The sequence below is a fragment of the Janthinobacterium sp. TPC_1 genome (genome assembly GCF_056037845.1).
Window position 1 is genome coordinate 1,598,793 of record NZ_CP195157.1, and the last position, 57,671, is coordinate 1,656,463.

General features: G+C 61.4%; 44 protein-coding genes and 7 pseudogenes (1 of these 51 only partly in view). 35 read left to right on the forward strand and 16 right to left on the reverse strand.

What is annotated here, in order from left to right:
* Window positions 1-115: 115 nt before the first annotated feature.
* Window positions 116-1,945: a glutamine--fructose-6-phosphate transaminase (isomerizing) gene (gene glmS / locus ACQVLG_RS07795; RefSeq protein WP_474293800.1), complete on the reverse strand. Its 1,830-nt coding sequence runs from the start codon at window positions 1,943-1,945 to the stop codon at window positions 116-118.
* A 161-nt stretch (window positions 1,946-2,106) separates the two neighbouring features.
* Here glmS and ACQVLG_RS07800 point away from each other — a divergent pair, with 161 nt between their 5' ends.
* A complete protein-coding gene (locus tag ACQVLG_RS07800; protein WP_230540090.1) occupies window positions 2,107-2,580 on the forward strand; it encodes an Lrp/AsnC family transcriptional regulator in 474 nt (157 codons plus the stop codon).
* Between the two features lie 307 nt (window positions 2,581-2,887).
* Here ACQVLG_RS07800 and ACQVLG_RS07805 read toward each other — a convergent pair whose 3' ends face one another.
* Entirely contained in the window at window positions 2,888-3,589 is a 702-nt protein-coding gene (locus tag ACQVLG_RS07805; RefSeq protein WP_474293802.1) for a response regulator transcription factor, read from the reverse strand.
* Window positions 3,590-3,669: 80 nt separating this feature from the next.
* On the opposite strand from ACQVLG_RS07805, the gene ACQVLG_RS07810 reads away from it, so the two are divergent.
* From ACQVLG_RS07810 to ACQVLG_RS07835, 6 genes and pseudogenes are all read left to right on the forward strand, one after another.
* Window positions 3,670-4,761: a 7TMR-DISM family protein gene (locus tag ACQVLG_RS07810; RefSeq protein WP_474293804.1), complete on the forward strand. Its 1,092-nt coding sequence runs from the start codon at window positions 3,670-3,672 to the stop codon at window positions 4,759-4,761.
* Window positions 4,762-4,796: 35 nt separating this feature from the next.
* On the forward strand, window positions 4,797-5,675 hold the full coding sequence (locus tag ACQVLG_RS07815; protein WP_474293806.1) for a sensor histidine kinase: 879 nt from the start codon (window positions 4,797-4,799) through the stop codon (window positions 5,673-5,675).
* Window positions 5,676-6,022: 347 nt separating this feature from the next.
* Window positions 6,023-6,784: a two-partner secretion domain-containing protein gene (locus ACQVLG_RS07820; RefSeq protein WP_474293808.1), complete on the forward strand. Its 762-nt coding sequence runs from the start codon at window positions 6,023-6,025 to the stop codon at window positions 6,782-6,784.
* A gap of 1,883 nt (window positions 6,785-8,667) precedes the next feature.
* A pseudogene (locus ACQVLG_RS07825) lies at window positions 8,668-11,097 on the forward strand (beta strand repeat-containing protein); the annotation flags it as partial.
* Window positions 11,098-11,327: 230 nt separating this feature from the next.
* Entirely contained in the window at window positions 11,328-12,170 is an 843-nt protein-coding gene (locus tag ACQVLG_RS07830) for a YDG domain-containing protein (RefSeq protein ID WP_474293810.1), read from the forward strand.
* A 71-nt stretch (window positions 12,171-12,241) separates the two neighbouring features.
* Window positions 12,242-13,876, forward strand: a complete 1,635-nt coding sequence (locus tag ACQVLG_RS07835; RefSeq protein WP_474293812.1) for a ShlB/FhaC/HecB family hemolysin secretion/activation protein — start codon at window positions 12,242-12,244, stop codon at window positions 13,874-13,876.
* A 433-nt stretch (window positions 13,877-14,309) separates the two neighbouring features.
* Here the strand turns inward: ACQVLG_RS07835 and glmU are convergent, their stop codons facing one another.
* Window positions 14,310-15,686 carry a bifunctional UDP-N-acetylglucosamine diphosphorylase/glucosamine-1-phosphate N-acetyltransferase GlmU gene (glmU, locus tag ACQVLG_RS07840; RefSeq protein WP_230540095.1) on the reverse strand — a complete coding sequence of 459 codons (1,377 nt, stop codon included), beginning with the start codon at window positions 15,684-15,686 and terminating at the stop codon, window positions 14,310-14,312.
* A 27-nt stretch (window positions 15,687-15,713) separates the two neighbouring features.
* On the opposite strand from glmU, the gene ACQVLG_RS07845 reads away from it, so the two are divergent.
* The 5 genes and pseudogenes from ACQVLG_RS07845 (at window position 15,714) to ACQVLG_RS07865 (ending at window position 18,950) form a co-directional block, all read left to right on the forward strand.
* On the forward strand, window positions 15,714-16,619 hold the full coding sequence (locus ACQVLG_RS07845; protein WP_474293814.1) for a DUF6279 family lipoprotein: 906 nt from the start codon (window positions 15,714-15,716) through the stop codon (window positions 16,617-16,619).
* A 69-nt stretch (window positions 16,620-16,688) separates the two neighbouring features.
* Window positions 16,689-17,348, forward strand: a complete 660-nt coding sequence (rsmD, locus tag ACQVLG_RS07850) for a 16S rRNA (guanine(966)-N(2))-methyltransferase RsmD (RefSeq protein WP_474293816.1) — start codon at window positions 16,689-16,691, stop codon at window positions 17,346-17,348.
* A 112-nt stretch (window positions 17,349-17,460) separates the two neighbouring features.
* Window positions 17,461-17,959 (forward strand): annotated as a pseudogene (coaD, locus tag ACQVLG_RS07855) (pantetheine-phosphate adenylyltransferase).
* Between the two features lie 14 nt (window positions 17,960-17,973).
* The gene (locus ACQVLG_RS07860) at window positions 17,974-18,240 is read left to right on the forward strand and encodes a YfhL family 4Fe-4S dicluster ferredoxin (protein WP_077398358.1); all 267 of its coding nucleotides are present in this window, start codon (window positions 17,974-17,976) and stop codon (window positions 18,238-18,240) included.
* Window positions 18,241-18,353: 113 nt separating this feature from the next.
* On the forward strand, window positions 18,354-18,950 hold the full coding sequence (locus ACQVLG_RS07865; protein ID WP_474293818.1) for a chalcone isomerase family protein: 597 nt from the start codon (window positions 18,354-18,356) through the stop codon (window positions 18,948-18,950).
* Window positions 18,951-19,016: 66 nt separating this feature from the next.
* On the opposite strand, the gene ACQVLG_RS07870 is transcribed toward ACQVLG_RS07865, so the two are convergent.
* Window positions 19,017-19,322: a hypothetical protein gene (locus ACQVLG_RS07870; protein WP_070218913.1), complete on the reverse strand. Its 306-nt coding sequence runs from the start codon at window positions 19,320-19,322 to the stop codon at window positions 19,017-19,019.
* 197 nt (window positions 19,323-19,519) lie between these two features.
* Here ACQVLG_RS07870 and ACQVLG_RS07875 point away from each other — a divergent pair, with 197 nt between their 5' ends.
* Window positions 19,520-20,500: a LysR family transcriptional regulator gene (locus ACQVLG_RS07875; RefSeq protein ID WP_034752642.1), complete on the forward strand. Its 981-nt coding sequence runs from the start codon at window positions 19,520-19,522 to the stop codon at window positions 20,498-20,500.
* Between the two features lie 138 nt (window positions 20,501-20,638).
* Here ACQVLG_RS07875 and ACQVLG_RS07880 read toward each other — a convergent pair.
* Together ACQVLG_RS07880 and ACQVLG_RS07885 are read right to left on the reverse strand one after the other, a co-directional pair.
* Window positions 20,639-22,202 (reverse strand): annotated as a pseudogene (locus ACQVLG_RS07880) (methyl-accepting chemotaxis protein).
* Between the two features lie 205 nt (window positions 22,203-22,407).
* Complete coding sequence (locus tag ACQVLG_RS07885; RefSeq protein ID WP_010393827.1) at window positions 22,408-22,863, reverse strand: Lrp/AsnC ligand binding domain-containing protein; 456 nt, start codon at window positions 22,861-22,863, stop codon at window positions 22,408-22,410.
* A gap of 207 nt (window positions 22,864-23,070) precedes the next feature.
* Here ACQVLG_RS07885 and putA point away from each other — a divergent pair.
* A pseudogene (gene putA / locus ACQVLG_RS07890) lies at window positions 23,071-26,729 on the forward strand (trifunctional transcriptional regulator/proline dehydrogenase/L-glutamate gamma-semialdehyde dehydrogenase).
* Window positions 26,730-26,805: 76 nt separating this feature from the next.
* Here the strand turns inward: putA and ACQVLG_RS07895 are convergent.
* Window positions 26,806-27,566 (reverse strand): annotated as a pseudogene (locus tag ACQVLG_RS07895) (5'-methylthioadenosine/adenosylhomocysteine nucleosidase).
* A 1,486-nt stretch (window positions 27,567-29,052) separates the two neighbouring features.
* Between ACQVLG_RS07895 and ACQVLG_RS07900 the strand changes: the two are divergent.
* The 7 genes from ACQVLG_RS07900 to ACQVLG_RS07930 all read left to right on the forward strand — a co-directional run bounded on the left by ACQVLG_RS07900 (window position 29,053) and on the right by ACQVLG_RS07930 (window position 37,785).
* Window positions 29,053-30,678: a GMC family oxidoreductase gene (locus tag ACQVLG_RS07900; protein ID WP_474293821.1), complete on the forward strand. Its 1,626-nt coding sequence runs from the start codon at window positions 29,053-29,055 to the stop codon at window positions 30,676-30,678.
* 133 nt (window positions 30,679-30,811) lie between these two features.
* Window positions 30,812-31,582, forward strand: coding sequence for an ABC transporter ATP-binding protein (locus tag ACQVLG_RS07905; RefSeq protein ID WP_474293823.1), 771 nt, complete (start codon window positions 30,812-30,814; stop codon window positions 31,580-31,582).
* Window positions 31,582-32,304: an ABC transporter ATP-binding protein gene (locus tag ACQVLG_RS07910; RefSeq protein ID WP_474293825.1), complete on the forward strand. Its 723-nt coding sequence runs from the start codon at window positions 31,582-31,584 to the stop codon at window positions 32,302-32,304. Before ACQVLG_RS07905 ends, ACQVLG_RS07910 begins: the two co-directional genes overlap by 1 nt.
* 70 nt (window positions 32,305-32,374) lie before the next feature.
* Window positions 32,375-33,583 (forward strand): ABC transporter substrate-binding protein, encoded by a 1,209-nt coding sequence (locus tag ACQVLG_RS07915; protein WP_230540104.1) that lies wholly within the window; start codon window positions 32,375-32,377, stop codon window positions 33,581-33,583.
* A 159-nt stretch (window positions 33,584-33,742) separates the two neighbouring features.
* A complete protein-coding gene (locus ACQVLG_RS07920; RefSeq protein ID WP_230540105.1) occupies window positions 33,743-34,627 on the forward strand; it encodes a branched-chain amino acid ABC transporter permease in 885 nt (294 codons plus the stop codon).
* A gap of 31 nt (window positions 34,628-34,658) precedes the next feature.
* Window positions 34,659-35,642 (forward strand): branched-chain amino acid ABC transporter permease, encoded by a 984-nt coding sequence (locus ACQVLG_RS07925; RefSeq protein ID WP_474293828.1) that lies wholly within the window; start codon window positions 34,659-34,661, stop codon window positions 35,640-35,642.
* A gap of 82 nt (window positions 35,643-35,724) precedes the next feature.
* The gene (locus ACQVLG_RS07930; protein WP_474295580.1) at window positions 35,725-37,785 is read left to right on the forward strand and encodes a 3-hydroxybutyrate oligomer hydrolase family protein; all 2,061 of its coding nucleotides are present in this window, start codon (window positions 35,725-35,727) and stop codon (window positions 37,783-37,785) included.
* 46 nt (window positions 37,786-37,831) lie between these two features.
* Here the strand turns inward: ACQVLG_RS07930 and ACQVLG_RS07935 are convergent, their stop codons facing one another.
* The 4 genes from ACQVLG_RS07935 to sugE form a co-directional block, all read right to left on the reverse strand.
* Window positions 37,832-38,623: an EAL domain-containing protein gene (locus ACQVLG_RS07935; RefSeq protein ID WP_474293830.1), complete on the reverse strand. Its 792-nt coding sequence runs from the start codon at window positions 38,621-38,623 to the stop codon at window positions 37,832-37,834.
* A gap of 44 nt (window positions 38,624-38,667) precedes the next feature.
* Window positions 38,668-39,825: an iron-containing alcohol dehydrogenase gene (locus ACQVLG_RS07940; protein WP_474293832.1), complete on the reverse strand. Its 1,158-nt coding sequence runs from the start codon at window positions 39,823-39,825 to the stop codon at window positions 38,668-38,670.
* Window positions 39,826-39,910: 85 nt separating this feature from the next.
* Window positions 39,911-40,270, reverse strand: coding sequence for an NADH-quinone oxidoreductase subunit A (locus ACQVLG_RS07945; RefSeq protein WP_474293834.1), 360 nt, complete (start codon window positions 40,268-40,270; stop codon window positions 39,911-39,913).
* Window positions 40,271-40,281: 11 nt separating this feature from the next.
* Window positions 40,282-40,602, reverse strand: a complete 321-nt coding sequence (sugE, locus tag ACQVLG_RS07950) for a quaternary ammonium compound efflux SMR transporter SugE (protein ID WP_474293836.1) — start codon at window positions 40,600-40,602, stop codon at window positions 40,282-40,284.
* Between the two features lie 328 nt (window positions 40,603-40,930).
* On the opposite strand from sugE, the pseudogene mnmG reads away from it, so the two are divergent.
* The 14 genes and pseudogenes from mnmG to ACQVLG_RS08020 form a co-directional block, all read left to right on the forward strand.
* Window positions 40,931-42,066: pseudogene (mnmG, locus tag ACQVLG_RS07955) on the forward strand (tRNA uridine-5-carboxymethylaminomethyl(34) synthesis enzyme MnmG); the annotation flags it as partial.
* A 201-nt stretch (window positions 42,067-42,267) separates the two neighbouring features.
* Window positions 42,268-42,869: pseudogene (locus ACQVLG_RS07960) on the forward strand (hypothetical protein).
* Window positions 42,866-43,510, forward strand: coding sequence for a 16S rRNA (guanine(527)-N(7))-methyltransferase RsmG (rsmG, locus tag ACQVLG_RS07965; RefSeq protein ID WP_474293838.1), 645 nt, complete (start codon window positions 42,866-42,868; stop codon window positions 43,508-43,510). The pseudogene ACQVLG_RS07960 and the gene rsmG overlap by 4 nt, the downstream one beginning before the upstream one ends.
* A gap of 167 nt (window positions 43,511-43,677) precedes the next feature.
* Window positions 43,678-44,448: a ParA family protein gene (locus ACQVLG_RS07970; protein WP_046681849.1), complete on the forward strand. Its 771-nt coding sequence runs from the start codon at window positions 43,678-43,680 to the stop codon at window positions 44,446-44,448.
* 64 nt (window positions 44,449-44,512) lie between these two features.
* A complete protein-coding gene (locus ACQVLG_RS07975; RefSeq protein ID WP_474293840.1) occupies window positions 44,513-45,397 on the forward strand; it encodes a ParB/RepB/Spo0J family partition protein in 885 nt (294 codons plus the stop codon).
* Between the two features lie 269 nt (window positions 45,398-45,666).
* Window positions 45,667-46,035 carry an ATP synthase subunit I gene (locus tag ACQVLG_RS07980; RefSeq protein ID WP_230540115.1) on the forward strand — a complete coding sequence of 123 codons (369 nt, stop codon included), beginning with the start codon at window positions 45,667-45,669 and terminating at the stop codon, window positions 46,033-46,035.
* 51 nt (window positions 46,036-46,086) lie between these two features.
* Window positions 46,087-46,896, forward strand: a complete 810-nt coding sequence (atpB, locus tag ACQVLG_RS07985; RefSeq protein WP_046681851.1) for a F0F1 ATP synthase subunit A — start codon at window positions 46,087-46,089, stop codon at window positions 46,894-46,896.
* 59 nt (window positions 46,897-46,955) lie between these two features.
* The gene (atpE, locus tag ACQVLG_RS07990) at window positions 46,956-47,234 is read left to right on the forward strand and encodes a F0F1 ATP synthase subunit C (RefSeq protein WP_034752695.1); all 279 of its coding nucleotides are present in this window, start codon (window positions 46,956-46,958) and stop codon (window positions 47,232-47,234) included.
* Between the two features lie 45 nt (window positions 47,235-47,279).
* Window positions 47,280-47,750, forward strand: a complete 471-nt coding sequence (locus ACQVLG_RS07995) for a F0F1 ATP synthase subunit B (protein WP_071325906.1) — start codon at window positions 47,280-47,282, stop codon at window positions 47,748-47,750.
* Between the two features lie 2 nt (window positions 47,751-47,752).
* Window positions 47,753-48,298: a F0F1 ATP synthase subunit delta gene (locus ACQVLG_RS08000; protein ID WP_076564768.1), complete on the forward strand. Its 546-nt coding sequence runs from the start codon at window positions 47,753-47,755 to the stop codon at window positions 48,296-48,298.
* Between the two features lie 78 nt (window positions 48,299-48,376).
* The gene (atpA, locus tag ACQVLG_RS08005) at window positions 48,377-49,918 is read left to right on the forward strand and encodes a F0F1 ATP synthase subunit alpha (protein ID WP_034752701.1); all 1,542 of its coding nucleotides are present in this window, start codon (window positions 48,377-48,379) and stop codon (window positions 49,916-49,918) included.
* Between the two features lie 62 nt (window positions 49,919-49,980).
* Complete coding sequence (atpG, locus tag ACQVLG_RS08010; RefSeq protein WP_034783836.1) at window positions 49,981-50,856, forward strand: F0F1 ATP synthase subunit gamma; 876 nt, start codon at window positions 49,981-49,983, stop codon at window positions 50,854-50,856.
* 29 nt (window positions 50,857-50,885) lie between these two features.
* Complete coding sequence (gene atpD, locus ACQVLG_RS08015) at window positions 50,886-52,286, forward strand: F0F1 ATP synthase subunit beta (RefSeq protein WP_034752705.1); 1,401 nt, start codon at window positions 50,886-50,888, stop codon at window positions 52,284-52,286.
* A gap of 62 nt (window positions 52,287-52,348) precedes the next feature.
* Complete coding sequence (locus ACQVLG_RS08020) at window positions 52,349-52,771, forward strand: F0F1 ATP synthase subunit epsilon (RefSeq protein ID WP_474293844.1); 423 nt, start codon at window positions 52,349-52,351, stop codon at window positions 52,769-52,771.
* Between the two features lie 75 nt (window positions 52,772-52,846).
* Here the strand turns inward: ACQVLG_RS08020 and rsgA are convergent, their stop codons facing one another.
* The 5 genes from rsgA to ACQVLG_RS08045 form a co-directional block, all read right to left on the reverse strand.
* Complete coding sequence (gene rsgA / locus ACQVLG_RS08025; RefSeq protein ID WP_474293846.1) at window positions 52,847-53,974, reverse strand: ribosome small subunit-dependent GTPase A; 1,128 nt, start codon at window positions 53,972-53,974, stop codon at window positions 52,847-52,849.
* Between the two features lie 203 nt (window positions 53,975-54,177).
* Window positions 54,178-54,732, reverse strand: coding sequence for a hypothetical protein (locus ACQVLG_RS08030; protein WP_474293848.1), 555 nt, complete (start codon window positions 54,730-54,732; stop codon window positions 54,178-54,180).
* A gap of 69 nt (window positions 54,733-54,801) precedes the next feature.
* Entirely contained in the window at window positions 54,802-55,167 is a 366-nt protein-coding gene (gene speD, locus ACQVLG_RS08035; RefSeq protein ID WP_474295582.1) for an adenosylmethionine decarboxylase, read from the reverse strand.
* Between the two features lie 170 nt (window positions 55,168-55,337).
* Window positions 55,338-56,801 (reverse strand): DUF4178 domain-containing protein, encoded by a 1,464-nt coding sequence (locus tag ACQVLG_RS08040; RefSeq protein ID WP_474293850.1) that lies wholly within the window; start codon window positions 56,799-56,801, stop codon window positions 55,338-55,340.
* A gap of 20 nt (window positions 56,802-56,821) precedes the next feature.
* Window positions 56,822-57,671, reverse strand: the 3' portion of a protein-coding gene (locus tag ACQVLG_RS08045) for an SPFH domain-containing protein (RefSeq protein WP_474293852.1). The gene runs 191 nt beyond the window's last position; only the last 850 of its 1,041 coding nucleotides appear in the window; its start codon lies beyond the right edge, outside the window; the stop codon is at window positions 56,822-56,824.

A 57,671-nucleotide genomic window follows, 5' to 3' on the forward strand; every position in this document is an offset into this window, starting at 1 on the left:
AGGGGGGAGAGGCATTCTCGCACAATGGGTACAGCGGTGCCTGATAAAAGACAACGCCACCTGGAGGTGGCGTTGTCTTTTCATTCCTGCTGGCCCGGGGCGGCACCCGCCCGGCTTACTCCACCGTCACCGACTTCGCCAGATTCCTTGGCTTGTCCACATCCGTGCCGCGCGCCAGTGCCGTGTGGTACGCCAGCAATTGCAGCGCGACCACGTGCAGGATCGGCGACAAATCGCCGTAGTGCTCGGGCAGGCGGATGACGTGCAGGCCTTCGCCGGAGCTGATGCGCGAATCGACGTCGGCAAAGACGTACAGCTGGCCGCCGCGGGCGCGCACTTCCTGCATGTTCGATTTGAGCTTTTCGATCAGGGCGTCGTTCGGCGCGATGGTGACGACCGGCATTTCATTCGTCACCAGAGCCAGCGGGCCGTGTTTCAGTTCGCCGGCCGGATACGCTTCGGCGTGGATGTACGAGATTTCCTTCAGTTTCAAGGCGCCTTCCAGGGCGATCGGATAGTGCATGCCGCGGCCCAGGAAGAGGGCGTTTTCCTTGCGCGCGAATTCCTCGGACCAGGCGATGATCTGCGGTTCCAGCGCCAGCACGGAAGCGATGGCGACGGGCAGGTGGCGCATGGCTTTCAGGTGCGCCGCTTCCTGCTCTTCGCTCAGGCGGCCGTTGACTTGCGCCAGGCACAGGGTCAGCAGGAACAGGCCCGCCAGCTGCGTCGTAAACGCCTTGGTCGACGCCACGCCCACTTCCACGCCGGCGCGCGTGATGTAGGCCAAGGCGCATTCGCGCACCATGGCGCTGGTGGCCACGTTGCAGATGGTCAGGGTGTGCTGCATGCCCAGGCTGCGCGCATGTTTCAGGGCGGCCAGGGTGTCGGCCGTCTCGCCGCTTTGCGAAATGGTCACCACCAGCGTGTTCGGGTGCGGCACGCTGTCGCGGTAGCGGTATTCGCTGGCCACTTCCACGCTGACGGGCACTTTCGCAATCGCTTCGATCCAATATTTCGCCGTCATGCCCGCATACGAGCTGGTGCCGCAGGCCAGGATCAGCACGCGGTCGATCTGCTTGAAGATTTTATACGCGCCGTCGCCGAACAGTTCCGGCATGATGGCCGTCACGCCTTCGAGCGTGTCGCCGATGGCGCGCGGCTGTTCAAAAATTTCCTTCTGCATGTAGTGGCGGTACGGGCCCAGCTCGGCCGCGCCCGTGTGCGCGTGCACGGTTTTGACTTCGCGCTCGACCGGCTTGCCATCGACGTCGACGATCCAGCAGCGCGACAGTTGCAGGTCGACCACGTCGCCTTCTTCCAGGTAGATGATCTGGTCGGTCGTGCCGGCCAGCGCCATGGCGTCCGACGCGACAAAGTTTTCACCATTGCCCAGGCCGACGATCAGGGGCGAGCCCTGGCGCGCGGCCACCACGCGGTGCGGCTCGTCGCGACAGAAGACGGCGATCGCGTACGCGCCGTCGAGGCGTTTGACGGCCTGCTGCACGGTTTCAAATAAATCGCCGTTGTACATGTGCTCGACCAGGTGGGCGATCACTTCCGTATCCGTCTGGCTCTGGAAGACGTAACCCAAGGCCGTCAGTTCGGCGCGCAGTTCGTCGTGGTTTTCGATGATGCCGTTGTGCACCAGCGCCACGCGGGCATTTTCTTCCGTTGGGGAAAAGTGCGGGTGCGCATTGAACGAGACGGGGGCGCCATGCGTGGCCCAGCGCGTGTGGGCGATGCCCGTAAAACCGCTCAAGCCTTCTTCGCCGATCTGCTTTTCCAGCTCAGCCACGCGCGAGGTGGAGCGCGAACGCTGCAGCCGGCCATCCGCGTGCAGGGCGATGCCGCAGGAATCGTAGCCGCGGTATTCCAGGCGCTTCAAGCCTTCGAGCAGGATGGGAGTGATATTACGCTGCGCTACCGCGCCGACGATGCCGCACATGGAAACCTCTGTCTAAAATTTAATCAATGCAAGCATGCTAATGCAGAGTGCGTGAAATATGCTTTCTAAATCTGTATGTTTTTGACTAAATATTTCATGACCATTTTACGATGAAATATTATTTCATTTAAACTCAATATATTTCCCAATTCATAAAAATCATGAGCGAACACAATATTGCCCTCGACGAAATCGATCGTCGCATCCTGAACGCATTGCAACTTGATGCATCGCAAACCAACAGCGAGCTGGCACAAGCGGTGCACGTCTCGGCGCCCACCTGTTTGCGCAGGGTCAAGCATTTAAGGGAAAGCGGCGTCATCGAACGGCAAGTGGCCATCGTCGCGCCGCAACTGGTGGGGGCGCGCCTGACGGCCATCGTGGAAATCACGCTCGACGTGCAGGCGGCGGAACGCATGGCGGAATTCGAGCAGCTCGTGGCGGACGAGCCCGCCGTGCTGCAGTGCTACCGCGTCTCGCCCGGGCCCGACTTCGTGCTGATGGTGCAAGTGGCCGACATGCCCGCCTACCACGCGCTGGCGCACCGCCTGTTTGCCGCGCACGCGAATGTGCGCAACGTGAAAAGCTATTTTTCCACGTTCCGCAGCAAGTTCGAGACCCGTATCGCCGTGTGATTCTTATTTATCCACGGCTTGCCCACCGCTTGCCCACAGACTTATACGGCGCTTTTCCACCGCTTATGCCGCACTTGCCCACAGGCTTATGCACAAGCGTGACGCGGGCAAGCCATGGCAGCAGAGCAAGGGATGCGCGGGGAAGCAGTGCCAGGCGGCCCGCGACGGCGCCGCACCGGCATGGAAAAAGTGTACAAGCTACTGCCAGGTCAACTTGTACACCGGCTGCGCACAGCTTGCCAACAAGTTAGCAGCCCACTTATCGACAGGCTTATCCACAGCCATTGTGCGATGGCAGGCGGCATACTCAGGGGCGCACTTCGGCGTCGGCATAGAAGCGGTAGCCCGCGTTGCGGGCGGTATTGATGGGCAAGGCCAGGCCTGCCGCCTGTTCGGCCTTGCGGCGCAAGCGGCTGATCTGGGTGTCCAGGCGGCGCTGGTCGTAGCTGAGAAAATCCTCGCCCAGCGATTGCACGATCTGCTGGCGGCTGACGATGCGCTCCGGCTCGGCCATCAGTACGTGCAGCACGGTGACGTCCTGTTGCGACAGCGCAATGGCGCCGCAGCCGGGCGGCAAGAGGCGGCGCGGTCCCAGTTCCAGCACCCAGGCCGTGGCGGGCGGCGGCGCGTCGGCAGGCGGCGCGCCGAGGCGCCGTGCCAGCGCGCCCAGGGTGGCGGCCAGCTCGTCCAGGTCGGCGCTCTTGGGCAGGTAGTAATCGGCACCACCGCCCAGTCCGTTGACCTTGTCCTGCGTGGCCCCCGCGCGCGCCGTAAACACGACGATGCCGATGGGATGCCCCTGCGCGCGCAAGGCGCGCACCAGCACCATGCCTTCGCCATCGGGCAAGCCGAGGTCGATGATGGCAATGCGGTGCAGTGCTGGCGTGTAGCAGGCGTGGAAGGCGGCCAGGTCGGCCACGGCGCTGACGCGGTAGCCGCAATCACCGAGAAACTCCGTCAGCTCGTGGCGCAGCACGGCTTCGTCTTCAAGCAGGATGAGGTTCAACATGGCGCAAGGATAACCGATCGCCGTGGGGCCGGGAAGTTGTCTTTTTGACTGCCACGATGGCCGTGGTAAGCTCCTGCGCCATGAAAATCCTGCTCGCCATTTGCCTGTTGCTCACCGCCTTGCTCTGCCGGACTGCGGCAGCGGCACCCGTCCCCGCGCCGCTGCTGCTGCCTGCCAGCGGGCAGCCCGTGTCCGCCAGCGGCCACCTGCGGATGCTGCGCGACGCCACCGGCCGGCTGGGACCCGATGCGGCATTGGCGGCCCCCGGCTGGCGCACCTTGCCCGGCGCCGTCAGCGCCGGCTACACGCAGGACGCCGTCTGGCTGCGCCTGGACGTGACGCGCGCGGCAGCCTCCCCCGACGAATGGGTCCTGCGTTTCAGCAACGCCGTGCTCGACGATGTGCGGCTGTACCGCTGGGACGCGGCAGGCCACTGGAGCGTGCAGGAAGCGGGCGCCGACGTGGCGCGCGGCAACTGGCCCATCGATGCGCGCCAGGTGGTGTTTCCGCTGCGCCTGCAAGCCGATACGCCGCAGCGCTGGCTGGTGCGCCTGCACAGCAAAAAGGCCATGTCCACCGAACTGACCTTGTTGCCCAGCGCCAGCTTCGACGACGTTTCGCGCCGCGAATACCTGTATTACGGCTTGCAGTTCGGCAGTTATTTGCTATTGATCCTGTTCCACATCTTTTTCTGGCGCATGACGCGCGAAGCGCACAGCGGCTGGTATCTGCTGTACGTGCTGACGAATGCCACGACGGAAGCGCTGACGATCGCCATTCCCCAGCAAATTTTCGCCATGCCGAACTGGCTGTCCGATCCCATGCTGGGCGTGTCGATGGCGATGTCCATCGCCGTCGGTGCCCGTTTTTCCACTTTGCAACTGGAACTGCCCGCCCTGTTTCCCCGTTTCAGCCGCGCCGTGGTGGGCGTGACGGCCGCTGCCGCGCTGTGCGGTGCGCTGCTGGTGCTGCGCGGCAACTATGCCGCTGGCGTACTCGTCGTGCAAATGACGGCCTTGCCCTTGATCGTGCTGTTCATCACCCTGGCCAGCTGGCTGGCGCTGCGCGGGCATCGTCCGGCGCACGCCTTCCTGTTTATCTTCGGCATCTTTTACGCGGGCGTGGTGATCAGCTTCCTGCGCAACATGGCGATCGTGCCGCCGAATTTCTGACCAACCATGCGGCCACCCTGGGCGCCTTCGTGCACATGATGCTGATGAGTTTGCGCCTCAACCGCCGTTACGCCGAATTGCGCCGCGCCAAGGACCGGGCGCAGGCCGAGGCCGTCAGCGCCGTGCGCGCCCTGAATGAGCGCCTGGAAGAGCAGGTGGCGCTGCGCACGGCAGCATTGCGGCAGGAAATCGGCCGGCGCGCCGCGCTCGAAGGCGAATTGCGCGCCGCGCTGAAAGTGGAAACCCGCACGCGCGAAGAGCAGCAGGATTTCGTTGCCATGGTGTCGCATGAATTCCACACGCCACTGGCCATCATCAATACCACGGCCCAGCAAATTGCCCGCAACACAGAGGCGCCGCGGGAAAAGACCCTGCAGCGCTGCCAGAATCTGCGTGAAGCCAGCGGCCGCATGACGGCGCTGGTGGATGAATACCTGAGCGCCGACCGCATGGAAACGAGCGCGGCGACCTTCCGGCCCCTGCCATGCGACTTGCGCGCGCTGCTGACGGCCGTGCTGGCCGAGTGGCCGCCCGGCCGCGTCGATGCCAGCGTGCAGGCGCTGCCCGACAGCATCGTGGCCGATGCCAGCCTGCTGCGCGTGGCCCTGCGCAACCTGCTCAGCAATGCCGACCGGCACGCGCCGCAGACCCAGGCGATCCGCATGCAGGCCGCCACGCTGGGGGACGGCCGCGTGCAGATCGTCGTCAGCAACGAGGGCGAGCCGCTGCCCGCCGATGAAATCCCGCGCCTGTTCCAGAAATACTTCCGTGGCCGCATCGCCCAGCACAAGCCTGGCGCCGGACTGGGCCTGTACCTGGTGCAGCGCATCGCCGAACTGCACGGCGGCCAGGTCACGCTGGCCAGCGCCGGCGCCAACGGCACCATCAGTTTCGCCCTGCACCTGCCCGCCTGATCGCTCCCGCATTCCCGACTGAAACAGTCGGGAATCGCTCAGGTTTGCTCAATTTCAAACGCTTCCATTCTGCTATATTTCCCGTCGGAAATCTTTGTAGCTTTTTATAACAAGAATGTTTAAAAAAGCAACAAAATAGATGCCTTCGGGGAAGCGCACGCCTTTCCTGTCGGCCATCGGCGCCAACACCTACCGCACAGGAAAAACATGCATCGCTCTTCATTCTTCATCCGCAGTCTTGGCCACGCCTGTTCCCGGCCGCATTCCTGAGCGATTTTCATCCCCATTCTGCCCACGCCAGCCTGGCGCTGGAGCATACCTTTTTCACATCAACAAGGATCGACCCTATGCATCGTCATGGATCATTGAATCACGTCTACCGCCTCGTCTGGAGCCACGTCCTGAACGCCTGGGTCGCCGTCGCGGAAACCTCGCGCGGACGCGGCAAGGGCAGCCGCCGCAAACTGGCCGCAGCGGCGGCCGCCATGACGGCGCTGGCGCTGGGAGGACCGGCGCTGGCCACTCCCACGGGCGGGCAGGTGGTGGCAGGCACGGCCAGCATCAGCCAGCAGGGCAACAGCACCACGATCAGGCAATCGAGCCAGCAGGCGGCGCTGAACTGGAACAGTTTTAACGTGGGCGCCAACGAAAGCGTCACCTTCGTTCAGCCTTCGGCCAGCGCGCTGGCCGTCAACCGCATCTTCGACAGCAACGGCACGCAAATCCTCGGAAGGCTCAACGCGAATGGCCAGGTATACCTGATCAACCCGAACGGCGTGCTGTTCGGCCGCGGCGCGCAAGTCAATGTGGGCGGCCTGGTGGCTTCGACGCTCGACGTCGACAACGCCAGCCTGGGCGGCTCGAAGCATGCCTTCGCCGGCAAGGGCAGCGGCAGCGTCATCAACGAAGGCACGCTGCGCGCGGCCGACGGCGGCTATGTCGCCTTGCTGGGCAACAAGGTCGGCAACCAGGGCGCCATCTCGGCCCGTCTGGGCACGGTCGCGCTGGGTGCCGGCAGCGCCGCTACCCTGAGCTTTGACGGTGCGCGCCTGCTGCAACTGCGCATCGAGCAAAGCACCCTGAAAACCTGGCCGAGAACGGCGGCCTGATCCGCGCCGATAGCGGCCAGGTGCTGATGAGCGCTGGCGCCCGCGACTCGCTGCTGGCCAGCGTCGTCAACAACACGGGCGTCATCGAGGCGCGCAGCGTGGAACAGCGCGATGGCAGCATCGTCTTGCTCGGCGGCATGAGCGCCGGCACCACCCATGTGGCCGGCACCCTGGACGCCAGCGCCCCGAACGGCGGCAATGGCGGCTTCATCGAAACGAGCGCCGCCCACGTGAAGGTCGCCAACGACGTTCGCATCAGCACGGCCGCCGCTCAGGGCCGCGCCGGCACCTGGCTGATCGACCCGGTCGACTTCACCATCGCCGCCAGCGGCGGCGACATCAGCGGCGCCGCCCTGTCGGCCAACCTGCGCAATGGCAATGTGGTAATCCAGAGCACGCAAGGCAGCGCCGGCACGGCCGGCGACGTGCACGTCAACGACAAGGTGAACTGGTCGGCCAACCGGCTGACCCTGAATGCCCAGCGCAACATCAATATCAACGCCACCCTGAACGGTTCCGGCACGGCCAGCCTGGCGCTGGAATACGGCCAGGGCGCCGCCGCCGCCGGCAATACGGCCGCGTATCTGCTGAGCAGCGGCGCGCAGGTGCATCTGCCCGCCGGGCAAAATTTCAGCACCACATTGGGCGCGGACGGCGTGCGCACCGACTATACGGTCATCACCGCCCTGGGCGCTTACCGCAGCGTCACGGGCACCGACTTGCAAGGCATTAATGGCAAGCTGAACGGCAATTTTGTGCTCGGTGCCGACATCGACGCCTCGGCCACCGCCTCGGCCGCCTGGAACCCCGTTTGGTGGGATGCGGGCTTCATGCCGCTGGGCAGGGATACGGGCTTTAGCGGCATCTTCGACGGCCTCGGTCATTCCATCAATCAGCTCAGCATGATGTCGGGTTCCGGCGGCGGCAGCGGCTTGTTTTCCATCACCACCAAGGATGCCCTGATCCAGAACGTGGGTTTGAATGGCGGCCACATCAAGACCCATTATTACGCGGGCGGCCTGGTGGGCGACAACAAGGGCACGATCAGGAATAGCTATGCGGCGCTCGATGTCACCGCCGATGGCTTCATCAGCGGCGGCCTGGTGGCGCGCAACAGCGGCAGCATCATCAACAGCTACGCCTCGGGCGCCGTCAGCGGCAACTCCCTGAGCGGGGGCCTGGCCGGCATCAACCTGGGAACGATCAGCAACAGCTATGCCACGGGCAGCGTGGCGGGCAAGAGCGACATTGGCGGCCTGATTGGCACCAACTCGGGATCGGTCGATACCAGTTTCGCCACGGGGCGCCTGCTCATCGCCGACGGCGGCAGCAACTTCGGCGGTTTGATCGGCAGCAATGGTGCACCGCAAAAAATCATCAACAGTTTCTGGTCCATCGACGGTACGGGCCAGGCCACCTCCAAGGGCGGCACCGGGCTGACGGACGCGCAGATGCGCACGGCCAGCAGTTTCACGGGCTTTAACTTCACCACCACGCCTGGCGCGCCGGGCAACAACTGGGTGCTGGTCAACGTGGACGGCGGTTTGAATAATGCCGGCGGAGCGGCGGGCGCCACATATCCGATGCTGGCGTCCGAATATGCGACGACGATCCACAATGCGCACCAGCTGCAATTGATGGCCATGGCGCCGGGCGCCGCGTATGTGCTGGGCGCGAATATCGACGCCAGCGGCACGGCGGGCGGCAAGGGCGTCTGGGGCGAGACCGGCTTCATTCCCGTCGGCACGCGCGACAACGCATTCACGGGTAGCCTGGACGGCCAGGGCCATACCATCAGCGGCCTGTATATCGACCTGCCCGATACCAGGAATGTCGGACTGATCGGCTACTCGGAGGCAGGTTCCGTCATCCGCCATGTCGGCATGCTCGGCGGCAGCATCAAAGGAGAGGACAGTGTTGGCGGCCTGGTAGGGTCGAATGGCGGCCTGGTCAGCGATAGCTACGCCACCGGGACGGTCAGCGGCGACGACTATGTTGGCGGTCTGGTAGGGGAGAATGGCGGTCGGGTTACCGATAGCTACGCCACCGGGACGGTCAGCGGTGACGACAGCATCGGCGGCCTGATGGGCCTGAACTACAAGGGCACCGTCAATGACAGCCACGCCAGCGGCAATGTCAGCGGCAGCGGCAGGATCGGCGGCCTGATCGGTGAAATTGACCATGGCACCGTCAGCGGCAGCTACGCCAGCGGGACGGTCGTCGGCGTGGATAACCGCGTGGGTGGCCTGGTGGGCGATAACTACAAAGGCACCATCACTGGCAGTTATGCCACCGGTAACGCCAGCGGATTTCGCAATGTAGGCGGCCTGGTCGGAAGCAATACTGGCGACGATGGCATCAGCGCCACGGTGCGCGGCAGTTACGCCACAGGCAACGCCACCGCCGTCAAGGACAATGCGGGCGGCCTGGTCGGCTACAACCTGGAAGGCAGCATTGCCGACAGCTACGCTACTGGCGTGGCCAGTGGCGACTATGACGTCGGTGGCTTGCTCGGTTTTAACAGCAACCCGGGTGACAGCGTGAGCAACAGCTACGCAACGGGCGCCGTGCACGGCAATGCGACGACCGGCGCCTTGGTCGGCAACAACTTCGGCATCGTGCGCGACAGCTTCTGGAGCGGCGCGGCCACAGCGCCTGGCATCGCTGGAAATGAAGGCACACTGAGCAATGTGCGCGGCCTGAGCGATGCAGAGCTGCGCTCGCCATCGAGCTTCGCCGGCTGGGACATGGCCACCAGCGGCGGCAGCCACGCCGTCTGGCGTATCTACGCAGGCCAGACGGCGCCGCTGCTGCGCAGCTTCCTGACGGCCCTGACCGTCAACGCCGATGCCACCAGCAAGACCTACGATGGCAGGAACTACTCTGGCGGCCTGGTCAATGCCCGCTATTCGCTGGCCGGCGCCGCCGAATCCGGGAATATTCTCTACAGCAACAATGGCGTGTATGGCGCCATGCGCGATGCCGGCAGCTATCACGCCATAGACAGCTATCTGTATTCCGGCCAGCAAGGTTATGACATCGACCTGGTGGCAGGGGCGCTGACGATCAACCGGGCCGTCATTACTCTCGACGGCATGCGCACCTACGACGGCGGCAACGGCATGGCTGCGGGCCTGCTGACGTTGCGGGGACTGGTCAGCGGCGAGAGCCTGGTCCTGTCCGGCATTGGCATCCTCGACAACAAAAACGTCGGTGTAGACAAGTACCTCAACAGCGCTAGCTTGATGCTGGCGAACGGCCAGGGTGGCCGGGCGGACAATTACACGCTGGAAGGTGGCCAGCACCGCGCCACCATCACCCGCGCCACCTTGTATGTGCAGGATGCGGGGGTGGCAAATAAAGTGTATGACGCCACCAACCAGGCCACCCTGACGGGCACGGCCAAGGTGCTGGCGCTGGGCGACGACCAGCTCAGCTTGACGGGCGGCAATGCGTATTTTGCCGACAAGCACGCCGGCACAGGGAAAACCGTCACCCTCGGCGGCTTCAGCCTGCAGGGTGCGGACGCGGCCAACTATGCACTCGTGCAGCCAGGCAATATCACGGCCGACATCGCCAAGGCCAGCGTGGTCGTCACGGGCGTGGGCGCGGCGAATAAAGTCTACGACGCGACGACGGGCGCCACTTTGACGGGCACGGCCAAGGTACAGGTGCTGGGCGACGACGACTTGCGCGTGGCGGGCGGCAACGCCCACTTTGCCGACAAGCACGCCGGCAACGGTAAAACCGTCACCCTCGGCGGCTTCAGCCTGCAGGGCGCGGACGCGGACAACTATGAGCTCGTGCAGCCGGGCAACGTCACGGCCGATATCGCCAAGGCCAGCGTGATGGTGACGGGCGTGGGCGCGGCGAATAAAGTCTACGACGCGACCAATCAAGCCACCCTGACGGGCACGGCCACGGTGCTGGCGCTGGGCGACGACCAGCTCGGCGTGACGGGCGGCAACGCAGCGTTTGCCGACAAGCACGCCGGCAACGGTAAAAAGGTCACTGTCAGCGGCTTCAGTTTGCAAGGCGCTGACGCGGCCAACTATGACCTGGTGCAGCCAGGCAACGTCACGGCCGATATCGCCAAGGCCAGCGTGGTGGTGACAGGCGTGGGCGCGGCGAACAAAGTCTACGACGCGACCAATCAAGCCACCCTGACGGGCACGGCCACGGTGCTGGCGCTGGGCGACGACCAGCTCAGCTTGACGGGCGGCAACGCCCACTTTGCCGACAAGCACGCCGGCAACGGTAAAACCGTCACCCTCGGCGGCTTTGCCTTGCAGGGCGCGGACGCGTCCAACTATGCACTCGTGCAGCCGGGCACCGTCACGGCCGACATCGCCAAGGCCAGCGTGGTGGTGACCGGCGTGGGCTCGGCCAACAAAGTCTACGACGCGACCAATCAAGCCACCCTGACGGGCACGGCCACGGTGCTGGCGCTGGGCGACGACCAGCTCGGCGTGACGGCGGCAACGCAGCGTTTGCCGACAAGCACGCCGGCAACGGTAAAAAGGTCACTGTCAGCGGCTTCAGTTTGCAAGGCGCTGACGCGGCCAACTATGACCTGGTGCAGCCAGGCAACGTCACGGCCGATATCGCCAAGGCCAGCGTGGTCGTCACCGGCGTGGGCGCGGCCAACAAAGTCTACGACGCGACCAATCAAGCCACCCTGACGGGCACGGCCACGGTGCTGGCGCTGGGCGACGACGACTTGCGCGTGGCGGGCGGCAACGCAGCGTTTGCCGACAAGCATGCCGGCAACCGTAAAACCGTCACCCTCGGCGGCTTCAGCCTGCAAGGCGCGGACGCAGCCAACTATGAACTCGTGCAGCCAGGCAATATCACGGCTGACATCGCCAAGGCCAGCTTGCTCTACACGGCCGCGCCCGTGACCTTGACGGGTGGCCGCACGCCCGATGGCTTGAGCGGCAAGGTCAGCGGCCTGCTGGGCAGCGACACCCTGGCGGATGCCACCAGCGGCATCCTGGCCTGGACCAGCCCGGCCACGGCCAGCAGCCCGGCCGGCAACTACGCCATCACCGGTAGCGGCCTGAGCTCGACCGACTATGCCTTCGTGCAAGCCGGGGGCAATGCCAGCGCGCTGACGTTGCAGTCGGCGACCCTGCCGCCGCCGGCCCAGGCAGCCGTGGTGCAATTGCAGGCGCAAGTGCTGGGCAGCTTTGCCGACACGCGTCCCGGCACCTTGGCCGCCGCGCCGACCATCACCATCACGCAGACGGATGTCCCGGCCGCCAATGCTGGCGCCAGCAATGCCTTGCCGAACACCACCATGCAGATCGGCAGCCGCGGCCCGGCCCTGCAAGTCGTCTTGGGCGGCGTCAAGCTGCCCGCCAACATGCTTAACGTAAATCAATAACACCATGACTTATTCATCGATTCCGCGACACCTGATGCAACAACCGTTGCTGTCCCTGCTGCTGCTGGCCTTTGCGCCATGCGCCCGCCGCCCAAACCACCCCGGTGGTGCCCGACGCGGGCGCCATCCTGCGCCAGTTGCAGCCGGCCACGCCCGCCAATGCGCCCGCCAGTGCGCCGGCGCTGCGCATCGAACAGAAAGAGGGCTCGCCGCTGCCCGCCAGCGCGCCATTTCTCGTCACGCGCATCGACATCGCCGGCAACGGCGCGTTCGATGCGGCCACCTTGCAAGCGCTGGTGGCCGATGCCCGCGGCACCACGCTGACCTTGGAGCAGCTGGGCGAACTGGCCGCCCGCATCACCAGCTACTACCGCGTCAACGGCTATCCGCTGGCGCGCGCCATCGTGCCCGCCCAGACCATCCGCCAGGGCACCGTGCGCATCGAAGTACTCGAGGCGCGCTATGGCCAGGTCGGCATCGACAACCGCAGCGATGTCAGCGACGCCTTGCTGAACGCCACGCTGGCGCCCTTGCAAACGGGCCAGACCATCGGCCAGGCGGAACTCGACCGCAGCTTACTGTTGCTGTCCGACATCCCGAATGTCGCCATCACGGCCACGCTCAAGCCCGGCGCCGAGGTCGGCAGCTCCGACCTGCTGGTCGATGCCTGGTCCGGTCCTGGCGTGGCCGGCAATGCTTTCCTCGACAACAATGGCAACCGTTACACGGGCCGCGCCCGCCTTGGTGCCACCGTGTACCTGTACAACCCGCTGCACCAGGGCGACGTGGCCAGCGCCAGCGTGCTCAGCTCGGGCAAGGGCATGTCGTATGCGCGTCTCGGCTATGATTTGCTGCTGAACGGCGCCGGCACGCGCGCCGGGGTGGCCATGTCCGCCTTGCGCTACCGCCTGGAAGGCGCCATGCGCCCGCTGGAAGCGCATGGCACGGCCCAGGTCGCCAGTGGCTGGCTGCGCCATCCGCTGCTGCGCAGCCGCGATGCGAATATGTATCTGCAGCTGCAATATGACCAGGTGCACTTGCGCGACCGCATCGACACCAGTGCCATGCGCAGCGACCGCCGCCTGGATAACCTGGGCGCGACCCTCAGCGGCGACGTGCGCGATGCGACCCTGGCTGGCGCCATCACCAGTTGGAGCGTGGCCGCCACCGCTGGCAAGCTCGACATCAGCGACCCGCTGGCGCGCCTGAACGACGCCTACAGCGCGCGCAGCCATGGCACTTACGCAAAATGGAACGTCAACCTGTCGCGCCTGCAAAACCTGGACCAGCGCAATGCCGTGTACCTGGCCATCGCCGGGCAATGGGCCGATAGCAACCTCGATTCGTCCGAAAAGATGAGCGTAGGCGGGCCCTACACGGTGCGCGCCTATGACGTGGGCGTCGCTGCTGGCGACCTCGGCTACTTCGGCAGCGCGGAATGGCGGCATGACCTCGATACCGGCAGCGCCGGGCAATGGCAAGCCGTGGCCTTCCTCGACAGCGCGCGCGTGACGGTCAACCAGCAGCGCTGGTCGGCAGGCCCGAACAGCGCGCGCCTGCACGGCGCCGGGCTGGGCGTGAACTGGGCGGACGGACAGCAGTGGAATGCCCGCGCGTATGTCGCCAAGCCCATCGGCGGCACGCCGGTCCTGCTGGCTTCGCGCAGCTCCGCCCGCCTGTGGGTCGAGCTGAATCGCCGTTTCTGATGCGGCAGCAACAGCCGGAAGCCATGCTTCCGGCTGTTGCTTGATCCAACGCAATACTTACCCACCAGCTTTCCACCGCCTATGCACGGCTTTTCCACAGCCTTACCCACAGAGCAAGCTCAGGCCGATGACAGGCACGACTGCTTATCCCTACTTATGCAAAGGCTATGCAGTGCTTATCCGCAGGCTTACACACAGACTTATCCACAATTAACGGGTAAACCGGCTTACACGACCGTAAAATGACGAAAATCGGAGGGAAGGGGGAGGACAGGCGCATGACAGGCGAAGCCAGCCATCTTACGCACAGCTTGTACGCAGGCTTGCCCACATGCTTATCCCATACTTGCTGATGGGCTTACCCACATAGTTATTATCCAAATAAAAAAGGCAGGCCGCAAGGCCTGCCCGTGTGCCAGCGCCGACGCCAGCCTTACTTCTTGATCTTGACGGGACGCGTCCAGCCGTCGATGGTCACCTGCCGCGCGCGCGACACCGTCAGCTTGCCGGCCGGCGCATCTTTCGACAAGGTCGTGCCGGCGCCCAGGGTGGCGCCCTTGCCGACGGTGACGGGGGCGATCAGCTGGCTGTCGCTGCCGATAAAAGCGTCGTCTTCAATCACCGTGCGGAACTTGTTCACGCCATCGTAGTTGCAGGTGATCGTGCCGGCGCCGATGTTGACCTTCGAACCGATGGTGGCGTCGCCGATGTAGGCCAGGTGGTTGGCCTTGCTGTGGGCGGCGATCTGGCTGTTTTTCACTTCGACGAAGTTACCCACATGCACGTCTTCCGCCAGGACCGTGCCCGGGCGCAGGCGCGCGTAGGGGCCGATGATGGAAGCGGCGCCGACGACGGCATCCTCGATATGGCAGAAGGGCTTGATGTGCGCGCCGGCGGCCACGGTGGCATTGATGATGACGTTGTTGGCGCCCACGCGCACGCCGTCGCCCAGTTCCACGCGGCCTTCGAACACGCAGCCGACGTCGATGGTGACGTCGCGGCCGCAAATGAGTTCGCCGCGCACGTCGATGCGGGCGGGATCGAGCAGGGTCACGCCCCGTTCCAGCAAGGCTTGCGCGATATTGTTCTGGTGGATGCGCTCCAGCTGGGCCAGCTGCACCTTGCTGTTGACGCCCGCCACTTCCCACACGGCGGCCGGGTGGGCCGAGGTGACGGCCACGCCGTCGGCGACGGCCTGGGCAACGATATCGGTCAGATAGTATTCCCCTTGGGCATTATTGTTCGACAGGGACGACAGCCATTGCTTCAGGGGCACGGTGGGCGCGACCATGATGCCGCTGTTGATTTCGCGGATGGCGCGCTCTTCTGGCGTGGCATCCTTTTCCTCGACGATGCGCACGATGGCGCCATGCTCGCGCACGATGCGGCCCAGGCCGAAGGGATCGTCCTGTTCCACGGTCAAAATAGCCAGCTTGTCCTTGCCGGCCGCCTGCACCAGCTGCTGCAGGGAAGCGGCGCTGGTCAGCGGCACGTCGCCGTACAGGATCAGGGTCGGTACGCTGTCATCGAGCAAAGCCACGGCTTGCTGCACCGCATGGCCGGTGCCCAGCTGCTGCGTTTGCTCGGCCGCGTCGACCGCCAGGCCTTGGCTGGTCTTGTAGCCGTCAAGCAACTTCAGCACCGCAGCGCCCCCATGCCCGTAAATCACGCATAATCGGGACGGCGCCAGGCTGCGCGCCGTATCGATCACATGCGACAGCAGCGGCTTGCCAGCCAGCGGGTGCAGTACTTTTGGCAGCGCCGACTGCATGCGTTTCCCCATACCGGCGGCGAGAATGACAACGTTCATAGACCGTAATTTTTATAAGTTAAGAATATGAAAAAGTTTAACACGCAGGCCCCGTCTTCCACGCCCTTCCAGCGGTTTACTTATGCCGTGCTGGCCCTCATGCTGGTCGTCATGGCCGGCTGCAGCGGCTTGCGCCTGGCCTACAACAATGGCGATACCGTGCTGTACTGGTGGCTGAACGCGTATGTCGACCTGGACCGCGACCAGAAGGGCTGGGTGCGCGAGGATATCGACAAGCTGTTCGACTGGCACCGCAAGACGCAATTGAAGGATTACGTGGATATCCTGCGCACGGGCCAGAAACAGTTGCAGGGCAATATCACGCAGGCGGACCTGATGGCCGACTACGGCGAAATCAAGCAGCGCACCCAGGCACTGCTGCTGAAGGCGGCGCCGGATCTGGCCGACCTGGCCCGTTCGCTCAAGCCCGAGCAAATTGCGCAGATGGAAAAGAAGTTTAAATCGAACAATGATGATTATCGCAAGAAATACCTGAGCGGCGACCAGGAGAAGCGCCAGAAACTGCGCTACAAGAAAGCCATGGAGCAATTCGAACTGTGGTTCGGCAGCTTCAGCAGCGAGCAGGAAGCCCTCATCCGCAAGGCGTCCGACGCGCGTCCGCTGAACAATGAGATCTGGCTCGACGAACGCATGCGGCGCCAGCAGAACGTATTGAACCTGGTCAAGAAAGTCCACCAGGAAAAGCTCGGCAAGGACGCCACCGTGAGCCTGATCAACACCCTGATCAAGGACAGTTTCGAGCGCCTCGAACATTCCGAGCGCAAGGCCTTTTTTGACGCCTACGAAAGCAGCACGGCGCAGATGGTCTTGACGGTCATCAAGATCGCCACGCCAGCGCAAAAGGCCCACGCCGTCAAGCGCATGCAGGGCTGGATCGACGATTTCAATTCCCTGGCCACGCAAGCCAAATAGCCAGGCAGCGCCAGCAGGGGGGAGGGGGCCATATGCTATAGTGGCCGCCACCGAATTGAAGAAATACCCATGCAAAAGAAAATTAAAAAACCCGCCAAAGTCCCCGTCCACCACGCGCCGCCACCGAACCAGGTGCGCATCATCGGCGGCCAGTGGAAGCGCTCCGTGCTGCCTGTTTTGCAGGCACTGGGCTTGCGCCCGACGCCGGACCGCGTGCGCGAAACCGTCTTTAACTGGATTAATCACTTGCGCGACGGCGACTGGGCCAACGCCCAGGTGCTGGACCTGTTCGCCGGCAGCGGCGCGCTGGGCTTCGAAGCGGCCAGCCGCGGCGCGGCGTCCGTCACCATGGTCGATACGCACACGCCCGTGATCCGCCAGCTGGAAGAAAACAAGGTGAAATTGCGCGCCGACAATGTCCAGCTGCTGCGCGGCGACGCCCTGCTGACGGCGCAAGGGCTGGCAGCGCGCGGCCAGCGTTACGACCTGATCTTCCTCGATCCGCCCTACCAGCAGGATTTCCTGGCAAAAGTGTTGCCGCTGTGCGCCAACCTGCTCAAGGAAGGCGGCATGGTGTATGCGGAATCGGGCTTGCCGCTGGTCTTCGATGAAACCAGCGCACTGGAAAAGCCCGAGTGGATGGCGCCATGGGAAGTCATCCGCGCCGACAAGGCGGGCACCGTTTATTATCATTTGCTAACTTACAACAAAGTACTGGCAACTGCCTGAATCTGCCTATAAATGAGGCAAAAAAGCTCCCTGGCCCGAGGCGCGGCACCAAGGTGGTCACCAATTTCAGGCATAATGCGCGTCTATATTGGTGCATCATCAGGGAGCCGCAATGGTTGTAGCCGTTTATCCAGGAACATTCGATCCGCTCACGCGCGGTCATGAAGATTTGGTGCGCCGCGCATCGGGCCTGTTTGACAAGCTGATCGTCGGTGTGGCCGACAGCAAGAACAAGCAACCGTTTTTTCTCGCTCGACGAACGCCTGGAAATCGCCAACGAAGTGCTCGGCCACTATCCGAACGTGCAAGTGGAAAGCTTTTCCGGCCTGCTCAAGGATTTCGTGCGCAAGCACGAGGCGCGCGTCATCGTGCGCGGCTTGCGCGCCGTTTCCGACTTCGAATACGAATTCCAGATGGCGGGCATGAACCGCTACCTGCTGCCCGATGTCGAAACCATGTTCCTGACGCCGTCCGACCAGTACCAGTTCATTTCGGGCACCATCGTGCGCGAAATCGCGGCGCTGGGCGGCGACGTCTCCAAGTTTGTCTTCCCCTCGGTGAACCGCTGGCTGCAAAACAAGATTGCCGCCAACGCTGCCTCATCGCAATAAGTAAGAGTGAAATCATGGCATTACTGATCACCGACGAATGCATCAATTGCGACATTTGCGAGCCCGAGTGCCCGAATGACGCGATCTACATGGGCGCGGAAATCTACGAAATCGATCCCAACAAGTGCACCGAATGCGTGGGCCACTTTGACGAGCCGCAATGCCAGCAAGTGTGCCCTGTCAGCTGCATCCCCTTCAATCCCGCCTGGCGCGAAAGCCCGGAGCAATTGATGGCCAAGTACGAACGCCTGCAGGCGGAACTTCCCGCCGCCAAAGCCTAAGCTTTTCTTCCGCGCCACTTCCGGGCCACGTCTGCGTGGCGCCAGCTTCTGCCAACTGTTCTACACTGTGTGCTGACTTATCCACAGCCCATGTTTCTCCACGGAGGCAGAAGATGCAAATAAGCACATCCCGTTTGGGCCGCTCCCTGGCTTGTGCCTGCCTGTGCGCCGTCTTGGCACAAGCGGCGCTGGCCGTCGAGGTGGGCGGCGTCAAGCTGGACGAGACGGTGCAGCTGGCCAGCCGCGAGTTGAAACTCAACGGCGCCGGCGTGCGCTACAAGGTCATCTTCAAGGTCTACACGATCGCGCTGTACCTGCCGGAAAAGAAAACCCAGCTGGAAGATATCCTGGCGCTGCCCGGGCCGCGCCGTCTGGAAATCGTCATGCTGCGCAATATCACCTCCGACGAGCTGGGACAGGCGTTCATGCAGGGCTTGAAGCGCAGTTCCGACCAGGCCGACCGCACGCGCCTGCTGAGCCAAACGATGCAATTCGGCGCCATGTTCGCCATGGTGCCCGGCCTGAAGAAGGGCGACATTCTCACCGTGGACTGGCTGCCGGAAGAGGGCACGTTGTGCAAGCTGAACGGCAAACAGGTGGGCGACACGGTGCCGGACCTGGCCTTTTACAATGCGCTGCTGAAAATCTGGATCGGCGCCCATCCGGCCGACACGCTATTGCGCGCGCATTTGCTGGGCGACATGGCGTAATCGGCTGGCGGCAGGCGTAAAAAAAGCCGGCGCAGGCCGGCTTGTCATTTTGCAACAGTTGCTCGCTCAGGCACGCGTCGACAGGGCGCGCAATTCGGCGGCATTGCTTGGCGACACGCCATCCATCTTGCCCAGAGTGCGTTGCAAGGCTTGCGCTTCGCGCATCTGCTGGCGCGCCAGGCGCTCTTCGCGGCTCAGCTTGGGACGCACCACCAGCACCATGGCGCGGGCGATGCCCACCAGCAATGGCTTGAACAGCAGGGCGAAGGCGCCCACGGCGACGATCACCAGCACGAGTTGCAGGGCGTTCAGCAGGGAAATCTCCAGCACGGGTGCGGATACTGCGTACAGGGCGGAGGCGAAGGTAGACATACTGTTCCAGTGCATTATAGAATTTGCCAGTACTATAGTGCAGTGCAACATATAAATCTAATTCCATTTCTTGATACCAATTATATGAATCGTGAATGGAAAACTGTAATATTTTTTGACGAGTGAAAATATTCGTGCCCGGCGCGGTTTACACTCTTAACTAAATATCTGAATTCAACTTTTATCTTGGGCTTTCCATGAGTTTTCTGACGCTGGATCTGAACTTGCTGCGTGTTTTCGACGCCGTCATGACGGAACAAAACCTGACGCGCGCAGCGGGCCACCTGGCGATGACGCAGCCGGCGGTATCGAACGCCATCAAACGCCTGCGCGAAAGCCTCGGTGACGAATTACTGATCCGCACGGCGTATGGCGTGAAACCCACGCCCCGCGCCGAAGCGCTGTGGCCGTCCGTGCGCTCGGCCCTGGCCAGCCTGGAAGCGGCCGTCACGCCGGAAACCTTCGACGTGTCGAAGACGCACGCCACCTTCCGCATGGCCATGGCCGATGCGACGGCCGCCTTCTGGCTGCCCTCCCTGATGCGCTCGATCGAACGGGAAGCGCCGGGCGTCAACGTGCGCATGATGCCGCTGACCACGCGCGAGCCGCGTCCGATGCTGCTGCGCGGCGACATCGACCTGGCCGTGGGCTTCTTTCCCGGCGTGGCGGCGCAATTGTCGAGCGAAACGGGTTCACCCATCCGCCACGAGCGCCTGTATTCCGGCAAATATGTATGCGTGATGCGGCGCGGCCATCCGTTGGCCGACAAGGAATTGACCCTGGATAACTATTGCGCGGCGAACCATTTATTGGTGAGCTTTTCCGGCCGCGCGCATGGCTTGATCGACGAAGCGCTGTCGCAGATCCACCGCGAACGGCGCATCTTGCTGACGGTCAACCAGTTCTTCACGGCCGGCAGAGTCGTCGCCAATTCCGACCTGATCACCGTCTTGCCGCGCCATCTGATCGCCTCGACGGGCATGACGGAATCCCTGCTGTACAAGGATTTGCCGTTGACCTTGCCGGCCGTCCACCTGGACATGCTGTGGCACGAGCGCGACGCCCGCAGCCCCGCCCACAAGTGGCTGCGCAACCACCTGGAAAGCATGAACACGCCCACGTTACGGACGGCCACGGCGGCCGGCGGCGGCGTGGCGCCGAAGCCCCATATCGAGTGAAAAAATTAGCGGCACGAACGTCTGAGAAAATCGTAGCGAGCGGAAGTAAGTTGTGGCCGAGAAGCGGAACTGTGCTCTAGCACAGGGAGCATCGCAGGCCGCAAATGACGACGCGCAGTAGATTTAATCAGATGTTCATCATGCATGGCTGCTGGAGCGATAACCAATTCTAAAACCGCCCCAGTGCTTGCCCTCGACGTGGATGGGCACGGATAAATCGTGCATGACTTCGCCCGTGTCGCGTTTATAGGTCTGCAACAGGAAGGGCTTGGTGTTGCTGCCGCAGCGCTTGCCCGTACGGTCGCTGAAGATGCGCTTGGTGCGGTTATTCACCATATCGGTGGCGTAATCTCCCGTCAGCGGCTGGGAAAACTTCTTGTTGTGCGTTGGAAAATATCCATTGTTGTCGACGGCGCCCGCATACGCCAGGTGAGGTAATGCGGCCAGCACGCCTTCCTGCAGGTCCGGCAGCACCTTGTCCGTAAATGCATCGAACTTCGTGTTGTGCTTGGGCGGATTGGTATTCGGGATGGGCCGGTAATGGCGGTCGAACAGGGCTTCGCGCGTGATGCGGCCCGACGCGATCGCTTGCTCGAACAGTTTGCCCACCTCGCGCGCGGCGCGCTGGGCCGCCTCGCGGATCTCGTCGTGCGGCGTGGCCACGCTCGATTCGCCCAGGGCGCCGGCGATCGCTTCGCTTCGGCCCGCTCGGCCAGGGCCATGGCCGACTGCGTGGCGCGCGGCAATTCGGCTTCGTCGACAGCATGCTGTCGCGGATTTGCAGGATTGCATCGGCGATCAGCTGCGTCGTATCGACGTGTTCGCGCGAGGCGCGGGCGATCTGGCCGATCTCGTCCTCGGATTCGCCCGATGACTGCTCGATATGGCTGAGTGAGGCATGCACGCTTTCCACATTGCGCGCCGCTTCCGTGACACCGGTCGCGAGCGAACTCATGCCGCGCGCGGCTTTTTCCGCCTGTTCATTGATTTCGCGCACCATCACGCTGATTTCATCGGAGGCTTCCTTGGTGCGCTGCGCCAATTGCCGCACTTCGCCGGCCACCACGGCAAAACCGCGCCCGTGTTCGCCGGCGCGCGCCGCTTCGATGGCGGCGTTCAGCGCCAGCAAATTGGTGCGCGCGGAAATATCGGAAATGGCTTCCGTAAAGCCCGTGATGCGTTTGGATTTTTCCTGCAGGCTCAGCATGTTGCTGGACGCGCCTTGCGCTTCCTCGCGCGCGCTATTGATGCGGCGCAAGCCCTGGTCCACTTCGGCGCGCGCCGCCACGCTTTCCACGCGCACGCCGGCGGCCACCTTGGCGGCCCGTTCCGCATTGGCGGCGATCTTTTCCGTCATCGTGGCGTTCTGTCCGGAACTGTCGGCGATGTCGCTGGCCGTGCGCACGTCGAGTTCCACCTTCTGTTTGACGGAATCGACAAAATACGAGGTTTCCGCCGCGCCGATCATGATGGCATCGATGGCGTTGCCCACCGTGTCGGCAAACTGGTGCAAGCCCGGCTCGCCGCGCGGACGGCCGGCAAACGCCAGCAGCGCGGCGCCGATGGCGGCCGCCACGCAGGCAATCAGATACGGATGGTCGCCGCCCGACAGCAGCAGCAGATAGGCCAGGCAACAGGCGACGGCCATGGCCAGGATCGTGAATACAAAGAAACGCACCAGCTGATGCTGCAACTGCTTCATTTGTCCCCCGCTGCGCGAACCCGTCACGTCCCCGCCGAGGGGACGTGCTGTAACCGTATGCGGATGGGCACGATTGCCCACTGTGCACCCTGAAGTTACCGTCTGCGCGGCGTTTCAGGCGGCTACCGGATAGCAGAATTGTAGTTCTACCCTACAACATTTGTTCCGATAGCTCAATCAGAAAAGTGGGACGGCTACACCGAGGTCACTTAATCGGCAATTTGGTGGTGTTTTTGACCTCTTCCATGACGGCATAAGTGTGGGTTTCCCGCACACCTTTCTGCAACAGCGTCTTGCCCAGGAATTCGCGGTAAGCGGCCATGTCCTTGACGCGCGCCTTGACCAGGTAATCGAAACCGCCAGCGACCATATGACATTCCAGTACCTCTGGAATGATTTGTACGCTATGCTTGAAGGCGTCGAACACTTCCGGTGTCGTGCGATCGAGCACCACTTCGATGAACACCAGCAGCGACACGTCGAGCAGCTGCGGGTTCAACTGGGCCGTATAGCCCATGATGTAACCGGATTCGTGCAACTTGCGCACGCGCTCCAGGCAGGCGGCCGGCGACAGGTTCACGCGCGCGGCCAGCTCCACATTGCTGATGCGTCCATCGCTCTGCAATTCCATCAAGATTTTCTTACTGATCTTGTCCAGCATTACCATCACCCCCAAATTAATATTATTTGGTTAAATTGTCGCATCAAAAACTATCTATTGCTAGTCCCCTGTATTACCAGAATTAATCCATAAGAATCCCCTTTACAATCGAATCATCTTAACGTCCGACTTTCTGTATTTTTTTGCACCAAAAAAGAGCAAGAATTACGTCAGTTTTCGTCCCCTTTTTCCTTGTAAAGAGCACTTATGCACCCTGCAGGCCCCTCGGCTTTTACCCCGATTCCTTTTGCTGCGTTCCAGGCAGAAATCCTGCCCGAAGCGACACCCCAACGCGCCGCCATCACTGCCGCCTATAGGCGCGATGAGGTTTCCGCCGTGCAGTGGCTGTTGCAACAAGTGCGCCCCAGCAGCACCGAAAACGACGGCCGAGGACAAGCGCTGGCGCACCGCCTGGTGTCGAACGTGCGCCAAAAACGCACGCGCGCGTCCGGCGTCGATGCACTGATGCACGAGTTCTCGCTGTCGTCGGAAGAGGGTGTTGCATTGATGTGTCTGGCTGAAGCGCTGTTGCGTATACCCGACAGTCAAACGGCCGACCGTCTGATCGCCGACAAAATCAGCAAGGGCGACTGGAAGAAGCACCTGGGTGAATCGCCGTCGCTGTTCGTCAACGCGGCCACCTGGGGTTTGCTGATTACGGGCAAACTGGTCAGTACCAGCAGCGAATCGGGCCTCGGTTCGGCGATGACCAAGCTCATCGCCAAAGGCGGCGAACCGCTGATCCGCAAGGGCGTCGACCTGGCCATGCGCATGCTGGGCAACCAGTTCGTGACGGGCCAGACCATCGAAGAAGCGCTGAAAAACAGCCGCGAGAATGAAACCCGCGGCTACCGCTACTCATACGACATGCTGGGCGAGGCGGCCCTGACGCAAGCCGAGCCGACGCGGCCAATTACTACGCCTCGTACGAAACGGCGATCCACGCGATCGGCAAGGCCTCGAACGGGCGCGGCATCCGCAACGGCCCCGGCATTTCCGTGAAACTGTCGGCCCTGCACGCGCGCTACAGCCGCGCCCAGCGCGCCCGCGTCATGGAAGAATTGTTGCCAAAGGTCAAAGCGCTGCTGTTGCTGGCAAAACAGTACAACATCGGCTTCAACATCGATGCGGAAGAAACGGACCGCTTGGAACTGTCGCTCGACCTGATGGAAGCACTGGCTTTCGATACAGATTTGGCCGGCTTCGACGGCATCGGCTACGTGGTGCAGGCGTATCAGAAGCGCTGCCCGTTCGCCATCGATTACCTGATCGACCTGGCGCGCCGCAGCGGCCGCAAGTTCATGGTGCGCCTGGTGAAGGGCGCGTATTGGGATGCGGAAGTCAAACGCGCGCAAGTCGATGGCCAGGAAGGCTATCCCGTCTACACGCGCAAGGTCTACACGGACGTGTCTTACCTCGTGTGCGCGCAAAAACTGCTGGCCGCCAGCAGCCTGATCTACCCGCAATTTGCCACGCACAACGCGCAAACCCTGTCGACCATCTACACCTGGGCGAAACGCGACGGCATCACCGACTACGAATTCCAGTGCCTGCACGGCATGGGCGAGACCCTGTACGACCAGGTCGTCGGCCCCGACAACCTCGACAAGCCGTGCCGTATCTACGCCCCCGTCGGCTCGCATGAAACCTTGCTGGCCTACCTGGTGCGCCGCCTGCTGGAAAACGGCGCCAACTCGTCGTTCGTCAACCAGATCGTCGACGAAAGCGTGGCCATCGATAGCCTGATCCGCGATCCCCTCGAGCAGGCACGCCTGCAGGGCGGCTTGCCGCACCCGTCGATTCCGTTGCCGCTGGACATGTTTGGCAGCGAGCGCAGGAACTCGGCCGGTCTGGACCTGTCGAATGAAGACACCTTGCGCACCCTGGCCACCGGCCTGGCCCAGCAGCAACAATGGCAGGCAGCGCCGCTGATCGATGGCGCCGTCAGCCTGAACGGCCCCACGCACATGCTGCACAACCCGGCCCAGCACGACGATGTCGTGGGCAAGGTCATGGAAGCCGGTCCGGCCGACGTGGAAACGGCGCTGGCCAGCGCCAGCGCGTATGCCATGGATTGGCAAACCACGGAACCATCGCTGCGCGCGCAAGCGTTGCAACGCGCGGCCGACCTGTTCGAAGAGCATCATATCGAGCTGATGGCCCTGGCCGTGCGCGAAGCGGGCAAGTCGCTGCCGAACGCCATTGCGGAAATCCGCGAAGCCGTCGACTTCCTGCGCTACTACGCGGCGCAGGTGGAACACGCGCCGAACACCCTGGCGCTCGGTCCCGTCACCTGCATCAGCCCATGGAATTTCCCGCTGGCCATCTTTACGGGCCAACTGGCCGCCGCCCTGGCCGCCGGCAACGTGGTGCTAGCCAAGCCGGCCGAGCAAACGCCGCTGATCGCCCACCGCGCCGTGCAATTGCTGCACGCGGCGGGCGTGCCGCGCGGCGCGCTGCAATTCTTGCCCGGCAGCGGAGAAGTCGTCGGCGCCGGCCTGTGCAATGACGCGCGCGTCAAAGGCGTGATTTTCACGGGTTCGACGGAAGTGGCGCAATTGATCAACCGCAACCTGGCCGCGCGCGCCGTGGCCGAAGGCATCGACCTTCCCCTGATCGCCGAAACGGGCGGCCAGAATGCCCTGATCGTCGATTCGTCCGCCTTGCCGGAGCAAGTGGTGCAGGACGTGATGTCGTCCGCTTTCGACAGCGCCGGCCAGCGCTGCTCGGCCTTGCGCGTGCTGTTCCTGCAAGCGGAAATCGCCGACAAGACTATCCACATGCTGAAAGGCGCCATGCAGGAATTGCGCGTTGGCAATCCTGACCGCCTGGCCACCGATATCGGTCCCGTCATCGATGCGGAAGCGCAAAGTAACTTGCTGGCCCACATCAACAAGATGAAAACCATGGCCATCGACCATTATTCGCTCGATTTGCCGACCGTCAAAGGCACGTTCGTCGCCCCGACCGTGCTGGAAATCAAGTCGCTGGCGCAATTGACGCAGGAAGTCTTCGGCCCCGTGCTGCACGTGATCCGCTACAAGCGGGCCGAACTGCCGCAACTGGTGCAATCGATCAACGACAGCGGTTACGGCTTGACCCTGGGCATCCATACGCGCATCGATGAAACCATCGATTTCATCACCCAGCGCGCGCACGTGGGCAATATTTATGTCAACCGCAACATCGTCGGCGCCGTCGTCGGCGTGCAGCCGTTCGGCGGCGAAGGCAAATCGGGCACCGGTCCGAAGGCGGGCGGGCCCCTGTATCTGAAACGCCTGCAGCGCAATGCGCCGGCCGGCGCGCAGCACCAGCGCCAGGCGCCGCCCGCGCTCGATGCGCTGACCGTGTGGGCCAAGATGCATGGCCACGACAAGGTCGAGCAACTGGCGCAGGAATACGCGCGCACCACCTTGCTGGGCAGCACCACCGTCTTGCCAGGCCCAACGGGCGAGCGCAACACCCTGAGCTTTGCCGCACGGGGCACGATCCTGTGCGCGGCGGCCACCTCCGGCACCCTGATGAACCAGCTGGCAGCCGTGCTGGCCACCGGTAACCAGGCCCTGGTGCTGGCGCAAACGCCGGAGTTGATCCCGGCCGACTTGCCGGCGGCGCTGAAAGACCGCATTCAGATCGTCAGCAGCCTGGAGTCGGTCAAGCAGGATTTCCAGATCGCCATGATCGAGCCAAGCCTTGATGGCCAGCTCAAACCGCTGCTGGCGGCGCGGGAAGGGGCCCTGGTGGGCACCATTGCGACCACGCAGGACGGTGCCATCCCCCTGTGGCGCCTCGTCGCTGAGCGGGCGCTGTGCGTGAATACGACGGCAGCGGGTGGTAACGCGAGTTTAATGATGCTCAGCGTCTAATATTTAAGCAGGTCATCAACGCAAAAAGGGCAGAACCAGTGGTTCTGCCCTTTTTTTATGCACGCTAGCTGAAAAATCAGCCGGCCAGGCGCTGGCACAATTGCTGGATCACCGTCAACGCGTACGGCGAGGCGACGGATTGCACGAAACGCATGAAGTCGACGGCGGCCTCCTCATTCGCGTTGTCGGAAATGGTGCGCATGACCGTAAACGGCACACCGAGTTCAAAACACACTTGCGCCACGGCGGCGCCTTCCATTTCGACGGCCAGCAGGTCCGGGATATCCGCTTTCAGCTGCTTGATATGCGCGGCGCTGCTGATGAACTGGTCGCCGCTGGCGATCAGGCCGCGGTGCACCTGCGCGTGCTGCAAGCCGAATTCCACGATATCGGCCGTCTTGAGCACGCTGGAAACATCGTCGCGCAGGAAATCTTCCGCGGCGCCAGCCAGTTGCGTGCTCAGTTCCAGATCCGTGGCGAAGCGCTGCAAGCCCGTCAGCGGCACTTCGAAGCGGGGAAACAGAGGGCGGGCGCGTCCATATCGTGTTGCAGCAACGATTCCGCCACGACGATATCGCCGACTTTCACGTGTTTATCCCCACTGCCGGCCACGCCGGTGAAGACGATGTGGGTAACTCCGTACTTTTCCACAAGGATAGAAGCTGTCATGGCAGCGGCAACCTTGCCCAGACGCGACAGGACGCACACAGCGTCGATATTCCACAGGGTTCCCAGGGTGTAGTCGCGCATGCCGTGCGAACGCCTCTGGGGGCCTTGCATGGCTTCTACCAGCCCCTGCTGTTCTTCGTGCAAGGCACTGATGATGCCTAAACGCATTTTTTTGTGTGAATTCATGCTGTTTTTACAGGTTTTTTGCATTGCAAGACGGTTTACAGGGTGAAAACAGCCGTTCAGGCGACTTTTCCACCGTGCGCGTTTGTCTCTGTGTTTTAAATAAAGATGTATACATAAAAATAGTAGTGATAGTAAACGGCCATTTTTTTGTGGATAAGTCGGTATACCGTCTAAAAATCATCGACTTAGCGCACAAAAAAGTAGGCGCACAAGCATTGTATCTACGGAGGACTTGTTTGGGATAAAAATTGGCTTGTGGACAAAGATCGACTTTTCCCACATCTCATCCTGTGGATATGCAGGCACTTATCCACATCACCAAGCAAAAATCGCGTTTTTTCTTGCTGCAGTGACATGTTTGACGGGATTTGCGTGCACGGATCCCTGTCTGGCAATGCATGTTGAGCGATCACGAACGCTGTTCTTTCGCGAACATTGGCGTCCAGGTGATTCCTGGAAGACGGTTTGGCAGTGGGTCGGGCTGTCGCCGTTGGCTTTTTTTTTGATGCTTTTTGCATGCTTTTTTGAAATATCCCCGGACTTCCGCTTTTTTTGTCGGTTTACAATAGATCTATATATAAAAATAGTAGTAATAGTAAACGCGTTTTTTTCTGTGGATAAGTCACTTTTTTTCAACAGGATCAACCGTTTACGCGCAAAATAAAGCGTGAATAATCGCTGTATCACGCGAGGAGCAAAATTGTATAAAATGCGGACCTGCGCATAACTTCGTGTTTACTCACAAGTCATCCTGTGGATATCAAGTGACTTATCCACAATCGCTTCAAATCCCCCCTCTTTTCGACACTGAATGGCTTGCTGGCACTGTGCCTGCTCAAGCCGGTTGACGTTTCCATTTTGCAAAACGGTTTGGCAGTGCTGTGCGCGTGATGCCGGCCGCGCCGGTTTTCGTTGCTCAGTTGTTGGCTGGATTTTTTTTTTGTCAGCCAAAGCAGTTCGGCGGTTTTTTTTGAAGACAGGCTTGCGAACCTTCCCGAAGGCGAAGGGCAGGCAAAGCGCGCGTTGTCGGGTTTACCTTAACAAGTTCGTATACAAGAATAGTAATAGTAGTTAACGGCGGCATCTTCTGTGGATAAGTCCCGATTTATCCTTGTAAACAATCGCTTGGCGTGCGGATAAGCGCTGAGTAAGCGTTGTATCTGCCCGGGATGGTTTTGGGATAAAAAAAAGTCATCCAAAAAAAATTTCGTTTACTCACATATCGTACCTGTGGATATCCATACGGTTATCCACAGATCGGAGCCCCTGTTTTGCCCGGTTTTTTGGGCTTGCCTTGACGTTTTTTCCTATCGCTTGCCACGATTAATGTCGCCCTGGCCCGGCACTGGTGGTAATCTCAATACGGCTCAGCAGCCATGCATGCATGAAGAAAGACAGACTCTGGTAGCGGAACGGGGCGGGGAGACACGCCGCGCGACAGCTTGATGGCATACCGAAAGGAGCTTCATTGGAATCGGCAGGCGAATACGACTACATCATCGTGGGCGGCGGCACGGCAGGTTGCGTGCTGGCCAATCGGCTCACGCGCGACAAGGATGCCAGTGTTTTGCTCGTGGAAGCGGGCGGCAAGGACGATTACGTGTGGATCCACATCCCCGTCGGCTATCTGCATTGCATCGGCAATCCGCGCACGGACTGGCTGTATTCCACGCAGGCGGACGCGGGACTGGGCGGACGCAGCCTGATGTATCCGCGTGGCAAAGTGCTCGGAGGCAGCTCGTCCATCAACGGCATGATCTATATGCGCGGCCAGGCCGGCGACTATGATCACTGGGCCGATCTGACGGACGACGCTTCCTGGCGCTGGGACAAAGTCTTGCCGCTATTTAAACAAAGCGAGGATTACTACGGCGGCGCGTCGGAAAACCATGGCGTGGGCGGAGAGTGGCGCGTGGAAAAGCAGCGCCTGTCGTGGGATATCCTGAACGCGTTCCGCGATGCGGCGCAGCAAGTCGGCATCCCGAAAACCAGCGATTTCAACGGTGGCGACAACAGCGGCAGCGCGTATTTCGACGTCAACCAGCGCCGCGGCGTCCGCTGGAATACCTCGAAAGCGTTTTTGAAGCCGGCGTCGCGCCGCCCGAACCTGACCATCATGACGGGTTGCCACGTGGAACGTCTGCTGCTGGAAACGACGGAATCGGGGCCGCGCTGCACGGGCATCGTGTTGACGGGCGGCGGCACGCAGTGGCAGGCGACGGCCCGGCGTGAAACTTTATTGACGGCGGGCGCCATCGGTTCACCCCAATTGCTGCAATTGTCCGGCATCGGCCCGGCCGCCTTACTGCGCGAACACGGTATCACGCCCGTGCTGGACTCGGCAGGCGTAGGCGGCAATTTGCAGGACCACCTGCAGCTGCGCATGGTCTTTAAAGTCCAGGGCGTCAAGACCTTGAATGTGATGGCCAGCAATATCGTGGGAAAAATGCAGATCGGCTTGCAATATGCGCTATTCCAGAGCGGGCCCATGTCGATGGCGCCGTCCCAGCTGGGGGCGTTTGCCAAGTCCGACCCGCAGCAAGCCACGCCAAACCTGCAATATCACGTGCAGCCCTTGTCCTTGGACAAATTCGGCGAACCCTTGCACGCGTTTCCCGCGTTTACGGCCAGCGTCTGCAATCTGCGCCCGACGTCGCGCGGCCACGTGCACATCGCGTCGGCCGACAGCTATGCGGCGCCAAAGATCGTGCCCAATTACCTGAGTACCGAGCAGGACCGCGCCGTGGCGGCCGACGCCTTGCGCCTGACGCGGGCCATCGCCGCCGCGCCGGCCCTGAAAAAGTTTGCGCCGCAGGAATATAAGCCTGGCGTGCAATTCCAGAGCCAGGAAGAGCTGGCGCAGGCGGCCAGCCAGATCGGCACCACCATCTTTCATCCCGTGGGCACCTGCCGCATGGGCGTGGCAGGCGATGCGGCGAGCGTGGTCGACAGCCAGCTGCGCGTGATCGGCGTGGCTGGTTTACGCGTCGTCGATGCCTCCATCATGCCCTACATTACTTCTGGTAATACGAACTCGCCCACCGTGATGATCGCGGAAAAAGCGGCGCAAATGATACACGCGGCCTGGAAATAGCCGGGCAAGCGTGCGAGTTTGCGCCATTCGGACTGGCGAAAAATCCCCGTAGTTATACTGTATTGTGCGTTAAATTTAAGTTGTGTATTATAAAAATGACTAAGTAGTACAAAAAGTACAACTAGGAGACACGATGTCAAACGTAATCTTGGAAACAAGAAATTTGACCAAGGAATTCAAGGGTTTCACCGCCGTGAGCGAAGTGAACCTGAAGGTAGAGCGGGGCCATATCCACGCCTTGATCGGTCCTAACGGCGCCGGCAAGACCACGTGTTTCAACTTGCTCACCAAATTCCTGGTCCCCACATCCGGACAGATCCTGTTCAATGGGAAAGATATTACGGCCGCCAAACCGGCCCAGATCGCGCGCATGGGCGTGATCCGTTCTTTCCAGATTTCCGCCGTCTTCCCGCATTTGTCCGTGCTGCAGAATGTACGCATCGGCTTGCAGCGCCAGCTCGGCACCTCGTTCCACTTCTGGCAAAGCGAACGCGCCTTGAACCAGCTCAACGACCGCGCCATGGCCTTGCTGGCCGAGGTCGACCTGACGGAATTTGCCGACACCATCACGGTCGACATGCCCTACGGACGCAAGCGGGCGCTGGAAATTGCCACCACCCTGGCGATGGAACCGGAAATGATGCTGCTCGACGAACCGACGCAAGGCATGGGCCACGAAGACGTGCACCGCGTCACCGAGCTGATCAAAAAAGTGTCGGTTGGCCGCACGATTTTGATGGTAGAACACAATATGAGCGTGGTTTCCGGCATCTGCGACAAGATTTCCGTCCTGCAGCGCGGCGCCATGCTGGCCGAGGGCAGTTACGCGGAAGTGTCGCGCAATCCGCAAGTGATGGAAGCGTACATGGGCACCACCCACGCCGAACTGGAAGGGGCACATTGATGACCGCTAGCAACAAGGCACCCGCGCTGGAAATTACGCAATTGCACACCTGGTATGGCGAATCGCACATCCTGCACGACGTGAACCTGAAAGTGGAGCAGGGCGAAGTGGTGACTTTGCTGGGCCGCAACGGCGCCGGCCGCACGACCACCTTGCGCGCCATCATGGGGCTGACGGGCGCGCGCACGGGTTCCATCAAAGTCAACGGCGCCGAAGCGATAGGTTTGGCCACGCACAAAATCGCCCACCTGGGCATCGGCTATTGTCCTGAAGAGCGCGGCATTTTCTCGTCGCTGTCGACCGAGGAAAACCTGCTGCTGCCGCCGACCCTGGCCAGCGGCGAGAAGGGCATGTCGGTCGAGGAAATCTACGCCATGTTCCCGAACTTGCAGGAGCGCCGCCACAGCCAGGGTACGCGATTGTCGGGCGGGGAGCAGCAGATGCTGGCCGTGGCGCGCATCCTGCGCACGGGCGCGCGATTGCTGCTGCTCGATGAAATTTCCGAAGGCCTGGCGCCCGTCATCGTGCAGGGCCTGGCGCGCATGATCACCACCCTGAAAGCGAAGGGATACACCATCGTCATGGTGGAGCAGAATTTCCGGTTTGCCGCGCCGCTGGCGGACCGGTTTTATGTGATGGAGCACGGTCAGATCGTCGAGACCTTTGCTGCATCCGAACTGGAAGCCAAGATGCCGGTATTGACCGAGCTGCTTGGCGTGTAATGCCCATGTAGTTCCGTATCGTCGTCGAGCAATCGTTTAAATAGCAAACAATAATCCCAACGGAGACACTATGAAACGTAACGCTATCGCCATTGCCACCGCCACTCTTTGCGCACTGGGCTTTTCCGCTGCCGCGCATGCCCAGGTATCGGGCGACACCATCAAGATTGGTTTTATTTCCGACATGTCGGGCGTGTATTCCGACGTCGACGGCCTCGGTGGCGCGGAAGCCATCAAGATGGCGATCGCCGATGCCGGCGTGGTATTGGCCGGCAAGAAGGTGGAATTCATTTCCGCCGACCATCAAAACAAGGCCGACATCGCCGCCTCGAAGGCGCGCGAATGGTTCGACCAGCAGGGCGTCGACATGCTGATCGGCGGCACCAATTCCGGCGCCAGCCTGGCCATGGCCAAGGTCGCGGCGGAAAAGAAGAAAATCTTCATTGCCATCGGCGCCGGCTCCTCGCGCCTGACGAATGAAGAGTGCACGCCGTACACCGTGCATTACGCCTATGACACGGTGGCACTGGCGCGCGGCACGGGCGGCACCATCGTCAAGCAGGGCGGCAAGAACTGGTATTTCATGACGGCCGACTACGCGTTTGGCCATTCGCTGGAAAAAGACACGGCCGAAGTCGTCAAGGCGGCCGGCGGCAAGGTGCTGGGCAGCGTCAAGCATCCGCTGGGCGCCTCGGATTTCTCGTCCTTCCTGCTGCAGGCGCAAGCGGCAAAGCCGCAAATCCTGGGCCTGGCCAATGCCGGTGGCGACGCCATCAACAGCATCAAGGCGGCCAACGAGTTCGGCTTGACGAAATCGATGAAACTGGCCGGCCTCTTGATCTTCATCAATGACATCCATTCGCTGGGCTTGAACCTGACACAAGGCATGTACCTGACGGACGGCTGGTACTGGGACTTGAATGCGGACACGCGCGCCTGGTCGAAACGCTATTTCGCCAAGATGAAGAAGGAACCGTCGATGCTGCAGGCGGCCGATTACTCGGCCGCGGCGAACTACCTGAAAGCCGTCAAGGCGATCGGCACGGATGACACCGAGAAAGTCATGGCGTATCTGAAGAAGACCAAGATCAACGACATGTTCACCCAGAATGGCGAAGTGCGTCCCGATGGCCGCATGGTGCACGACATGTATCTGATGGAAGTCAAGAAGCCGTCCGAATCGAAATATCCATGGGATTACTACAAGGTGGTCGCCACCGTGCCCGGTGCGCAAGCGTATGTGACCAAGGCTGAATCGAAGTGTTCGTTGTGGAAGTAATGCTGTAGCCACACCCGCGAAACGCCCGCTTGTGCGCGGGCGGTTCGTCCTGCACGCTTAGCCCGCAGGGTTCGCCTTGCGCCGCCGCACCCGTTTGCGGTGGCGCGTTTCCCTTGATACCACATCGCTATCCGGCGGTGCTTTTTATACTGTGATGCCATGGAAATTTTCGGCGTTCCAATACAAGCGATGATGAGCCAGTTGCTGCTGGGTCTCGTCAACGGCTCGTTCTATGCCATGTTGTCCCTCGGTCTGGCCGTCATCTTCGGCTTGCTCAACGTTATTAATTTCTCGCACGGCGCCATGTACATGATGGGCGCCTTCCTGGCCTGGATGGGCCTCAGCTATTTCGACATCAGTTACTGGGCCATGCTGGTCATCGCCCCGATCCTCGTCGGCCTGGTCGGCATCCTGATCGAAAAGACCATGCTGCGCTGGCTGTATAAACTCGACCACCTGTATGGCTTGCTGCTGACCTTTGGCATTACCCTGATCATGGAAGGCGTGTTTCGCTCCTTTTATGGCGTCTCGGGCCAGCCGTATGCCGTGCCCGAAGCGCTGGCCGGCGCGACGGATCTGGGTTTCATGATCTTGCCGAACTACCGCGCCTGGGTGGTGATCGCTTCGCTCTCCGTCTGCCTGGCCACCTGGTTCGTCATCGAAAAAACCAAATTAGGGGCCTACCTGCGGGCCGGCACGGAAAACCCGAAACTGGTGGAAGCGTTCGGCATCAACGTGCCGCTGATGGTGACCTTGACCTTCGGCTTCGGCGTGGCGCTAGCCGGTTTTGCCGGCGTGCTGGCTGCGCCGATCATCCAGGTCTCGCCGCTGATGGGCTCGAACCTGATCATCGTCGTGTTTGCCGTGGTGGTAATCGGCGGCATGGGTTCCATCATGGGCTCCATCCTGACGGGCCTGGGCCTGGGCGTGATCGAGGGCCTGACCCGCGTGTTCTACCCGGAAGGCTCGGCCACCGTGGTGTTCGTGGTGATGGTCATCGTGCTGCTGCTGCGTCCCGCCGGCCTGTTCGGCAAAGAAAAGTAATCCTCATCAGTCATGTATTGGAGCTACCACGATGAATAAGAATGTAGGCTACGCCATTGCCCTGCTGCTGGCACTGGCGGCCCCGTTTTACGGCTATCCCGTCTTCCTGATGAAGTTGCTGTGCTTTGCCCTGTTTGCCTGTGCTTTTAATTTGCTGATCGGCTACACCGGTTTGCTGTCGTTCGGCCATGCGGCCTTCTTCGGCGGCGCCGGCTATGTCACCGGCTACGCGCTGCGCACCTGGGGCTGGCCGACGGAACTGGGCTTGCTGGCCGGCGTCGCCACGGGCGCCTTGCTGGGTCTGGTGATCGGCGGGCTGGCGATCCGCCGCCAGGGCATCTACTTTACGATGATCACGCTGGCGCTGGCGCAGATGGTGTACTTCCTGGCCTTGCGTTTGCCGTTCACGGGCGGCGAGGATGGCTTGCAGGGTGTTCCACGTGGAACCTTGCTGGGCACGATAGACCTGGGCAATGACACGGTGTTGTACTACGTCGTGCTGGCCATTTTTGTCGCCGGCTTCGCCCTGATCGTGCGCACCATCCATTCGCCGTTCGGCCAGGTGCTCAAGGCGATCAAGGAAAACGAACCGCGCGCCATCTCGCTGGGCTACGACGTCAACAACAAGTACAAGCTGATGGCCATCGTCCTGTCGGCTTCGCTCGCCGCCCTGGCCGGCGCCACCAAGACCCTGGTGCTGGGCTTTGAGACCTTGACCGACGTGTACTGGGGCATGTCGGGCCTGGTCGTGCTGATGACCCTGGTGGGCGGCATGGGTACCTTGTCCGGCCCCATCCTCGGCGCCGTGCTGATCATCGCGCTGGAAAACAAGCTGGGCGATGTCGGCACCTACCTGGCCACGCACACGGGCATCGAGTGGTTCGGCACCCTGGGCGAATCGGTGGGCATGGTCACGGGCGTGATCTTCGTCATCTGCGTGCTGCTGTTCCGGCGCGGCATCGTCGGCGAAGCCATCGCGCGCTTCGGCGGCAGGGCGGCCAAAGCAGCTGTCTGATTTTCAAGCAACGCCGGACGGATCGTCCGGCGTTTTTCATTGTGCGTCCACTGTTACTTCAACGGAGAGAACCACCATGCAAATGACGATCACGCGCGCGGGCACCGGCATGAGCCTGTGCACCCTGCTGGCATTGGCAGGCTGCGGCAGCAACCATGCGCCGGAAGAACTGAACCAGATGCCCGGCTACCTAGGGACGATTGCGCGCGCCGACTACGACGGCAAGACGAACGATTTGCTGACGGCCGGCCTGGGCAAGACGGGGCTGGCGGGCGCCACGCCCTTGTATGCGAATGCCGAACAGCCGACGCCGGTCGAACTGCGCCGCAATGCGATTTACGCCAACTACCGCGCCGTGCTCGACATCGCCGCCAACAGCGGCTATGGCACCCTGTACGGACCGAACGTGGATGCCGCCGGCAACGTGGGCAGTGGCGAGGGCCTGGTCGCGGGCAGCGAATACATCGCCTATGCCGACGATGGCACGGGCAAGAAGAATGTCACCTTGATGGTGCAGGTGCCGGCCAGCTTCGACCCGGATCGTGCCTGCATCGTCACGGGCACGTCGAGCGGTTCGCGCGGCATCTACGGCGCCATCGGCAGCTCGGGCGAATGGGGCCTGAAAAAAGGTTGCGCCGTGGCGTATGCCGACAAGGGTTCCGGCACGGGCCTGTATGTGTTCGAGGACGACAGCGTCAACCTGCAGAATGGCGTGCGCGCGGGAAGAGTCGCCGCGGGCAAGAACGCGCTCTTCGCGCTGGACTTGAGCGATGCCGACCGGCTGGCCTGGGCTGGCGCCTACCCGAACCGCGTCGCCTTCAAGCATGCGCACTCGCAGCAGAACCCGGAGAAGGACTGGGGCAAGGTCACCTTGCAGGCGGTCGAGATGGCGTATTACGTCTTGAATGAACGCTACGGTGTGCTGGCCCGCGATGGCAGTTCGCGCATCGTACGGCTGACGCCGAAAAACACCATCACGATCGCCTCGAGCATTTCCAACGGCGCCGGTTCGGCCCTGCTGGCGGCGGAACAGGATAGCAAGGGCTTGATCAGCGGCGTGGCGGCCAGCGAGCCGCAAGTGCAGCCGCAGCCGTCCACGGCTTACAGCGTGCGCCAGGGCGGGGCTGTGGTGGCCAATCCCGGCCGCGCGCTGTTCGACTACGCCACCTATGCCGCCCTGTATCAGCCGTGCATCGCTTCCGCGGCCGGCAATGCGGGACGCTGCACGGCGCTCGTGGCCAAGGGCTTATTGAACGGCGCCGACCTGGCGGCGCAGCAGGCGGACGCGAAGCAGCGCTTGCGCGCGTATGGCTGGTTAGTGGACTCCGATCCGCTGCAGGCGGCGCACGCGGGCACGAACATCCTGGTGGCCGTCACGTACGCGTATGCCTACGGAAAATTCTCCGTGACCGATAAAGTGTGCGGTTTCACGTTTGCGCAGACGGATGGCAGCGGCAATCCGATCGCGTTTACCTCGGCGCAAAAGGCGGCCAGCTTTGCCGCGCAAAACGGCATCCCCGGCAATGTTGTGTATGAGAACAGCGTGGGCGGCGCCAAAGTCTACACGGCCGGCGTGTCGCCTTCGACCAGCCTGGCGGACCAGTCGCTCGATGGCTTCCTGTGCCTGCGCAGTCTGGCGACGGGGCGCGACGCCGTCAGCGGCGCCAGTTTGCAGGGCACCCTGGCGGGGCAAAGCGTGCGCGTGCGTGCCGGCATGGCTGAGGTGCAGGCAACTGGCAAGCTCAATGGCAAGCCGGCCCTCATCGTGCACGGCCGCAGCGATACGCTGATTCCCGTCAACCACGCTGCGCGCGCCTACCTGGGCCTGAACGCCGCCGTGGAAGGGGGCAATAGCAAGTTGCGTTATATCGAGGTGACCAACGCCAACCACTTCGATTCCTTCAGCAGCGCCTTGCCGACCCTGATCGTACCGCTGCACGTGTACCTGAACCGGGCACTCGACGCCATGTATGCGCACTTGAACGCCAAGCAAGCCTTGCCGCCATCGCAGGTGGTGCGCACGGTGACGCGCGCCGATGCGTCGACCCTGATCACGAATGTCAACGTGCCGGCGATTGCGGCAACGCCGGCGCCCGGCAATGCCATCAGCGTGACGGGGACTGTCGTCGATATTCCCAACTAGGCAGTATCATTTGTGGAACCTGCGGCCACGTTTCACGTGGCCGTTTTTATTCCCAGGCCATATCGGCGATATGGCCCAATCCCTGGAAGATGGGCTTGGAAAACCAGTAGCCCTGCATCAGTGAAATGCCGCAGCCGGCCAGGAAGTCGCGCTCGGCGCGTGTCTCGATGCCCTCGGCCAGCACGCGGATGCCGAGCTCGCGGCACAGGCCAGCGATGGCGCGCACGATCGCCTGGCGCGGCGCCAGCGTATCGATGCCGCGCACCAGGTCCATGTCGATCTTGATGATGTCGGGCTGGTATTCGGCCAGCAGGTTCAAGCCCGCATGGCCGGCGCCGAAATCATCGATGGCCGTCTGAAAACCGAAGCGCCGGTAGGCGCGGAAGATCTCGACCAGGTGGGGACGGTCCTGCACCCGTTCGCCTTCCGTCACTTCAAAGATGATTTTATCGGTAGGGAAGCGATGCAGTTTTGCCGCTTCCAGGGTGCTGCGGATGCACACTTCCGGGCGGTAGACGGCGTTGGGCAGGAAGTTGATTGACAGGAAGCCTTGCATGCCGAGGCGCGCTGCGCCGGCCACGGCCTTGACGCGGCACGCCTGGTCGAAGCGGTAGCGGTTGGCGTCGTTGACTTGCGCCAGCACGCTGGCCGCGCTTTCGCCGTTCGGGCCACGCACCAGTGCCTCGTGCGCATAGATGCTGCGCGTGTCCAGGTCGACGATGGGCTGATAGGCATACTCGAAGGCAAACGGCAGCGGCGCGCTGTCGTGGCAGCCCGCACAGGCGCCATGCGGAAAGCTGGTTGGGTTAACGTGAATGGCGATATCGGGAGGCGTCATGGCGTCAGTGTAGCAGGGCGGGTTGGCAGATTCCGTCTGCTGGCTCACAGTGCGGCAGCATAGATGGCGCGCGCATCGGCGCGCGTGACGGGCCGGGGATTGTTGCCCAGCAAGCGCGTCTGCAGCATGGCTTCATCGGCCAGCCTGTCCAGGTCTCCGGCTGCGATGCCCACCTCGCGCAAGGTGCGCGCGATGCCCGTGGCCTGGGCAATCTCCTGCATGGCGTTGATCAGGGCCACGGCCCGCGCTTCCTCGCTGCCGGTGATGCCTGGTTGCAAGACGGCAGCCAGTTGCGCATACAGGGGTGCCGCATGGGACAAATTAAAACGCAGCACGTGCGGCAGCACCAGCGCATTCGACAGGCCATGTGGCACGTGGAACAGGCCGCCGATCGGATAGGCGAGCGCGTGCACGGCGGCCACGGGCGCATTGGCAAATGCCTGGCCAGCCAGCATGGCACCGAGCAGCATTGCCTGGCGGGCCGGCAAGTTGGCGCCATCGTGGCAGGCGGTGACGAGATTCGCGTGCAGCAGCGACAGCGCCTGGGTGGCCAGCATGTCGGACAGAGGATTTTTCAGCAGGCGGCTGGTGTACGCTTCGATCGCATGCACCATGGCGTCGATGCCGGTGGCGGCCGTCACTGCGGGCGGCAAGCCCAGGGTCAGGCTGGCGTCGAGGATGGCCAGGTCCGCATACAGTTGCGGCGCGACCACGCCCATCTTGCTGGTGGCGCCCGTGGTGACGATGGCGATATGCGTCACTTCCGAGCCCGTGCCCGCCGTCGTCGGCAATTGCACCAGGGGCAGGCGCTGGCCGTGGACATTGCCGATGCCATACAGTTGCGCCAGTTCCTGGCGGCCCGGTGCCAGCACGGCGATCAGCTTGGCCACGTCCAGCGAACTGCCGCCCCCGAGGCCGATAATCAGTTCCACGTGAAACATCTGGGCTTGGGCCACGCCAGCCAGCACGACGGCTTCGGGCGGATCGGCTTGCACATCGGAAAAGACATGCGCCTCGATGCCCGTCGCTTGCAAACTGTGCAGCGAGGCATCGGCCAGGCCCGTGCGCAAAAAACCCGCGTCGGTGACGAGCAGGGCGCGGCGCACGGTGGGGAAGTGATGGGCGATATGCGCGCCCAGTTGGGCGGCGGCGCCTGGTTCAACGATCAGATGCGGCACGGTGCGAAACTGGAAGGCGGGCATGCGTACTCCTGACAGGAAGGACAGAAGCCCAGCTTACTCCGCTTTTCGCCCCCGTGCCTGTTTCACGTGGAACCAGAAGCGGCGCTTACTCCCACTCCAGCGCGCCGCGTTTCCATTCATACGCCAGGCCGATGGCCAGCACGCCGAGAAACCCCATGACGGCCCAGAATCCGGCTAGTCCCAGTGCATTGACGTTGGCCGCCCACGGCATCAGGAAGATCACCTCGATATCGAACAGAATGAACAGGATGGCGACCAGGTAGAAGCGGATGTCGAACTTCATGCGCGCATCGCCGAACGCTTCGAAGCCGCATTCATACGGGGACAGTTTTTGCGGATCGGGCTTGTGCGGACCGAGTACGCGTCCCAGCAGCATGGGCACGATGCCGACGAGGATGCCGATCAGAATGAACAGCAGGACGGGAAAATAGTTTTCGAGGAGCATGGGGATTCCTCTCAGTGGCTGGACGACAGTTTCATCAGCACGATGCCGCACACGATAAGGACGGCGGCGCATACGCGCATGGTGTTGACTTGCTCGCCCAGAAAGACGATGCCGACGATGAAGGCGCCGACGGCGCCGATGCCCGTCCAGATCGTGTAGGCCGTGCCCAGGGGCAGGGTGCGCATGGCCAGCGACAGCAAGCCGAAGCTGGCGATCATCATGACGACGGTGACAACGGAGGGAGTGATTTTGGTGAAACCCTCGGAGAGTTTCATCGAATATGCCCACACGACTTCAAGCATGCCGGCAATGAGTAACAGTATCCAGGCCATGGCGGCTCCTTATACAGAGCGGGCCGTCCCGGTGTGTTCCCATGATGGGGGAGGCCGTCCTCCTGGATGATCGTCGCAATAGTCACTGGCGTGACCATGGATGCGGACGATGCGGCAATTGTAGCAAACATTGGCGGCCGCCGCAGCCCCCTCGCGGACCCTGTCCAGGCACCGCTGCGTGTTCCACGTGAAACAAAAATCGCCGTTGACTTGCCCTTGCTGAGTAAAAATTAAGCAAAAATTGGCCCGTGGAAGGTTGCGCTTGCAAAAAGACTCTATAATCGGAGCTCTCTTCCCGCATTTTTACTTGCACTGTTACCTATTTATCATGTTATTTCCTACAGAATTCGACGTCATCGTTGTCGGTGGTGGTCACGCCGGTACCGAGGCGGCCCTCGCTTCCGCCCGCATGGGGCAGAAGACGCTATTGCTCACGCATAATATTGAGACACTGGGCCAGATGTCGTGCAACCCTTCCATCGGCGGCATCGGCAAGGGCCACCTGGTCAAGGAGGTCGATGCCATGGGCGGCGCGATGGCGATTGCCACCGACGAGTCCGGCATTCAGTTTCGCATCCTGAATTCCTCGAAAGGCCCGGCAGTGCGCGCCACGCGCGCCCAGGCCGACCGTATTTTGTACAAGGCCGCCATCCGTACACGGCTGGAAAACCAAACCAACCTGTGGCTGTTCCAGCAAGCGGTCGACGACTTGATCGTCGAAGGCGACCGGGTCGTCGGCGCCGTGACGCAGATCGGCTTGAAGTTTCTCGCGCGTGCCGTGGTGCTGACGGCCGGTACTTTCCTCGACGGCAAGATCCACGTGGGCCTGAATAATTACTCGGCCGGCCGCGCCGGCGATCCGCCCGCCATCTCCCTGTCCGCCCGCCTGAAAGAACTGAAACTGCCGCAAGGCCGCCTGAAAACGGGCACGCCGCCGCGCATCGATGGCCGCACGATCGACTTTTCCGTGATGCAAGAACAGCCGGGCGACCTCGATCCCGTGCCCGTGTTTTCCGTCATGGGCAACACGGCCATGCACCCGCGCCAGGTGCCGTGCTGGGTCACGCACACGAATAGCCAGACGCACGACATCATCCGCGCCGGCCTGGATCGCAGCCCCATGTATACGGGCGTCATCGAAGGCGTGGGCCCGCGTTACGCCCCTCGATCGAAGACAAGATCCACCGTTTCTCGGGCAAGGAATCGCACCAGATCTTCCTCGAGCCGGAAGGCTTGACGACGCACGAGTTCTATCCGAACGGCATCTCCACCAGCCTGCCGTTCGACGTGCAGATCGCCCTGGTGCAATCGATGAAGGGCATGGAAAACGCCCACATCCTGCGCCCCGGCTACGCCATCGAATACGACTATTTCGACCCGCGCGGCTTGAAGGCCTCGCTGGAAACGAAGGCCGTCGCCGGCCTGTTCTTCGCCGGCCAGATCAACGGCACCACGGGCTACGAGGAAGCGGCCGCGCAAGGCATGCTGGCGGGCCTGAATGCGGCCTTGCTGACGCAGGACAAGGAAGCCTGGGTACCGGGGCGCTCCGAGGCGTATCTGGGCGTGCTGGTCGACGATCTGATCACGCAGGGCGTGCAGGAACCGTACCGCATGTTCACCAGCCGCGCCGAGTACCGTTTGAGCCTGCGCGAAGACAATGCCGACATGCGCCTGACGGAAATCGGCCGCGCCCTGGGCTGCGTCGGCGACGCCCAGTGGCAGGCGTTCGAGACCAAGCGCGAAGCCGTGGCGCGCGAGCTCGAGCGCCTGCGTTCCACGTGGGTCAACCCGCGCATCCTGGCGGCGGCCGAATCGGAACGCATCGTCGGCCAGGCCCTCGAACGCGAGTACTCGCTGGCGGACTTGCTGCGCCGTCCGAACGTCGCCTACGATACCCTGATGAGCATGACGGGCATCGAAGGCCAGGCCCTGGCCGGCCCGGGCGTGGAAGACCCCGCCGTGCGCGAACAGGTGGAAATCCAGCTCAAATATGCGGGCTACATCGAGCGCCAGAGCAAGGAAATCGAGCGCCACGAACACTATGAAAACCTGGCCTTGCCGGAAGGTTTCAATTACCTGGATATCGGCGCGCTGTCGGTCGAAGTGCGGCAAAAACTCGACAAGCAGCGCCCGGAAACCCTGGGCCAGGCCTCGCGCATTTTTCCGGCGTGACGCCGGCGGCGATTTCGCTGCTGCTCGTGCACCTGAAAAAGCGCGGCTTTGGCGCCGCGCAGACCACCACTTTAAAGGACGAGGTTGTTGAATGAAGCAGTTTGACCGGGCCGCATTGGCCCAGATTTTGGATGAAGGCGTCGCCGCGCTGGGGCTGGACCTGAGCGCGGATCAGACGGAAAAACTGCTCGATTACCTGGCCTTGCTGGCCAAATGGAACAGCGTGTACAACCTGACGTCGGTGCGCGATCCGATGCAGATGCTGACCCTGCACGTGCTCGACTCGCTGGCCGCCGTGCCGGCGTTCGCGGAGGCAAAGAATGTGCTCGATGTGGGCGCCGGCGGCGGCTTGCCGGGCATGGTTCTGGCCATCGCGCGGCCCGACGTGAAGGTGTCGATGATCGACACCGTGCATAAAAAGACGGCATTTTTGACGCAAGTGAAGGCGGAACTGGGCCTGGCCAACGTTACCGTGTACACGAAACGCGTGGAACAGCTGGAAGTGGCGCAGAAATTTGACGTGATCACCTCGCGCGCCTTTGCCGACCTGTCCGACTTCGTCAACTGGTCGCACCACGTGCTGGCCGAGGGCGGGCAATTCATCGCCTTGAAAGGGGTGGCACCGCCAGACGAGAGAGAGAGACTGCCGGCAGACTGGAAAGTGACGGAATTACGGGCAATCCAGGTGCCAGGGCTAAATGCAGAGCGTCATCTGGTCTTTATAGCAAGAATTTAAAGGCCACGGAATTAACGGTATAAATAATATAAACAGTTTATGCGGTATAAATAATATAAACCATATAAACGATTTATATCGTATAAATGAAATAAATAGTATAAATCGTTTCGGTCAGATGCCGGGGCGCACGATGAAGTTTGCATCTCTTTACAACTAGAAGATACATGGCCAAAATTTTTTGTGTAGCAAATCAAAAGGGTGGTGTTGGTAAAACCACAACAAGCGTCAACCTCTCCGCCGGTCTGGCCAAGTTGAACCAGCGCGTGCTGCTGGTCGACCTCGACCCGCAAGGCAATGCGACCATGGGCGCCGGCATCAACAAGGCCGGCTTGAAGGCGTCCACCTATGAAGTCATGCTGGGCGAGTCCGATGTCAAAACGGCACGCCAGCGTTCGGAAGCGGGTCGCTTCGATGTCTTGCCGTCGAACCGCGAACTGGCCGGCGCCGAAGTGGAGATGGTCGAACTCGACAACCGCGAACGCCGCCTGAAGGATGCGCTGGCCGAAGTCGACAGTGAATATGACTTCATCCTGGTGGATTGCCCACCAGCATTGTCGATGCTGACCCTGAACGGCCTGTGCGCCGCGCATGGCGTGATTATCCCGATGCAGTGCGAGTACTACGCGCTGGAAGGCTTGTCCGACCTGGTCAACACCATCAAGAAGGTGCATGCGAACCTGAACCCGGATTTGAAGATCATCGGCCTGTTGCGCGTGATGTTCGATCCGCGCATGACATTATCGCAACAAGTGTCGGCCCAGTTGGAGCAGCATTTCGGCGACAAGGTCTTCAATACCATTATCCCGCGCAACGTGCGCCTGGCCGAAGCGCCGTCGTACGGCTTGCCCGGCGTGACCTTCGACCCCAGCTCGAAAGGTGCCCAGGCGTATATCGCCTTTGGCGCCGAAATGGTCGAGCGCATCAAACATATGTAAACAAGGGGCGGGCGCCTGCACAATTTGATGTAAGCGCTTACTCTGAAAACACGATTAGGACAGCATGGCTACGAAAAAACTAAAAGGACTGGGTCGCGGACTCGACGCCCTGTTGGGCGGCGGTGGCGATTTTGCCAGCCCGGACACGAATCAACCGTCGAACTTGCCCGTGTCGCAAATGCAAGCAGGCAAATACCAGCCGCGCACGCGCATGGACGAGGGCGCCCTGAATGAACTGGCCGCCTCGATCAAGGCGCAGGGGCTGATGCAGCCGATCCTGGTGCGCCCGATCGGACAGGACACCTTGAGCGGCCTTGTTAAATATGAAATCATCGCCGGCGAACGCCGTTTCCGCGCTTCGCAACTGGCGGGCCTGACCGAAGTGCCGGTGCTGGTGCGCGACGTGGACGACCTGGCTGCGGCCGCCATGGCGCTGATCGAGAACATCCAGCGCGAAGACCTGAACCCGCTGGAAGAGGCGCAAGGCATCCACCGCCTGATCGCCGACTTCAGTTTTACGCATGAGCAAGCGGCCACTGCGCTGGGACGCTCGCGCAGCGCCGTGTCGAACCTGTTGCGTTTGATGAACCTGGCCAGTCCCGTGCAAACCATGCTGATGGCCGGCGATATCGACATGGGCCATGCGCGCGCGCTGCTGGCCGTCGATGCCGCCAGCCAGATTACCCTGGCGAACCAGGTCGTGGCCAAGCGCCTGTCCGTGCGCGAAACGGAAAAGCTCGTCACCCGCACGGTCGAGGAAGCGGCCAACCCGGTCGAGCCGCGGCAAAAGGAAAAGTCCGGCGACATCGCGCGCCTGGAAGAAGAGCTGTCCGATGCGCTGGCCACGCCCGTGGTGTTCAAGATGGGCAATAAAGGCCGTGGCCAATTGGTCATCGATTTTGCCGATCTTGACGTGCTCGATGGTTTGTTGACCCGCTTGCGTGGTTAAATAGCAAGCTGCAAAGACAGGGGGAACGCGGGGTGGACAATCCGGCCATGCTTTCCAGATGCACCACGTGATTCCTTGATAACACGGCTGGAAGCGGCCAGACAAGCGACTTTGCCATATAGTGGTGCAAAAGGCGGCGAATAGTCGGTAAAGCGTCAGTTTCACGCAGCAATTGCCCTGCTGCGGTGCAGCAACGTTTGACTCTATAGAACAAAGCCAACTATAATCCCGTGTCTTTGCGTGTGTAGATTTTTCTGGGAACCTGGCAATTGAGTGATTCACAACAAAATATTGCCAAGCCAGTCTACAAAGTAGTTGCATTGCAGCTAGCAATCGCTATCAGCTTTGCCACAGTCACCCTGTTTTTCGGTGGTAGTGTCAGAGGCTGGTCCGCCGCATACGGCGGTGCTATCGCAGTCATCGGTAGCCTGGTGTATGCCATGCTGGTCGTTCGCGGTTCTAGCGACGCCAACAAGGCATTCCGGGCGCATTTGCGCGCAGAAGTGATGAAAATATTTATCACAGCGGTGCTGTTTATATTGGCACTGGTGTTGTTTCAGTCGGCCGCCTGGTTATGGCTGATCTTGGGTTTCGCGGTGGCAACCTTAGCATACTGGTTTTCATTGCTCGCTGTTTAATCATTGGTTTTGGGGCCTGTTGAGCTCTGAAACGACAAATCTAAATTCATTATGACCACAGAACACGCTATTGAAGCGGGCCATGCTGCCCCGGCCAACGCCACAGAATACATCAGTCACCATCTGGCCCACCTGAGAAGTGCCGACGGCATGATCAATCTGGATACGTTCTGGATTTCGGCCATTCTGGGCTTTGTTTTCCTGGCTGTTTTCTATATGGCGTCGCGCCGCGCGACGGCTGGTGTCCCTGGCAAGTTGCAAAACTTCGTCGAAATGGTCATGGAAATCGTCAATGACACTATTAATGGGGCCTTCCACGCGAAAAGCAAGGTCATCGCGCCGCTGGCCATCACTATTTTTGTGTGGGTCTGGTTGTTGAACGCGATGGACTTCCTGCCGGTTGACCTGTTGCCGAAGATCCTGAGCTGGTTTGGCGTGCATAAGCTGCGCGCCGTGCCGACCGCCGACGTCAACCACACCTTCGCCATGTCGCTGTCGGTGGTGCTGTGCGTGATCGCCTTCTCGATCAAGGCCAAGGGCCTGGGCGGCTGGATCAAGGAACTGTTCACGGCACCATTCCATGCAAGCGGTCTGATCGGCACGATCGCCCTGGCACCCGTCAATTTCCTGCTGCAAATGGTTGAGCTGGTTGCAAAACTGATCTCCCTGTCGCTGCGACTGTTCGGCAATATGTATGCCGGCGAACTGATTTTCATCTTGATCGCGTTGTTGCCTTGGTGGGCACAGTGGGCGTTGGGTGGTCCATGGGCAATTTTCCATATCTTGATTGTAACTTTGCAAGCTTTTGTGTTTATGGCGTTGACGGTTGTGTATCTGAGCCTTGCGGTTGAGAAACATTAATCATTAACTTTATATTTTGTTTTTTTAGTATCTTTCGTTTTTAAATTTAGGAGAATTTTATGCAAGCTCTGATCGCACAAGTACAAAGCATGACCGTTCTGGCAGCAGCAATCATCATCGGCCTGGCCGCAATCGGCACCGCTCTGGGCTTCGCTATCTTGGGTGGCAAATTCCTGGAAGCTTCGGCACGTCAACCAGAACTGATGCCACAACTGCAAACCAAACTGTTCGTTATCGCTGGTCTGCTGGATGCTATCTCGATGATCGGCGTTGGTGTTGCTCTGCTGTACACGTTCGCTAACCCGTTCCTGTCCGCTCTGACGGCTGTTGCTCAGTAATTCGCTCCAACCCTAGGAGAAACTTTTAGTGTTAGGAGCAAAGGTATGGACATCAATATGTCGCTCATCGGCCAGATGATCACCTTCGCGGTGTTGGTCTGGTTCTCGATGAAGTTCGTATTTCCAGCGCTGAACAATGCGCTGGATGAGCGTGCCAAACGAATCGCGGATGGATTGGCTGCGGCCGATCAAGGTCAGGCTTCGATGGCTGTCGCTGAAAAGCGTGCGCAAGAGGCATTGAACAGTGCACGTGAAGAAGCGTCGCAACGCGTTGCTGACGCTGAAAAGCGCGCGCAGCTGGTTGCTGAAGAGATCAAGCAAAATGCACAAGCTGAAGCTGCGCGTATCATTGCGCAAGCCCAGTCGGACGCCGAACAGCAACTGTCGAAAGCACGCGAACAATTGCGCGCTCAGGTGGCTGACCTGGCTGTCAAGGGTGCCGAGCAGATCTTGAAGCGTGAAGTAAACCCAACGGCTCACGCCGAAATGTTGCAGCGTCTTGCTGTCGAGCTGTAATCATGGCAGAACTCGCAACCGTCGCCCGTCCCTACGCGGAAGCTTTGTTCCGCGTAGCCCAAGCTGGTAAGGAGTCAAGCAACCTCGCGGCGTGGTCCGAACTGGTGTCCGAACTGGCACAGATCGGTAGCCACCCCGAGGTACAGGCGTACGCGCGCAATCCGAAAGTCTCGGAAAGCGACGTCGCCGCCACCATCCTGTCGTTGTTGAAATCGCCGCTCAATGAGGAAGTGAAAAACTTCGTCACGATGTTGATCGAAAATGGCCGCATCAGCCTGCTGCCGGAAATCGGCGCGCAATTCCATACGTTGAAAAACAGTGTGGAAGGTGCGGCTGACGCCGAGATCACGAGCGCTTTCGATCTGAGCGAAGGCCAAACGGCCGAGCTGGTCGCAACGCTGGAAAAGAAATTCAGTCGTAAGCTCAACCCTGCCGTCACAGTGGATCCATCGCTGCTCGGCGGCGTGCGCGTGGTTGTTGGCGACCAAGTGCTCGATACCTCGGTGCGCGCCAAGCTGCAGCAACTGCACGCTGCACTGGTGTCGTAAGACACGCGCTTCGGCAGGCCAGCTAAGACAGACCCTTACCCCTCGCGCAAGCTGAGAGAAACACTTTTAGGAGTTAGTATGCAACTCAACCCATCTGAAATCAGCGAGTTGATCAAGAGCCGGATCCAAGGTCTTGACGGCGGCGCTGAAGTGCGTAATCAAGGCACGGTTATTTCCGTCGCCGACGGTATCTGCCGCATCCACGGTTTGTCGGACGTGATGCAAGGCGAGATGCTGGAATTCCCAGGCAACACGTTTGGCCTGGCGATGAATCTGGAACGCGACTCCGTCGGTTCCGTGATTCTGGGTGCCTACGAGCACATCTCCGAAGGCGACACGGTGAAATGCACCGGCCGCATTCTGGAAGTGCCAGTCGGTCCTGAGCTGCTCGGCCGCGTAGTCAACGCGCTGGGCCAGCCGATCGACGGCAAAGGTGCCATCGAAACGAAACTGACGGCCGCGATTGAAAAAATCGCGCCGGGCGTGATCGCCCGTGAATCCGTTTCGCAACCGATGCAAACCGGCCTGAAGTCGATCGATGCGATGGTTCCAGTTGGCCGCGGCCAGCGCGAACTGATCATCGGCGACCGTCAAACCGGCAAGTCGGCTGTGGCGATTGATGCGATCATCAATCAAAAAGGCCAGGGCATGAAATGTATCTACGTCGCGATTGGCCAAAAAGCCTCGTCGATCAAGAACATCGTGCGCTCGCTGGAACAGCACGGCGCGATGGAATACACCATCGTTGTCGCCGCTTCCGCTTCGGAATCGGCCGCCATGCAATACATCTCGCCGTACTCCGGTTGCGCCATGGGCGAATATTTCCGTGACCGCGGTGAAGATGCACTGATCGTCTACGATGATCTGTCCAAACAAGCTGTTGCATACCGTCAAATCTCGCTGCTGCTGCGCCGTCCACCAGGTCGCGAAGCGTACCCAGGCGACGTGTTCTACCTGCACAGCCGCCTGCTGGAACGCGCAGCACGCGTGAATGCCGACTACGTCGAGAAGTTCACCGACGGCGCCGTCAAAGGCAAGACCGGTTCCCTGACGGCTCTGCCGATCATTGAAACGCAAGCTGGCGACGTGTCCGCATTCGTGCCAACCAACGTGATTTCGATTACCGACGGTCAGATCTTCCTGGAAACCTCGCTGTTCAACGCCGGTATCCGTCCTGCGATTAACGCCGGTATTTCCGTATCGCGCGTCGGTGGCGCCGCCCAGACCAAGGTCATCAAAAACCTGTCCGGCGGTATCCGTACCGACTTGGCGCAGTACCGTGAACTGGCCGCGTTTGCGCAGTTCGCTTCGGACCTGGATGAATCGACCCGCAAGCAGCTGGACCGTGGTGCCCGCGTGACGGAATTGCTCAAGCAAGCCCAGTACTCGCCACTGTCGATCTCGCTGATGGCCGTATCGCTGTTCTCGGTGAACAAAGGCTTCATGGACGACGTGCCAGTCAAGCAAGTGCTGTCGTTCGAAGCTGGTGTCCACGCTTACATGAAGACCAAGCAAGCTGCTCTGCTGGCCAAGATCGAAGAAACTAAGCAACTCGACAAAGACAGCGAAGCAACTCTGTCGGCGGCCATTGCTGATTTCAAGAAATCCGGCGCATATTAAGCGGCCAGGCGGCGCCCGCCTCGAGTGAGGCGCCGCCCTACGCGCAGAAGGAGTAAGGACTCATGGCATCAAGCAAAGAGATACGTGGCAAGATCAAAAGCGTAGAGAATACGAAGAAGATCACCAAGGCGATGGAAATGGTTGCCGCATCGAAAATGCGCAAAGCGCAGGACCGTATGCGCGCCGCCCGTCCCTACAGTGACAAGATTCGGAATATCGCCGCCAATCTGGCGACCGCCAATCCGGAATACACGCACCCGTTCCTGGCAGCTGCCCAGGGTACGCAAGCGAAGGCAGTGGGTTTCATCGTTGTCACGACCGACAAGGGTCTGTGCGGCGGCATGAACACCAACATCCTGCGCCAGGTGACGTCGAAGTCGCGCGAGCTGGAAGCAGCTGGCAACCGGGTTGAAGCAGTTGCCATCGGTAACAAGGGTTTGGGTTTTTTGAATCGCATCGGCGTCAAGATCATTGCGCACGCCATTCAAACCGGCGATACGCCCCACCTGGATAAACTGATCGGACCTGTCAAGGTCATGCTCGAAGAGTTCCAGGCAGGCAAGATCGATGCAGTCTACCTGTGCTACACCAAATTCATCAACACGATGAAACAGGAACCAGTCGTGGAGCAGTTGCTGCCCCTGACGGCCGACAAGATGGTCGCCGACAAGGGTGCCCACTCGTGGGATTACATCTACGAGCCGGACGCGCAAAGCGTGATCGACGAATTGCTGGAGCGCTATGTAGAAGCGCTGGTGTACCAGGCAGTCGCGGAGAATCTGGCGTCCGAGCAATCGGCACGGATGGTCGCGATGAAAGCTGCAAGCGACAACGCGGGTAGTGTGATCGGCGAATTGAAGCTGATCTACAACAAGACCCGCCAAGCTGCGATTACCAAAGAACTCTCCGAAATCGTTGCCGGTGCGGCTGCGGTTTAAACGAATTTAACTATATTGAAGGAACGAACATGGCTGATGGCAAAATCGTTCAGTGTATCGGCGCTGTGGTGGACGTTGAGTTTCCCCGCAACGCGATGCCTAAGGTATTTGATGCCTTGAAGATGGCAGGCTCGGAACTGACCCTGGAAGTACAACAGCAGTTGGGCGACGGCATTGTCCGTACCATTGCACTCGGCTCGTCCGATGGCCTGCGTCGCGGCATGATGATTCAAAATACCGGCAAACCTATCATGGTGCCAGTCGGTAAAGCAACCCTGGGTCGCATCATGGACGTGCTGGGCAACCCGATCGACGAATGCGGCCCCGTGTCGCACGAGCAGATCGCGTCGATCCACCGCACCGCTCCTGCATACGACGAACTGTCGCCATCGCAAGAACTGCTGGAAACCGGCATCAAGGTGATCGATCTGGTTTGCCCGTTTGCAAAAGGCGGTAAAGTTGGTCTGTTCGGCGGCGCTGGCGTAGGCAAGACCGTGAACATGATGGAACTGATTAACAACATCGCCAAGGCGCACAGCGGCGTATCCGTGTTCGCCGGCGTCGGTGAGCGTACCCGTGAAGGTAACGACTTCTACCACGAGATGGCTGATGCGAAAGTGGTCGATCTGGAAAATCCAGAGAACTCCAAAGTCGCGATGGTCTACGGTCAGATGAATGAACCGCCAGGTAACCGTCTGCGCGTCGCGCTGACCGGCCTGACGATCGCTGAATCGTTCCGTGATGAAGGCAAGGACGTTCTGTTCTTCGTCGACAACATCTACCGCTTCACGCTGGCCGGTACCGAAGTGTCGGCACTGCTGGGCCGTATGCCGTCGGCTGTGGGTTACCAACCGACCCTGGCGGAAGAAATGGGCCGTCTGCAAGAGCGTATCACGTCGACCAAAACCGGTTCGATCACCTCGATCCAGGCCGTCTACGTTCCAGCCGATGATTACACCGATCCGTCGCCTGCTACCACGTTTGCTCACTTGGATTCGACCGTTGCGCTGTCGCGTGACATCGCTTCCCTGGGTATCTACCCTGCCGTGGACCCGCTGGATTCGACCTCGCGTCAGCTCGATCCGCTGATCGTTGGTCAAGAGCACTATGACACCGCGCGTGCCGTGCAAACGACCCTGCAACGCTACAAGGAATTGCGCGACATTATCGCGATTCTGGGTATGGACGAGCTGGCACCGGAAGACAAACTGCTGGTCGCCCGTGCACGTAAGATGCAGCGTTTCCTGTCGCAGCCTTTCCACGTCGCTGAAGTCTTTACCGGCGCGCCTGGTAAATACGTTTCGCTCAAAGACACGATCAAGGGCTTCAAAATGATCGCTTCGGGCGAACTCGATCACCTGCCGGAACAAGCGTTCTACATGGTCGGCACGATCGAAGAAGCAATCGAAAAAGCCAAGAAACTTAACTAAGTTAAGTCTGGGCCTAACCCCGCCCCTTAGAAGGCGGGGTTCTTCAACCCGATAGGACACACATGGCACACACAATTCACGTTGACGTGGTTTCCGCTGAAGAACTGATTTTTTCAGGCGAAGCAGAATTCGTCGCGTTGCCGGGTGAACAGGGCGAGCTGGGTATCTACCCACGCCACACGCCTTTGATTACCCGCATCCGTCCGGGCGCGGTCCGCATCAAGGTAGTCGGCCAGGCTGAAGAAGAGTTCGTCTTCGTTGCCGGCGGCCTGCTGGAAGTGCAACCGGATACCGTGACCGTCCTGGCCGATACCGCAATCCGCGGTCACGACCTCGACGAAGCGAAAGCGCTGGAAGCGAAGAAGTTGGCGGAAGAAAATATCCACAACAAGGATTCGGGCATCGACTACGCGCAAGCGCAAGCCGAGCTGGCCAGCGCGATTGCGCAGCTGGCAGCGATCCAGAAGCTGCGCAAGCAAGATTAATTTGCGCGCATGCAGTAATACAAAAAGGCAGCCTGCGGGCTGCCTTTTTTTTCAGCAAACGGATTTCAGTAAAAACTAGCGGCGCTTGTTCTTTCCCCTTTCCAGCCCCGCCTTCAAGATCGTCTTCCACTTGGCGCGCGCGGCGATGCGCTCGAGCGGCGTTTCCTCGCTGCGGTGGGTGTCGCGCAGCAGCTTGTGATAATTGCGCAGGCGGTCGCCGTCGACGGCGCCGCGCACGGCGCAACCGGGCTCGCTGGCATGCTGGCAATCGCGGAACTGGCACGTCGCTGCCAGCGCCGCGATATCGTCAAACGTGGCGGCCAGGGTCTGCGCATCGGCATCGGCGCGCCAGCTGCGCAAGCCCGGCGTGTCGATGATGCAGGCGCCGCTGGCGCACAGGTGCAGCGAACGGGCCGTCGTCGTATGCCGGCCGCGCCCGTCGCCGTGGCGCACGCCGTTGGTCGCTTGATCCGCCGCGCACAAGGTATTGGTCAGGCTGGACTTGCCCGCGCCCGATGAACCGAGCAGCACCAGGGTCTGGCCGGCGCCCAGCCAGGGCTCCAGGATGGCCACGTCATACGCGTGGCGCGTGTCGATGGCGAACAGCGGGACATGGGGCGGCAGGCGCTGTTTCAGCAGCGCCAGCTTGCCGCCCACGTCGTCGGCCACGTCGGCCTTGCTCAGCACCACCACGGGCGTCACTTGCGCCGCCAGCACGATGGCGAGATAACGCTCCAGGCGGCGCGGATTGAAATCCCCATCGAGTCCCATCACCAGCAGGGCCGTGTCGACATTGCTGGCCAGTACCTGACGCCGGCCGTCATTGCCGCGCCGGGCGATCTGCGTGGCGGGGGATAAGTGCGCCGTTATCCACAGCGTGCCGTGAAGATCGGGTTCGGCGGCGATCCAGTCGCCGACCGTGAGGATGGTGTCCTGCGCCAGCAGCGCGTGCAGCAGCCGCGGCAGGACGTGCGCCGGGTGTTCCTGCTTGCCGTCGTGTGCACGCCGATGCTGTCGCGGTGCACGGCGCTCACGCGTAGTAACTGTGCGGCGGGGGACGATACGTCGAGATGGGTGGCTGCGCTGGCGATGGCCTGCTGCAGCCCGATAAGGCGTAGTTGCGCAAAATCGAATGCGATCATGGTAGCGTGATTCCAGATTCTGTCGTCCGCGTGCGGACGTGTAGCCTGCGCGTGCAGGCACCGCCAGTCGCGATGACTGGCACGAAAGAAGGGGGAAGTCGGCTACGCGATCACGCGTATGGGCATTGCGGGCTAAAAGGCTTAGCGGGGAAAAACAGTGATCAGGCAGCCGACAGCACGGCAGTATCCGAATGGCGCATGTTGTCTACTCCTGTTGTGTGATGGAAAATACCAGTGTGCCAGCGGCACGCGCCGGCGTCAACCTCAGCTGCACATGCCGTAAGCCTTGCGCTCGGGGAAATAGCGGTAGGTAAACGTGCGCACCGGGTAGCGCTTGCCGGCGATGAGCATGTCGGGCATGGATAAATCAAAGCGTTGCGGCAGCTGGCGCGGCAGTTGCAGGCGCAGTCGCCACTGCGTCTCGGCGCTCGAACCCACGGCGGAAAACATGATGGGCAGCGTTTCGATGACGTCGACGATTTCCGCCTTGCGGTTCATGCCGCGCTGATAGATGGTCAGCACCTTCGCTTCGGCGAACGGTTCCTTGTGCGGTTCTTCCAGCAGGAAAGACAGGCGCGTAAAACTGGCTTGCGTACCGATGGGCAAGGTAAAAATCAGCGCCAGCTCCGTGCCGCCTTCCTTCAAGGTGACGGGCGGCGTGGCGTAGATGCTGATACCGCGCGGCAGTTCGAAACGCGATCCCTCCGTCCACGTCTTGCACTCGGGCGTGGTGGCCTGGTACAGGCTGGGCGCCGTGTAGTCGTCACAGGCGGAAACCAGCAGCAGCAGGGGCAGGGCAAGGAGGGTGGAACGGCGCATGGGAGTCACGGTTGGGATATGAGCCGACAGTGTAAGCGATCCCCGCGCGATCCACCAGCGACGCCAGGCCTACCCGGGCGGGGCGCGCCGCACGGACTTCAGCTGGCAATGCGCCGCCTGCAGCGCCTCCTGGATGATCTCCAGCGCCAGCTGCGGCCGGGCCGCGCCGCACATGAAGAGATCGACGGCGGCAAAGCCAAATTCCGGCCAGGTGTGGATGGAAATGTGCGATTCGGCCAGCAGCACCACGCCGGTGACGCCCTGGCCGGCGCCAAAGCTGTGGAAATGGCTGTGCAGCACCTGCGCGCCGGCCGTAGTGGCCGCCGCGCGCAGCAGGCCTTCAAGCGCGGCGCCATCGCGCAGGCGTTCCGGCGCGATGCCCGACAGGTCGGCCAGCAGATGGATGCCCAGGGGGAGATGCGGTGCGGACGCCATGCTTATTTGTGGCTGCCGCCGCTGGAGCCGCCGCCATAGCTGCCGCCGCCGCTGCCCGTGCGCGAACTCCAGCTGCTGCCGCTGCTGCCGCTGCCGGCCACCTAACATGCGCACCCAGTTGGCGGCCGTGACGGAAAACGTCACCATCAGGGCATAGATCACGTATTTACTCATGGGGGATTCTTTGCATTCTTGTCGAGAAAAGCGGCGGGCAGGAACAGCGCCAGACAGCCCAGCAAACTCCACATCAAGGTGCTGGAGAACGAGACGAACATGGGAATCGCATTCAGGACCAGCACGATGACCATGAAGACCTTGGCGATGCCGCGGTGGCTCAGCTGGATATTCTGTACCTTGGCGCCGCCATGGAAGGCGGCGCCGAACCAGGCGGCCATCTGGTCATAGGCGACGGGCAGGGAGCGCGACCAGGTCATTTCTTCGCCCGTGAGCTCCGCCCCGAGTTTGGTCTGTCCCTGTTCGAATTCAAACACGCGCGTGTTGTCGCCGACGGCCACCTTCCAGTTGAAGGCGCCCGCCGCATACACGACCTGCGAGCCGTAGTCATACAGTTTGCGGTAGGTGGCGCCATCGAGCGTGCAGCTGGCGGCGTCCAAGGACGCCCAGCTGGGCCAGTTCGGCAGCACGTTCGAGCGCGACCAGCCCTCGTCCGTCTCCACCAGCCAGAAGAAGCCGGCGCGGGCGTTGTACAGCAGGTATTCGTTCCACTCGCTGCCCTCGTCGTCGGCGCGGCGCATCATGCCGATCACCGTGAAATCCACATTGCTGATCTTCGCGCTGGCGCCCAGCTCCAGCGTGATGTCGGCGTTGTCGTGCACCTGCTTGCCGATGGCCAGCACCTGCGCTTCCGGGCCGCTGGCGTCGAGCTGCGCGTGGCAGGCGGGGCACACCAGCTGCGCCGCCGCACCCGGCACATACTGGATGCCGCTGCCACAGGAGGGGCAGTCGAGCGCATCGAGTTTGCCGCGGTACTTGCCGGCGCTTTTGGCGATGGCGTCGTCGTCGCGCAGCAGCTGGCACTTTAAACTGTCCAGGGTGACGGCCACGCCCTGGTAGACGACCGGTTGCGGGCCATCCGTGTAGTCGAGCGTGACGAAGCTGGCGTAGTTGCGGAAGTCCGCCACCTGGATGCGCCAGCCGGCGCCCACCTTGAAGGGCAATTCGCCCTGGCCGGCGATGCATTCGGCATTGCGGATCTCGGCCGCCGTATACGGTTCGCCGCAAATCGTGTAGCGCTTGCCCGGCGCCAGCTCGCCAAAGACGGGTAAGGTAGCTTGCGTGCTGCGCTCGCGCGTCAGCGTGTACAGGCCGGACGAGTCGCCCAGCCAGGCCGTGCTGGCGTCGTCGAACAGCAGATACCACTCGTTCCACGTGCCGGCGCTGTAGCGCTGCTGGATGCGCCCGACGACGGTGAAGTGCACGCCATCGTGCATGCCGGCCGTGCCGATCTGGATTGGCGAATAGTCTTCCAGGACGGCCGACATCTTGCCCACGTCCCTGACGGCATCGGCGTCCTTGAGGATGGTGCTGTGGCAGTACTCGCACACGGCGAGCACGGAAGCGTGCGAGCGGAAACGGACTTCCGCGCCGCAGCTGGGACAGGAAACAGTTTGCATGCAGTCGTATTTCGCCCTAATCAGCCGATCAGTTTTTTCAGCAGCTCAGCCTTGGCGCCGTCGTAGTCGGCCGGCGAGATGAGCCCCTTGTCCAGTAAACCCTTGAGTTTTTCCAGGCGCGCCTCGATCGGTTCTTCCGCGGGAGCCGGTGGCGCCGCAGGTGACGCGGCGGGCGCCGGCTGCTGCAGCGCACCGCCCATGCTTTGCGCCATCACCTGGCCGATCGACAGCCCGGCGCCGAGGCCTGCGCCGATACCGGCCATGCCGCCTTCGTTCTGCGCCGCCAGCGGGATCGCGTTGGCCACCTGGAATTTGGTGTAGCCGCTCATCTTGTCGGCGCCCAGGCCGCCCTTCATGCCGGCGGAAATACGCTCGTCGAGCGCCGCCTGCAATTCCTCGGGCAGGCTGATGCTGGCCACGTTGAATTCATCGAGGCCCACGCCGTAGCGGGCAAACGCCTGCGCCAGGCCATCCTTGACCTCTTGCGCCATCAGCGCCTGGTTGGCCGCCATGTCGAGGAAGGGGACATTCGCGCCGCCCAGCGAGCTGGCCATGCTCGACATCAGAATGCCGCGCAGTTGATCTTCCACCTCGTCGCGCGTATAGACTTCGCGCGTGCCGCTGATCTCCGTGAAGAAGGTGCGGGCGTCGGCGATGCGGTACGAATACATGCCGAAGGCGCGCACGCGGATCATGTCGAAATCCTTGTCGCGGATGGTGATCGGCTGCGGCGTGCCCCACTTGCGGCCCGTCTGCACGCGGGTGCTGAAGTAATACACGTCCGACTTGAAGGGCGAGTCGAACAGCTTGTCCCAGTTTTTCAGGTTGGTCAGCAACGGTAACGTTTGCGTCGTCAGCTTGTGCGTGCCG

What these genes read in the sequence shown, in the direction of transcription:
- glmU (WP_230540095.1), bottom strand. Translation starts at nt 15,686, where the DNA reads ATGAACGTTGTCATTCTCGCCGCCGGTATGGGGAAACGCATGCAGTCG.
- rsmD (WP_474293816.1), top strand. Translation starts at nt 16,689, where the DNA reads ATGCAAAAGAAAATTAAAAAACCCGCCAAAGTCCCCGTCCACCACGCG.
- ACQVLG_RS07870 (WP_070218913.1), bottom strand. Translation starts at nt 19,322, where the DNA reads ATGTCTACCTTCGCCTCCGCCCTGTACGCAGTATCCGCACCCGTGCTG.
- ACQVLG_RS07925 (WP_474293828.1), top strand. Translation starts at nt 34,659, where the DNA reads ATGAATAAGAATGTAGGCTACGCCATTGCCCTGCTGCTGGCACTGGCG.
- ACQVLG_RS07885 (WP_010393827.1), bottom strand. Translation starts at nt 22,863, where the DNA reads ATGCTGGACAAGATCAGTAAGAAAATCTTGATGGAATTGCAGAGCGAT.
- ACQVLG_RS07995 (WP_071325906.1), top strand. Translation starts at nt 47,280, where the DNA reads ATGGACATCAATATGTCGCTCATCGGCCAGATGATCACCTTCGCGGTG.
- ACQVLG_RS07860 (WP_077398358.1), top strand. Translation starts at nt 17,974, where the DNA reads ATGGCATTACTGATCACCGACGAATGCATCAATTGCGACATTTGCGAG.
- atpD (WP_034752705.1), top strand. Translation starts at nt 50,886, where the DNA reads ATGGCTGATGGCAAAATCGTTCAGTGTATCGGCGCTGTGGTGGACGTT.
- ACQVLG_RS07940 (WP_474293832.1), bottom strand. Translation starts at nt 39,825, where the DNA reads ATGCCCGCCTTCCAGTTTCGCACCGTGCCGCATCTGATCGTTGAACCA.
- atpG (WP_034783836.1), top strand. Translation starts at nt 49,981, where the DNA reads ATGGCATCAAGCAAAGAGATACGTGGCAAGATCAAAAGCGTAGAGAAT.
- ACQVLG_RS08000 (WP_076564768.1), top strand. Translation starts at nt 47,753, where the DNA reads ATGGCAGAACTCGCAACCGTCGCCCGTCCCTACGCGGAAGCTTTGTTC.
- ACQVLG_RS08020 (WP_474293844.1), top strand. Translation starts at nt 52,349, where the DNA reads ATGGCACACACAATTCACGTTGACGTGGTTTCCGCTGAAGAACTGATT.
- atpE (WP_034752695.1), top strand. Translation starts at nt 46,956, where the DNA reads ATGCAAGCTCTGATCGCACAAGTACAAAGCATGACCGTTCTGGCAGCA.
- sugE (WP_474293836.1), bottom strand. Translation starts at nt 40,602, where the DNA reads ATGGCCTGGATACTGTTACTCATTGCCGGCATGCTTGAAGTCGTGTGG.
- ACQVLG_RS07975 (WP_474293840.1), top strand. Translation starts at nt 44,513, where the DNA reads ATGGCTACGAAAAAACTAAAAGGACTGGGTCGCGGACTCGACGCCCTG.
- ACQVLG_RS07805 (WP_474293802.1), bottom strand. Translation starts at nt 3,589, where the DNA reads ATGTTGAACCTCATCCTGCTTGAAGACGAAGCCGTGCTGCGCCACGAG.
- ACQVLG_RS07875 (WP_034752642.1), top strand. Translation starts at nt 19,520, where the DNA reads ATGAGTTTTCTGACGCTGGATCTGAACTTGCTGCGTGTTTTCGACGCC.
- ACQVLG_RS07920 (WP_230540105.1), top strand. Translation starts at nt 33,743, where the DNA reads ATGGAAATTTTCGGCGTTCCAATACAAGCGATGATGAGCCAGTTGCTG.
- ACQVLG_RS07800 (WP_230540090.1), top strand. Translation starts at nt 2,107, where the DNA reads ATGAGCGAACACAATATTGCCCTCGACGAAATCGATCGTCGCATCCTG.
- ACQVLG_RS07945 (WP_474293834.1), bottom strand. Translation starts at nt 40,270, where the DNA reads ATGCTCCTCGAAAACTATTTTCCCGTCCTGCTGTTCATTCTGATCGGC.
- speD (WP_474295582.1), bottom strand. Translation starts at nt 55,167, where the DNA reads ATGGCGTCCGCACCGCATCTCCCCCTGGGCATCCATCTGCTGGCCGAC.
- ACQVLG_RS07820 (WP_474293808.1), top strand. Translation starts at nt 6,023, where the DNA reads ATGCATCGTCATGGATCATTGAATCACGTCTACCGCCTCGTCTGGAGC.
- glmS (WP_474293800.1), bottom strand. Translation starts at nt 1,945, where the DNA reads ATGTGCGGCATCGTCGGCGCGGTAGCGCAGCGTAATATCACTCCCATC.
- ACQVLG_RS07935 (WP_474293830.1), bottom strand. Translation starts at nt 38,623, where the DNA reads ATGACGCCTCCCGATATCGCCATTCACGTTAACCCAACCAGCTTTCCG.
- ACQVLG_RS07810 (WP_474293804.1), top strand. Translation starts at nt 3,670, where the DNA reads ATGAAAATCCTGCTCGCCATTTGCCTGTTGCTCACCGCCTTGCTCTGC.
- ACQVLG_RS08030 (WP_474293848.1), bottom strand. Translation starts at nt 54,732, where the DNA reads ATGCGCCGTTCCACCCTCCTTGCCCTGCCCCTGCTGCTGCTGGTTTCC.
- ACQVLG_RS07905 (WP_474293823.1), top strand. Translation starts at nt 30,812, where the DNA reads ATGTCAAACGTAATCTTGGAAACAAGAAATTTGACCAAGGAATTCAAG.
- atpB (WP_046681851.1), top strand. Translation starts at nt 46,087, where the DNA reads ATGACCACAGAACACGCTATTGAAGCGGGCCATGCTGCCCCGGCCAAC.
- ACQVLG_RS07915 (WP_230540104.1), top strand. Translation starts at nt 32,375, where the DNA reads ATGAAACGTAACGCTATCGCCATTGCCACCGCCACTCTTTGCGCACTG.
- ACQVLG_RS08040 (WP_474293850.1), bottom strand. Translation starts at nt 56,801, where the DNA reads ATGCAAACTGTTTCCTGTCCCAGCTGCGGCGCGGAAGTCCGTTTCCGC.
- ACQVLG_RS07865 (WP_474293818.1), top strand. Translation starts at nt 18,354, where the DNA reads ATGCAAATAAGCACATCCCGTTTGGGCCGCTCCCTGGCTTGTGCCTGC.
- ACQVLG_RS07930 (WP_474295580.1), top strand. Translation starts at nt 35,725, where the DNA reads ATGACGATCACGCGCGCGGGCACCGGCATGAGCCTGTGCACCCTGCTG.
- ACQVLG_RS07815 (WP_474293806.1), top strand. Translation starts at nt 4,797, where the DNA reads ATGATGCTGATGAGTTTGCGCCTCAACCGCCGTTACGCCGAATTGCGC.
- rsmG (WP_474293838.1), top strand. Translation starts at nt 42,866, where the DNA reads ATGAAGCAGTTTGACCGGGCCGCATTGGCCCAGATTTTGGATGAAGGC.
- atpA (WP_034752701.1), top strand. Translation starts at nt 48,377, where the DNA reads ATGCAACTCAACCCATCTGAAATCAGCGAGTTGATCAAGAGCCGGATC.
- ACQVLG_RS07845 (WP_474293814.1), top strand. Translation starts at nt 15,714, where the DNA reads ATGAAAAAGTTTAACACGCAGGCCCCGTCTTCCACGCCCTTCCAGCGG.
- ACQVLG_RS07970 (WP_046681849.1), top strand. Translation starts at nt 43,678, where the DNA reads ATGGCCAAAATTTTTTGTGTAGCAAATCAAAAGGGTGGTGTTGGTAAA.
- ACQVLG_RS07910 (WP_474293825.1), top strand. Translation starts at nt 31,582, where the DNA reads ATGACCGCTAGCAACAAGGCACCCGCGCTGGAAATTACGCAATTGCAC.